Annotated in this window: 49 protein-coding genes (1 of these 49 running past the window's edge); 28 read left to right on the forward strand and 21 right to left on the reverse strand. The window is 68.7% G+C overall.

What is annotated here, in order from left to right:
* Positions 1-538: 538 nt before the first annotated feature.
* Complete coding sequence (locus QZV81_RS09375; RefSeq protein WP_292836234.1) at positions 539-2,515, forward strand: AarF/UbiB family protein; 1,977 nt, start codon at positions 539-541, stop codon at positions 2,513-2,515.
* Between the two features lie 52 nt (positions 2,516-2,567).
* The gene (locus tag QZV81_RS09380; RefSeq protein ID WP_292836238.1) at positions 2,568-3,596 is read left to right on the forward strand and encodes an aldo/keto reductase family protein; all 1,029 of its coding nucleotides are present in this window, start codon (positions 2,568-2,570) and stop codon (positions 3,594-3,596) included.
* A gap of 50 nt (positions 3,597-3,646) precedes the next feature.
* On the opposite strand, the gene QZV81_RS09385 is transcribed toward QZV81_RS09380, so the two are convergent.
* Positions 3,647-5,068, reverse strand: coding sequence for an NAD(P)/FAD-dependent oxidoreductase (locus QZV81_RS09385; RefSeq protein WP_292836241.1), 1,422 nt, complete (start codon positions 5,066-5,068; stop codon positions 3,647-3,649).
* A 142-nt stretch (positions 5,069-5,210) separates the two neighbouring features.
* Here QZV81_RS09385 and QZV81_RS09390 point away from each other — a divergent pair, with 142 nt between their 5' ends.
* Together QZV81_RS09390 and QZV81_RS09395 are read left to right on the forward strand one after the other, a co-directional pair.
* Positions 5,211-5,648 carry a MarR family transcriptional regulator gene (locus QZV81_RS09390; protein WP_292836244.1) on the forward strand — a complete coding sequence of 146 codons (438 nt, stop codon included), beginning with the start codon at positions 5,211-5,213 and terminating at the stop codon, positions 5,646-5,648.
* Between the two features lie 76 nt (positions 5,649-5,724).
* On the forward strand, positions 5,725-6,984 hold the full coding sequence (locus QZV81_RS09395; protein ID WP_292836251.1) for an MFS transporter: 1,260 nt from the start codon (positions 5,725-5,727) through the stop codon (positions 6,982-6,984).
* A gap of 3 nt (positions 6,985-6,987) precedes the next feature.
* Here the strand turns inward: QZV81_RS09395 and pdxH are convergent, their stop codons facing one another.
* Together pdxH and QZV81_RS09405 are read right to left on the reverse strand one after the other, a co-directional pair.
* Positions 6,988-7,641: a pyridoxamine 5'-phosphate oxidase gene (gene pdxH, locus QZV81_RS09400; RefSeq protein WP_292836253.1), complete on the reverse strand. Its 654-nt coding sequence runs from the start codon at positions 7,639-7,641 to the stop codon at positions 6,988-6,990.
* A gap of 71 nt (positions 7,642-7,712) precedes the next feature.
* On the reverse strand, positions 7,713-8,645 hold the full coding sequence (locus tag QZV81_RS09405; RefSeq protein ID WP_292836256.1) for a lytic transglycosylase domain-containing protein: 933 nt from the start codon (positions 8,643-8,645) through the stop codon (positions 7,713-7,715).
* Positions 8,646-8,931: 286 nt separating this feature from the next.
* Between QZV81_RS09405 and QZV81_RS09410 the strand changes: the two genes are divergently transcribed.
* Entirely contained in the window at positions 8,932-11,022 is a 2,091-nt protein-coding gene (locus QZV81_RS09410; RefSeq protein ID WP_292836258.1) for a glucose PTS transporter subunit IIA, read from the forward strand.
* A gap of 7 nt (positions 11,023-11,029) precedes the next feature.
* On the opposite strand, the gene QZV81_RS09415 is transcribed toward QZV81_RS09410, so the two are convergent.
* Both QZV81_RS09415 and pgi read right to left on the reverse strand, forming a co-directional pair.
* The gene (locus tag QZV81_RS09415) at positions 11,030-11,698 is read right to left on the reverse strand and encodes a class I SAM-dependent methyltransferase (RefSeq protein ID WP_292836261.1); all 669 of its coding nucleotides are present in this window, start codon (positions 11,696-11,698) and stop codon (positions 11,030-11,032) included.
* Positions 11,699-11,700: 2 nt separating this feature from the next.
* A complete protein-coding gene (gene pgi / locus QZV81_RS09420; protein WP_292836264.1) occupies positions 11,701-13,380 on the reverse strand; it encodes a glucose-6-phosphate isomerase in 1,680 nt (559 codons plus the stop codon).
* A gap of 128 nt (positions 13,381-13,508) precedes the next feature.
* Between pgi and QZV81_RS09425 the strand changes: the two genes are divergently transcribed.
* Positions 13,509-14,339 (forward strand): aldo/keto reductase, encoded by an 831-nt coding sequence (locus tag QZV81_RS09425; protein WP_292836266.1) that lies wholly within the window; start codon positions 13,509-13,511, stop codon positions 14,337-14,339.
* 55 nt (positions 14,340-14,394) lie between these two features.
* On the opposite strand, the gene QZV81_RS09430 is transcribed toward QZV81_RS09425, so the two are convergent.
* A complete protein-coding gene (locus QZV81_RS09430; RefSeq protein ID WP_292836269.1) occupies positions 14,395-15,369 on the reverse strand; it encodes a DNA-3-methyladenine glycosylase 2 family protein in 975 nt (324 codons plus the stop codon).
* 46 nt (positions 15,370-15,415) lie between these two features.
* Entirely contained in the window at positions 15,416-16,123 is a 708-nt protein-coding gene (locus QZV81_RS09435) for a winged helix-turn-helix domain-containing protein (RefSeq protein WP_292836271.1), read from the reverse strand.
* Between the two features lie 509 nt (positions 16,124-16,632).
* Between QZV81_RS09435 and QZV81_RS09440 the strand changes: the two genes are divergently transcribed.
* The 3 genes from QZV81_RS09440 to QZV81_RS09450 all read left to right on the forward strand — a co-directional run bounded on the left by QZV81_RS09440 (position 16,633) and on the right by QZV81_RS09450 (position 22,351).
* On the forward strand, positions 16,633-18,138 hold the full coding sequence (locus QZV81_RS09440; RefSeq protein WP_292836273.1) for an MFS transporter: 1,506 nt from the start codon (positions 16,633-16,635) through the stop codon (positions 18,136-18,138).
* Positions 18,139-18,219: 81 nt separating this feature from the next.
* A complete protein-coding gene (locus QZV81_RS09445; RefSeq protein ID WP_292836275.1) occupies positions 18,220-19,368 on the forward strand; it encodes an exonuclease SbcCD subunit D in 1,149 nt (382 codons plus the stop codon).
* 13 nt (positions 19,369-19,381) lie between these two features.
* Positions 19,382-22,351, forward strand: coding sequence for an SMC family ATPase (locus QZV81_RS09450; RefSeq protein WP_292836277.1), 2,970 nt, complete (start codon positions 19,382-19,384; stop codon positions 22,349-22,351).
* A gap of 7 nt (positions 22,352-22,358) precedes the next feature.
* On the opposite strand, the gene QZV81_RS09455 is transcribed toward QZV81_RS09450, so the two are convergent.
* Entirely contained in the window at positions 22,359-23,366 is a 1,008-nt protein-coding gene (locus QZV81_RS09455; protein WP_292836280.1) for a hypothetical protein, read from the reverse strand.
* 245 nt (positions 23,367-23,611) lie between these two features.
* Between QZV81_RS09455 and QZV81_RS09460 the strand changes: the two genes are divergently transcribed.
* A complete protein-coding gene (locus QZV81_RS09460; RefSeq protein ID WP_292836283.1) occupies positions 23,612-24,199 on the forward strand; it encodes a hypothetical protein in 588 nt (195 codons plus the stop codon).
* A gap of 18 nt (positions 24,200-24,217) precedes the next feature.
* Here QZV81_RS09460 and QZV81_RS09465 read toward each other — a convergent pair whose 3' ends face one another.
* Positions 24,218-26,311: an NAD(+) synthase gene (locus QZV81_RS09465; protein WP_292836286.1), complete on the reverse strand. Its 2,094-nt coding sequence runs from the start codon at positions 26,309-26,311 to the stop codon at positions 24,218-24,220.
* An 80-nt stretch (positions 26,312-26,391) separates the two neighbouring features.
* On the opposite strand from QZV81_RS09465, the gene QZV81_RS09470 reads away from it, so the two are divergent.
* Together QZV81_RS09470 and QZV81_RS09475 are read left to right on the forward strand one after the other, a co-directional pair.
* Positions 26,392-29,925 (forward strand): bifunctional RecB family nuclease/DEAD/DEAH box helicase, encoded by a 3,534-nt coding sequence (locus tag QZV81_RS09470; protein WP_292836289.1) that lies wholly within the window; start codon positions 26,392-26,394, stop codon positions 29,923-29,925.
* Between the two features lie 29 nt (positions 29,926-29,954).
* Complete coding sequence (locus QZV81_RS09475; RefSeq protein WP_292836292.1) at positions 29,955-30,269, forward strand: DUF3467 domain-containing protein; 315 nt, start codon at positions 29,955-29,957, stop codon at positions 30,267-30,269.
* 26 nt (positions 30,270-30,295) lie between these two features.
* On the opposite strand, the gene upp is transcribed toward QZV81_RS09475, so the two are convergent.
* Positions 30,296-30,931 carry a uracil phosphoribosyltransferase gene (gene upp, locus QZV81_RS09480; protein WP_292836294.1) on the reverse strand — a complete coding sequence of 212 codons (636 nt, stop codon included), beginning with the start codon at positions 30,929-30,931 and terminating at the stop codon, positions 30,296-30,298.
* 133 nt (positions 30,932-31,064) lie between these two features.
* Between upp and QZV81_RS09485 the strand changes: the two genes are divergently transcribed.
* Together QZV81_RS09485 and QZV81_RS09490 are read left to right on the forward strand one after the other, a co-directional pair.
* The gene (locus QZV81_RS09485; protein ID WP_292836479.1) at positions 31,065-31,496 is read left to right on the forward strand and encodes a nucleoside deaminase; all 432 of its coding nucleotides are present in this window, start codon (positions 31,065-31,067) and stop codon (positions 31,494-31,496) included.
* Between the two features lie 43 nt (positions 31,497-31,539).
* Positions 31,540-32,451, forward strand: coding sequence for a DUF808 domain-containing protein (locus QZV81_RS09490; RefSeq protein ID WP_292836296.1), 912 nt, complete (start codon positions 31,540-31,542; stop codon positions 32,449-32,451).
* A gap of 18 nt (positions 32,452-32,469) precedes the next feature.
* Here QZV81_RS09490 and QZV81_RS09495 read toward each other — a convergent pair whose 3' ends face one another.
* On the reverse strand, positions 32,470-33,582 hold the full coding sequence (locus tag QZV81_RS09495; protein ID WP_292836299.1) for an alpha/beta hydrolase: 1,113 nt from the start codon (positions 33,580-33,582) through the stop codon (positions 32,470-32,472).
* Between the two features lie 93 nt (positions 33,583-33,675).
* On the opposite strand from QZV81_RS09495, the gene proC reads away from it, so the two are divergent.
* Entirely contained in the window at positions 33,676-34,512 is an 837-nt protein-coding gene (gene proC, locus QZV81_RS09500) for a pyrroline-5-carboxylate reductase (protein WP_292836303.1), read from the forward strand.
* Positions 34,513-34,521: 9 nt separating this feature from the next.
* Here proC and QZV81_RS09505 read toward each other — a convergent pair whose 3' ends face one another.
* Together QZV81_RS09505 and QZV81_RS09510 are read right to left on the reverse strand one after the other, a co-directional pair.
* On the reverse strand, positions 34,522-35,193 hold the full coding sequence (locus tag QZV81_RS09505) for a TrkA family potassium uptake protein (protein ID WP_292836306.1): 672 nt from the start codon (positions 35,191-35,193) through the stop codon (positions 34,522-34,524).
* The gene (locus QZV81_RS09510; RefSeq protein WP_292836309.1) at positions 35,186-36,628 is read right to left on the reverse strand and encodes a potassium transporter TrkG; all 1,443 of its coding nucleotides are present in this window, start codon (positions 36,626-36,628) and stop codon (positions 35,186-35,188) included. Before QZV81_RS09510 ends, QZV81_RS09505 begins: the two co-directional genes overlap by 8 nt.
* Before the next feature lie 67 nt (positions 36,629-36,695).
* Here QZV81_RS09510 and QZV81_RS09515 point away from each other — a divergent pair, with 67 nt between their 5' ends.
* From QZV81_RS09515 to QZV81_RS09535, 5 genes are all read left to right on the forward strand, one after another.
* Positions 36,696-37,103: a metalloregulator ArsR/SmtB family transcription factor gene (locus QZV81_RS09515; protein ID WP_292836312.1), complete on the forward strand. Its 408-nt coding sequence runs from the start codon at positions 36,696-36,698 to the stop codon at positions 37,101-37,103.
* A 93-nt stretch (positions 37,104-37,196) separates the two neighbouring features.
* On the forward strand, positions 37,197-37,388 hold the full coding sequence (locus QZV81_RS09520; protein ID WP_203189579.1) for a helix-turn-helix domain-containing protein: 192 nt from the start codon (positions 37,197-37,199) through the stop codon (positions 37,386-37,388).
* An 83-nt stretch (positions 37,389-37,471) separates the two neighbouring features.
* Positions 37,472-37,570 (forward strand): AURKAIP1/COX24 domain-containing protein, encoded by a 99-nt coding sequence (locus QZV81_RS09525; RefSeq protein WP_003792170.1) that lies wholly within the window; start codon positions 37,472-37,474, stop codon positions 37,568-37,570.
* 122 nt (positions 37,571-37,692) lie between these two features.
* The gene (locus tag QZV81_RS09530) at positions 37,693-37,959 is read left to right on the forward strand and encodes a glutaredoxin family protein (protein WP_292836315.1); all 267 of its coding nucleotides are present in this window, start codon (positions 37,693-37,695) and stop codon (positions 37,957-37,959) included.
* Positions 37,956-38,258, forward strand: a complete 303-nt coding sequence (locus tag QZV81_RS09535; RefSeq protein ID WP_292836318.1) for a Dabb family protein — start codon at positions 37,956-37,958, stop codon at positions 38,256-38,258. Before QZV81_RS09530 ends, QZV81_RS09535 begins: the two co-directional genes overlap by 4 nt.
* 2 nt (positions 38,259-38,260) lie before the next feature.
* On the opposite strand, the gene QZV81_RS09540 is transcribed toward QZV81_RS09535, so the two are convergent.
* The 5 genes from QZV81_RS09540 to aspS form a co-directional block, all read right to left on the reverse strand.
* Positions 38,261-39,364 (reverse strand): ABC transporter ATP-binding protein, encoded by a 1,104-nt coding sequence (locus QZV81_RS09540; protein ID WP_292836321.1) that lies wholly within the window; start codon positions 39,362-39,364, stop codon positions 38,261-38,263.
* The gene (locus QZV81_RS09545; protein WP_292836324.1) at positions 39,361-40,167 is read right to left on the reverse strand and encodes an ABC transporter permease subunit; all 807 of its coding nucleotides are present in this window, start codon (positions 40,165-40,167) and stop codon (positions 39,361-39,363) included. The genes QZV81_RS09540 and QZV81_RS09545 overlap by 4 nt, the downstream gene beginning before the upstream one ends.
* A complete protein-coding gene (locus tag QZV81_RS09550) occupies positions 40,164-41,003 on the reverse strand; it encodes an ABC transporter permease (RefSeq protein WP_292836484.1) in 840 nt (279 codons plus the stop codon). The genes QZV81_RS09545 and QZV81_RS09550 overlap by 4 nt, the downstream gene beginning before the upstream one ends.
* A gap of 65 nt (positions 41,004-41,068) precedes the next feature.
* Positions 41,069-42,202: an extracellular solute-binding protein gene (locus QZV81_RS09555; protein ID WP_292836327.1), complete on the reverse strand. Its 1,134-nt coding sequence runs from the start codon at positions 42,200-42,202 to the stop codon at positions 41,069-41,071.
* A gap of 125 nt (positions 42,203-42,327) precedes the next feature.
* On the reverse strand, positions 42,328-43,683 hold the full coding sequence (gene aspS / locus QZV81_RS09560) for an aspartate--tRNA(Asn) ligase (protein ID WP_292836332.1): 1,356 nt from the start codon (positions 43,681-43,683) through the stop codon (positions 42,328-42,330).
* A gap of 71 nt (positions 43,684-43,754) precedes the next feature.
* On the opposite strand from aspS, the gene QZV81_RS09565 reads away from it, so the two are divergent.
* Genes QZV81_RS09565 through ccsB form a run of 6 tightly spaced genes read left to right on the forward strand, consistent with a single transcriptional unit; the run spans position 43,755 to position 49,263 of the window.
* Complete coding sequence (locus QZV81_RS09565) at positions 43,755-44,408, forward strand: DedA family protein (RefSeq protein WP_292836335.1); 654 nt, start codon at positions 43,755-43,757, stop codon at positions 44,406-44,408.
* Between the two features lie 49 nt (positions 44,409-44,457).
* Positions 44,458-45,087 (forward strand): histidine phosphatase family protein, encoded by a 630-nt coding sequence (locus QZV81_RS09570; protein ID WP_292836338.1) that lies wholly within the window; start codon positions 44,458-44,460, stop codon positions 45,085-45,087.
* On the forward strand, positions 45,084-45,710 hold the full coding sequence (locus QZV81_RS09575) for a TlpA disulfide reductase family protein (protein ID WP_292836341.1): 627 nt from the start codon (positions 45,084-45,086) through the stop codon (positions 45,708-45,710). Before QZV81_RS09570 ends, QZV81_RS09575 begins: the two co-directional genes overlap by 4 nt.
* Positions 45,707-46,507 (forward strand): cytochrome c biogenesis protein CcdA, encoded by an 801-nt coding sequence (locus tag QZV81_RS09580; protein ID WP_292836343.1) that lies wholly within the window; start codon positions 45,707-45,709, stop codon positions 46,505-46,507. Before QZV81_RS09575 ends, QZV81_RS09580 begins: the two co-directional genes overlap by 4 nt.
* Complete coding sequence (locus QZV81_RS09585; RefSeq protein ID WP_292836346.1) at positions 46,488-48,206, forward strand: cytochrome c biogenesis protein ResB; 1,719 nt, start codon at positions 46,488-46,490, stop codon at positions 48,204-48,206. The genes QZV81_RS09580 and QZV81_RS09585 overlap by 20 nt, the downstream gene beginning before the upstream one ends.
* A 10-nt stretch (positions 48,207-48,216) precedes the next feature.
* Positions 48,217-49,263, forward strand: a complete 1,047-nt coding sequence (gene ccsB, locus QZV81_RS09590) for a c-type cytochrome biogenesis protein CcsB (RefSeq protein WP_292836349.1) — start codon at positions 48,217-48,219, stop codon at positions 49,261-49,263.
* Positions 49,264-49,398: 135 nt separating this feature from the next.
* On the opposite strand, the gene QZV81_RS09595 is transcribed toward ccsB, so the two are convergent.
* Together QZV81_RS09595 and QZV81_RS09600 are read right to left on the reverse strand one after the other, a co-directional pair.
* Positions 49,399-51,375 carry a YhgE/Pip family protein gene (locus tag QZV81_RS09595; protein WP_292836352.1) on the reverse strand — a complete coding sequence of 659 codons (1,977 nt, stop codon included), beginning with the start codon at positions 51,373-51,375 and terminating at the stop codon, positions 49,399-49,401.
* Positions 51,372-54,284 (reverse strand): MMPL family transporter, encoded by a 2,913-nt coding sequence (locus tag QZV81_RS09600; protein ID WP_292836355.1) that lies wholly within the window; start codon positions 54,282-54,284, stop codon positions 51,372-51,374. The genes QZV81_RS09595 and QZV81_RS09600 overlap by 4 nt, the downstream gene beginning before the upstream one ends.
* A 137-nt stretch (positions 54,285-54,421) precedes the next feature.
* On the opposite strand from QZV81_RS09600, the gene QZV81_RS09605 reads away from it, so the two are divergent.
* The gene (locus QZV81_RS09605; protein ID WP_292836358.1) at positions 54,422-55,048 is read left to right on the forward strand and encodes a TetR/AcrR family transcriptional regulator; all 627 of its coding nucleotides are present in this window, start codon (positions 54,422-54,424) and stop codon (positions 55,046-55,048) included.
* A 9-nt stretch (positions 55,049-55,057) separates the two neighbouring features.
* Here QZV81_RS09605 and QZV81_RS09610 read toward each other — a convergent pair whose 3' ends face one another.
* Entirely contained in the window at positions 55,058-56,035 is a 978-nt protein-coding gene (locus QZV81_RS09610) for an o-succinylbenzoate synthase (RefSeq protein ID WP_292836361.1), read from the reverse strand.
* A 112-nt stretch (positions 56,036-56,147) separates the two neighbouring features.
* Between QZV81_RS09610 and metH the strand changes: the two genes are divergently transcribed.
* Positions 56,148-57,671: the start of a methionine synthase gene (gene metH / locus QZV81_RS09615; protein ID WP_292836364.1), read on the forward strand. It continues 2,148 nt past the right edge of the window; the window shows 1,524 of its 3,672 coding nt (coding positions 1-1,524); the start codon lies at positions 56,148-56,150; its stop codon lies beyond the right edge, outside the window.

Genomic DNA, 57,671 nt, shown 5'->3' on the forward strand with positions numbered 1-57,671 from the left:
CGACTTCTTCGTCCGCTTCCGCAACGGATCGGCCGCGGTGGTCGATGTGAAGCCCCTGCCGCGCACTGAGCCGGATGACGTCGATCGTCGTCCTCTCGTCAACGCTGACGCGCGGAGTTCTTCTCCGGGATCACCCGTTCGTCGGTGGTGACAGCTACTGGCGGCGGGTGCTATGGGGGACATCGCGTGGCTCAGAAATCTTGGCAACCGAAGCCGAATCGTCCGCCTCCGCGCCCGTGCGCATCGCCGCAAACGAACGTCCCATGGCGCGTTTGCTGAGTGGCGGATTTTCACCGACCTGTCGAGTCGTCCCATTCCGGTTGTCGCATTCTGACTCCGGTTGTCAGAAGCGCCGCGTGCAGCCTGACGGTGGCCTCGAGCCGCGAGTAGCTTGCCGGGCAAGCCGGAAGGTTCCTCCGGAACCCTCTGATCGGGTGCGGAATCTCGCGGGGGTGGGGCTGACCGTGACCTTGACCGCTCACGCAAACTCACCAACGCGCCGCCCGCGCCGGCCGGCAGGGACTGACAGAATCGGCTTATGGCGAGTTGGCTTGATTTGGGGATTGTCGCCCTCGTGTTCTCGGTCGCCGCCACCTGGGTCGTGCGCCGACTGCTGGATGTCGAGGTGGGGTGGCTGCGCGCGTGGCTCACCGCGATCGTCGTGTTCGCCCTCGCGGTTCCTGTAGCGGTATGCTCGCTGAGCAATGCGGGCGTCTACCAGGACGGCCGCTTCGTGACCAGCGCGCCCATTGTGGTCGCGTTCGTCGCGCTGACGGCGGGGTGGATGCTCGCGGCGGTCGTCATCGTGGTCCTGTCGCTCGAATTCTTGTGGCCCTCGCGCCGATGGCGCAAGCCGATCGTGGTCGTGCGTGACGCGCTCCGTCGTCGTGATCGCGCGCGCCGATACGCGCAGATCCTCGCCATCGGGGCTCGTCACGGACTCACCCTCTACGAGAGCAGGCGTCACGGCGAAGGCGAAGAGGATGAGCTGCCGACGGCGCTGGTGGCGGCGATGAACGAAGCCGGGGTGACCTTCGTCAAGCTCGGGCAGGTGCTTTCTTCGAGAGAGGACGTCCTGCCTCCCGCGTTCATCGCAGCCTTCTCGACGATGCAGATGGATTCGTCTCCGATCGCCTGGTCAGCGGCTGAGGCGGCCATCGCGGCGCAGCTGAGCCGGCCCATCGCCGACGTCTTCGCCGAGATCGATCAGACTCCGCTTGCCGCGGCATCCGTGGCCCAAGTGCACGCCGCGCGCCTCGTGACCGGCGAACAGGTGGTGGTGAAGATCCAGCGGCCGCAGGCGCGCGCGCAGGTCACGACCGATCTCGACATCCTGGAGCGCCTCGCGAACGAGGCCGAGAAGCGCACCGAGTGGGCGAAGGCATACGGTGCGCGCGCCCTGGTCGCGGAGTTCTCGCGCGTGCTGCGCGATGAGCTCGACTACCGCGTCGAGGTGGCGAACACCGAGATGCTTCGCGGGGCGATCGCCGCGTCGGGTGCGGCGACGTGGCTGCACGTGCCCACGGGGTACAAGGAGTACTCGACGACCCAGATGATCGTGCAGGAGCGTGTCCACGGAACGCCGTTCGGAAAGCTGGACCCGGGAGCGATGCCCCCTGAACAGGCCAAGCGCATCGCCGACGCACTGCTGCAAGCCGTCTTCGACCAGATCGGGGTCCGCGGCATCTTCCACGCCGACCTGCACGCCGGCAACGTCGTCCTGGGCGAGGATCGCACCGTCACTCTGCTCGATTTCGGCTCGGTGGGTGTGATCGAGCGCAGTCTGCGTCGCCTGCTGGTGCCGCTGCTGATCGGCGTCGCCAACGAGGACGACGTCGCGGTCACCGATGCCGTGCTGCTGATCTGCGGGGCCCCGGCACGCGACTCCGGCTCAACGCCCTTCAGCGCCGTGACTCTGCAGCGCGATATCGGCATGATCCTCACCCGCGTGCACAACTCCCGGGTCGACGAGAACATCTTCCGGCTCCTGGTCGACGTGCTGCGCCGCAACCGGATGGCGATGCCGCCCTCGCTGCTGCTCGTCTTCCGCACCCTCATCTCGCTCGAAGGCACGCTGCGCAGACTCGTGCCCGACTACGACATGGTGGCGCGCGCGCTCGAGATCGCCCCCCGCATGGCGCTCTCCCTCGTCACTCCACGGGGCGCGATGCTCACAGCCCAGACCTGGTCGGCGCTGCTCAGCGAGCGGGCGCGCCGGCTGCCGCGACGCCTCGGAAGCCTGAGCCGCTCGCTCGACGAGGGAACGCTCGAGCTCAGGTTGCGCGCCTTCGAGAGCACGGGCGAGCGCGCATGGGTCGACGGCATCATGGGTCGCGTAACGACGACCGTGGTCGGCATCACGCTCGTCATAGCCGGCGTCATGCTCGGCGTCTCGGACGGCGGCCCGATGGTGACCGGTGAGGTCACGGCGTTCTCCTTCGTGGGCGCCGTCGTCGGCCTCGGCGGGCTGCTGCTGTTGATGCGGAGCCTGCGCACCGCGCTCCGCAGACGGTGAGGATCCCCGTCCGACACCGCCTCGTCTCGTCTCGCGCGGGTAGCGTGGAAGCATGGTCAACCATCGATATCTCGGCAACAGCGGACTCAAGGTTTCGGAGATCACCTACGGCAATTGGGTGACGCACGGCCTGCAGGTGGATGACGCGAAGGCGATCGCGACGGTTCACCGTGCCCTCGATCTGGGCATCACCACTTTCGACACGGCCGACGTGTACGCCAATACCGTCGCCGAAACCGTCCTCGGCAAGGCGCTCGCCGGGCAGCGGCGCGAGTCACTCGAGATCTTCACGAAGGTCTACTTGCCGACCGGACCCAAGGGTCCCAACGACAGCGGCCTGAGCCGCAAGCACATCCTCGAGGCGATCAACGGATCGCTGAAGCGCCTCGGCACCGACCACGTCGACCTCTACCAGGCGCACCGCTACGACTACGAGACCCCGCTCGAAGAGACGATGCAGGCTTTCGCCGACCTCGTGCGTCAGGGCAAGGCGCTGTACATCGGCGTCTCGGAATGGACGGCCGAGCAGCTGCGCGAGGGTCACGCGCTCGCGAAGGACCTCGGCTTCCAGCTCATCTCCAACCAGCCGCAGTATTCCATGCTGTGGCGCGTCATCGAGGGCAAGGTCGTGCCCGCATCCGTGGATCTGGGCATTTCGCAGGTCGTCTGGTCGCCGATGGCGCAGGGAGTCCTCAGCGGTAAGTACCTGCCCGGACAGCCCGCTCCGGCGGGATCACGGGCGACGGACGAGAAGTTCGGCGCGAGTGTCATCAAGCGACTGCTGTCCGATGACGTGCTCACGGCGGTGCAGAGACTCAAGCCCGTCGCCGATGATGCGGGGCTCACGATGCCTCAGCTCGCGATCGCATGGGTGCTGCAGAACCCGAACGTCGCCGCCGCGCTCGTCGGAGCATCTCGCCCCGAACAGCTCGACGACACAGTCAAGGCGTCGGGGGTGACGCTCGAGCCGGCCATCATGGCAGCGATCGACGACGCCGTGGGCGCGGTCGCGGTGACCGACCCCGAAGAGACGTACTCGGTCTCGCCGAAGTCGCGCCCCGTGCTGGGGCTACGGCCCTGAGGCGAACCGCACGCGGAGCGCGACGGACCCGGTCGCCTCGAGCGCCTGGTTCATCCGCGACGGGCCAGCACCGTCCGCGCCGCGTTCCACCCGCCCATGCCGTGCACTCCGCCGCCGGGGAGCGTCGACGATGAGCAGAGGAACAGTCCCGGAACCGGCGTCGCCCATGGGCTCGGCGACGGAGCGGGGCGAGCGATCAGTTGACGCCAGTCGGTGACGCCACCCGCGATGTCACCGCCGACCAGGTTCTCATTCCAGCTCTCCAGCGCCGCCGGTGACATCACGTGGCGACCGAGCACACGGTCGCGGAAGCCGGGAGCGAACCGCTCGATCCTCGATTCGATCGCTTCGGTCGCATCCACTCTGCTGCTGTGCGGCACGTGGCAGTAGGCCCACACCGTGTGCTTCCCGGCCGGCGCTCGAGTGGGGTCGGCCACTGTGGCCTGCACCAGCAGGATGAACGGCTCGCCGGTCACGGTGCCGTGGCTGACGGCGCGCTCTGAGGCGATGACCGTCGCGGCGGTGCCTCCGATGTGCACGGTTCCTGCTCCGGCGAGTGCCGGGTCGGCCCACGGCACCGGGCCGTCGATCGCCCAGTCGATCTTGAAGACCGCCGGACCGTAGCGCCAGCGCGCCAGGCGCGCGGCATAGCGATCCGGGAGTCGATCCCCGGCGACGGCGAGCACTTGATACGGCGTGAGATCGAGCAGCACGGCGCGGGCCGAGGGGAGCTCCGACAGAGAGCTGACCCGGTAGCCGGTGCGCACCTCGCCACCCAGAGATTCCACCCGCGCGATCAGGGCGTCCGCTATCGATTGCGATCCCCCGACGGCGACCGGCCAGCCCACGCCGTGCCCCAGACCGCCGAGGAAGAGGGCGATGCCGGATGTCAGCGGCTCGCGCAGGTCGAGAGCGGAGTGGGCGGCGAGACCGGCGAACAACGCTCGCGCCGGTTCCTCCCTGAACCCGGTGCGGATGCTGGCCGTCGCCGGCCAGAGCCCGTGCATCCCGAACTCGAGCAGCTCCCGAGGCGCCTTCGGCGGGAAGGCCGTCGGATTGAGCACCGACGAGACCAGGCCCTCCCAGCGGCGTCCGAATCCGCCCACCACCCTCTGCCAGCGTGCTCCGTCGCGCCCCAGCCCGGCCGAGGTCTGCTCCACCGAACGGTGCAGGAGCACCGAGGTTCCGGGGGTGATCGCGTGGCCCAGCGGCGTCGGCGGGTGAGCGAACTCGAGTCCCTCGCGAGACAGATCGAGGGACCGGAAGGCCTCTGACCCAAGACCCAGTGCGTGAACGGTGGACCCGAGATCGTGCTTGAATCCGGGCAGCGTGAGCTCTTCGGTGCGAAGCCCGCCGCCCGGTCTCTCCGCCGCCTCGAGCACGAGCACCTTCCACCCGGCTTCGGCAAGGACGACGGCGGCCACGAGGCCGTTGGGCCCGGAACCGACCACGACCGCGTCGACGTCGGTCACCTGCTGGTCCAGTGCTTCATCACGGGTGCAATCGTCTCATCCGGGGTTCCCGCCGTGCGCGGTGGACCCAGCGCGCTGCGCCGTCGTGGTGGCGAAGCGGCGTGGGTTCAGCGTGACGATAGAGATGGTATATATTGTTGCTATGCAATTGACTGCGATCGACCAGCTGTCGATCAGTCTCATGATTCATTCCAGTCGCTACGCGCGCGGGCTCTCGCGCCGAGTGGGGTCTGGGCGCTCGCTGGTCGCGATGCGCGTGCTCTCGAACCTCGAGCAGGCGGGAGATCTGCGCGTCGGGGAACTGGCCGAGCGGGAGTTCATCGCCCAGCCGTCGATGACGGCCACCGTCAATCGGCTCGAAGCCGACGGATTGGTCGAGCGCCTTCGTGACGACGAGGATGCTCGGGCATCGGTCGTGCACCTCACGCACGCGGGCGCCGACCTGATCGCCGCCTTCCGGCTGCGTGCGGCCGACGTCGCACGTCCCGCGATGGAGGAGCTTTCGCCGGAGGAGATCCGGACTCTGGATTCAGCGGCTCCACTGCTCGCACGACTCGTCGCCGCGCTCGAGTCCGCGTGAGCCGCGCGACGCTCGCGGGCGCCGCCCGTTCTCCCCGCCGTTCCCCGCAAACCCGTTCCATCGATTGAGGAGTGCAATGTCAGTGTCCGTTGAGCAGAAGCCATCCATCCTGCACCAGCCGCCCGCTGTGTGGGCGATCGCGTTCGCGTGCATGGTGTCGTTCATGGGGATCGGCCTCGTCGACCCGATTCTTCCGGCGATCAGCGAAGACTTGAACGCCACCCCGACCGAGGCGATGCTGCTGTTCACGAGCTATCTGCTCATCACCGCGATCGCCATGTTCTTCACGGGTTTCATCTCGAGCAGGATCGGCGTGAAGCGGACCCTGCTGATCGGGCTGGCGCTCATCGTGGTGTTCGCCGCTCTCGCAGGCCTCTCGGGCAGCGTGGGCCAGATCATCGGCTTCCGCGCCGGCTGGGGCCTCGGAAACGCTCTGTTCATCTCGACGGCGCTCGCCGCGATCGTCGGCGCGGCGAGCGGCGGCAGCCGGCAGGCGGTGGTCCTCTACGAGGCCGCCCTCGGTCTCGGAATGGCCGTCGGCCCTCTCGTGGGCGGCCTGCTCGGAGACATCTCCTGGCGCGGGCCCTTCTTCGGCACTGCGGCCCTGATGGCCATCGCCTTCATCGCGCTGGTGGCGATGCTGCGCACGGACCCGCAGCCGCAGGAGCGGATATCGCTCACGGCCGGTTTCGCGGCGCTGCGGAACCCCGCATTGCGCACGCTCGCGATCACGGCGCTCTTCTACAACTACGCCTTCTTCACGCTCCTCGCGTACTCGCCGTTCCCGATCGCTGCTGCGGCCAGTGCCGCGGGGTTCGAGTTCGGAGCACAGGAGTTGGGGTTCGTCTTCTTCGGCTGGGGTGTGGCCCTGGCGATCACGTCGGTTCTCGTGGCCCCCCTCCTCACCCGACGCTTCGGCCTGCGACCCGTTCTGTTCGCGATGTTCGGCCTGCTGGCAGTGGCACTCGGCGTCATGGCGCTGTTCGCGACCTCGGCGGTCGTGCTGATCACGACCGTGATCGTCGCGGGGCTTTTCCTCGGTGTGCTCAACACAGCGCTCACCGAGACGGTCATGGAAGCCACGGATCTGCCGCGCAGCGTGGCTTCGTCGACGTACTCCGGGGTCCGTTTCCTCGGTGGCGCCGTCGCTCCCGCGGTCTCGGGTGGGATCGCCGTGGCGTTCGGTGTCGGCGGTCCGTACTGGTTCGCCGTGGGCTCACTCGTGGTCGCGATCGTCGTTCTCGCCGCTGCCGGGCACCGCATCACCCGTCACTCGACCCCTCACGAGAGCGCCGAGGGCGAGGCCGAGGTCATCACCCTCGGCGACCAGGTCTGACGGCTACGGCTGAAGACGCTGCAGGTTCCACCCTCCGGCATCCACGCGACTGAAGACCAGCCGGTCGTGGAGGCGCGAGGTGCGTCCCTGCCAGAACTCTATTCGGGTCGGTGCCAGGCGGTAGCCGCCCCACCGCGCCGGTCGCGGCACATCGACTCCGTCGGGGTAGTGCTCCTCCAGCTCACGCACCCGCGCCTCCAGCTCGGCTCGCGACGCGATCGGCCGTGACTGCCTGCTCGCAGTGCCCGCGATGCGGGATCCGTGCGGGCGGCTCCGCCAGTACGCGTCCGAGTCCTCGTCGCTGACGCGTGCGACGGTCCCCGTCACGATCACCTGACGGTGGAGCGGATACCAGGGAAAGAGCAGCGTCGCGCCCGAATTCGCGCTGAGTGCCTCGCCCTTGCGCGACTGCCGATCGGTGTAGAACGCGAACCCGCGCTCATCGATCGCTCGAAGCAGTACCGTGCGGCTCTGCAGTATGCCGGCGGAATCGAGCGTCCCGAGCACCATCGCGTTCGGCTCGTAGACACCTCGCCCTGCGGCGTCGGCGAGCCACGTCTCGAATTGCGCGAGCGGGTCGTCGCTGAGGTCGCCCTCGTCCATCCGCTCAGCGCCGTAATCGGTGTGCCGTGCGAGAGCGTCGTCCGGATCTGTCACGAGTGAAGGCTAACGCTCTGAGCGGTCGGGCATCCGCGCACACGGATCGGATCAAGCCGCGAAGCCGGCGCTCAGTACCAGCCGGCCGATTGCGAGTGTCCCCACGCGCCACAGGGGGTGCCATAGCGGCCCGAGATGTAGCCGAGCCCCCAAGCGATCTGCGTCGCCGGGTTCGTCTGCCAATCGGCGCCGGCACTGGCCATCTTGCTCCCCGGCAACGCCTGCGGAATGCCGTATGCGCCACTGCTGGCGTTGTACGCGGTGACGCTCCAGCCGGACTCCCTGTTCCAGAGCGACACGAGGCAGGCGAACTGGTCGTCACCCCAGCCGTACTGGGCAGCGGCCATCGAGCGACCGATGCCCTGAGCAGACGCGGGGTCGACGTTCACGTCGACGGTCGCCACCGACGATGACGACGACGCTGCCGCGGCCTGCTCGGCGGCTTCGGCCGCCGCCTGGGCTTCTTCGGCGGCCTTGACCTGCGCCGCACGGTCGGCGGCGGCCTGCGCGGCTGCTGCATCCGCGGCAGACTTGACGGCCCTCGCCTTCTCGAGTCGGCCGGAGAGCTCGCCCGCCGCCCCGTTCACCGCATCCGTCGCGCGCAGCGCTTCGGTCACCTGTTTCGGCAGCAGCATGAGCGGAGTCACCTCGTAGCCGGAGAGCTTCTCGACGTGGGCGGCGAGGCTCGACGTATCGATGGCGGTGGTGCCTTCGACCTCGAGCCCTGAATCGGCAACGGCTTTCTCGGTGTCGCCGGCGAACGCGATCGCGGAGCGAGCACCTGCGAGGGCCGCTTCCGCGTCGGCCTCGATGTGTGCAAGGGGGTCAGCGACGGACGCTCCGCGCGAATCGGACCCTGCCGCGTCGACCGAGTGTGTCGAGGTGGTGCGGTCGCGGTCGCCGTCGGCGGCGAAAGCGGCCGAGGCCCCTCCTCCGCTCAGGAGTGCGATGGCGACAGCTGCGGCGGTGAACGGAGAGCGAGCGGGATGGAGCGAAAAGCGCATGAAGAGGGGAGTCTTTCGGTGTGCGGAACCGGCGAGCAGCGCCGGGGAATGCCCTCGGGACGGGCACAAGTCCCCGAGTCTGCTGACGGTTTCTGAACGAATCCCCGGGTGCACCTGGACGAATCATGTGAAGGTAACGGAAAGATAACGTCCCGCACCACGGTGGAGGGCGCGCGGAACGCGTGGCATCCCGCGGATTCGCGCGGTTAATCACGGTGATGCCCTACCCAGCCCCGGAGGGGCCGGTATAGAGTCGCGAATACAGGTGACTCCCAGGGAGAAGACCATGGCATCCAGCTCCGCAGCCGACATCGTCGAGGCGATCGGCGGCCCCGCCAACATTGCGAACCTCACCCACTGCGCGACACGCCTGAGGTTTCAACTCAACGACAATTCGATCGTCGACAAGGACAGAGTCGAGGCGATCCCGGGCGTGTTGGGCGCCGTTTCGCAAGCGGGCGACCGTTATCAGGTGGTCATCGGCGGCGGTGTGCAGACCCTCTACAACGACATCATGGCGCTGCCGGTGATGGCCGGTGGCGGGGCGCCCGAGTCGGCCGAGGAGATCAAGGCGCGGGAGCGGGCGAAGGGGCCGCGCGGAAGGTCGGCATGGCTCGACACCCTCTTCGAGTACTTGTCGGACTCGTTCCGTCCGATTCTGGGTGCGCTGCTGGGCGCTTCGCTCTTCATCACCTTCATGGCGCTGATGGCCACGCTCGGAGTGATTCCGGCGTGGAACGCACCGGGAGTGACACTGGATCCGTCATGGCAGTTCGTCAACCTGATGTGGCAGTGCGTCTTCGTCTTCCTGCCGCTGATGGTCGCCTACAACGCATCGCAGAAGGTCGGCGCCGACCCGTGGGTGGGCTTCGCGATCATGGCGGTTCTCATGCTTCCCGGCTTCACCGCACTCGGGACCAACGACGCCGCGAGCCAGGGCACCTTCCTCGGATCGAACATCACGACGATCCCGATCTTCGGCGTCCCGTTGACGCTCTTCGACTACAGCTCGCAGGTCTTTCCCCCATTGCTGATGGCGGCCGTCCTCGGCCTCGTCTACAAGGGACTGAGGAAGATCATCCCCGAGAACGTGCAGCTGATCTTCGTCCCGTTCCTCGCGATGCTCATCATGATCCCGCTCACTGCGTTCCTCATCGGACCCATCGGCGTCTACGTCGGAGCGGCCCTCGCGGGAGCGTTGAGCGCGATCAACACGTTCTCGCCGTTCATCTTCGCCATCGTGATTCCGCTCGCGTACCCGTTCATGGTGCCGCTGGGCCTGCACTGGCCGATCAACGCCATCATGCTCCTGAACATCCAGACCCTCGGCTACGACTTCATCCAGGGCCCCATGGGTGCATGGAACTTCGCGTGCTTCGGTGCGACGGCCGGTGTCCTCCTGCTGGCGTGGCGTGAGAAGGACAAGGACATGCGGCAGACCGCGACCGGCGCACTGGCAGCCGGCCTGCTGGGCGGCATTTCGGAGCCGTCGCTCTACGGCATCCATCTGCGGTTCAAGCGCATCTATCCGCGAATGCTCGTCGGCTGCCTCACGGGCGGTCTCATCATCGGCATCGGCAGCCTCATCCTCGGCCTTCCGCACGGCATCACGACGCAGGCGTTCGTCTTCACATCGTTGCTGACGATGCCGGCCTTCGATCCGATCGGGCTGTACGCGATCGCGGTGCTCGCAGCGTTCTTCGTCGCGATGTTCCTCGTCGTGGTCTCAGGGTACAAGAACCCCGCGGATGCCGCCGGTGTCGCTGCCGTCGGTGTCACCGCCGAAGCGGTCGACAGCCGACCAGCCCACGAGTCGGCCCGTGTCCTGCCTGGCGTCGGCGGAGCAGCCGCGACCGCATCAGGCGCCGGGACGGCCGCCACGACAGCGGTCGCCCTGGCCGAAGCCGGCGTCGGCGAACTGGTGCAGGTGGCTTCGCCGTTGGATGGCACCGCGGTGGCCCTGTCCGAGGTGGCCGACCCCGTCTTCGGGGGCGGGATCATGGGCCCCGGCGTCGCGATCGAGCCCACCGGAGACACGGTCTATTCGCCCGGCGCAGGAGTGGTCGTCGCCGCGCAGCCGACCGGACATGCGTTCGGTCTGCAACTGGACAACGGTGCCGAGGTGCTGATCCACGTCGGAATCGACACGGTGAATCTCAAGGGCGAAGGCTTCGACGTGAAGGTCGGCAACGGCGACCGCGTCGAGGTCGGCACGCCGCTGGTGACTTTCGATCGTGGCGTCATCGAGCAGGCCGGCTACGCGCTCATCACCCCGGTGATCGTGCTCAACGCCGACCAGTTCGACACCGTCGACCCGGTAGCTCTCGGCCCGACGTCGCACGGTGCGCCGCTGCTGGACATCCAGAAGAAGGCCTGACCCCGGCTCACTTCCGTCGGAGGAGCAGGATCCCATCGTCGAGCACGGCGGGGGTGCCGTCGGGGCCGACGACATCGCGGGCCACGACCTCGACCCGCTCCGCGTGCCACTGGTGGGGATCCAGTGCGAGCAGCGCGAGTTCCTCCGCGGGCGAGCGCATGTCGTGCGCGTGCCCGGACAGTTCCCTCGCCCACGGGGGTGGCGCCGCGTGGGAGATCACCAGCATCCGCCCGCCCCGCGCAACCCGTTCGCTCGCCGCGCGGAGGATCGTGATGCGCGGGAAGTCCTCGTCCGGAGAGTGCAGAAAGCTCGAAGTGACGAGGTCGAAGGTCTGCTCCGGCAGGGTCTCGTCGGCGTCGCCCGCCACGAACCGCACGCGGGTCTCATCGAGCCCCCGGTCGCGTGCGGCGGAGGCGGCACGCGCGACGGCCGAGGGGGACACATCGATCCCGGTCGTGCGCCACCCCTGCTCGGCGAGCCAGACCGCATCGGCGCCCTCGCCGCAGCCGACATCGAGCGCCGTTCCGGGCGTCAGCGTCTGCACGACCGAAGCGAGCGTTGCGTTGACCTTGCCCGACCAGAAGCGGTCGTTGTCCGCGTAGCGTTCCTCCCAGCGCGCGTTGCGCTCGGCGCGACGGGCCGAGAGAGTCGCGTCCCGCTCGTCTGATCCCGCCACGGTCACGCCCGGTGCTCGCGGTAGTAGGCCAGCAGAGCGCGGGTCGAGGCATCCTGCGCAGCGGTCGCGACCTCGTCGCCTTCGACCGCGGGAGCGATCTGCAGGGCGAGCTGCTTGCCGAGCTCCACGCCCCACTGGTCGAAGGAGTTGATGCCCCAGACGACGCCCTGCGTGAACGTGATCTGCTCGTAGAGCGCGATGAGCTCGCCGAGCACCTTCGGCGTCAGCGCCGGCGCGAAGATCGACGTCGTCGGCCGGTTGCCGGGAAACGTGCGCGCGGCCACGAGCGCGCCGGTGGTGCCCTCCGCCTCGACCTCGCCCGCGGTCTTGCCGAACGCGAGCGCCTTGGTCTGCGCAAGGAAGTTCGCGAGAAAGAGCCCGTGCACGTCGCGGCCATCGTCCTCGAGGGCGTAAGCCGGGTTCGCGAAGGCGATGAAGTCCGCGGGGATGAGCCGGGTGCCCTGGTGGATCAGCTGATAGAACGCGTGCTGACCGTTGGTCCCCGGCTCTCCCCAGAAGATCTCCCCCGTATCGCTCGTGACCGCCGAGCCGTCCCAGCGGACGCTTTTGCCGTTGGACTCCATCGTCAGCTGCTGCAGGTACGCGGCGAAGCGGCTGAGCTGCTGCGCGTAGGGGAGCACCGCATGGGACTGTGCGCCGAGGAAGTTCGTGTACCAGACGTTGAGCAGACCCATGAGCGCCGGCACGTTGCGCTCGAGCGGCTCGCGTGCGAAGTGCTCGTCGACGGCGTGGAAGCCGGCGAGCAGCTCGCGGAACGCGTCGGGGCCGAGCTCGATCATGAGCGACAGCCCGATCGCCGAGTCGACGGAGTAGCGGCCACCGACCCAGTCCCAGAAACCGAACGCGTTCGCCGGGTCGATGCCGAACGCCGCGACCTTGTCGATCGCGGTCGACACCGCGACGAAGTGACGGGAGACGGCATCCGTCTTCGCCGCGCTGGAGCCGTCTATCGCACCGGATGCCGTCAGGCCCGACCACAGCCAGTCTCGCGCGAGCCGGGCATTGGTGAGGGTCTCGAGCGTCGTGAAGGTCTTGGATGCGACGACGAACAGCGTCCTCTCGGGGTCGAGGTCCCTCGTCTTGTGTGCGATGTCGAACGGATCGATGTTCGAGACGAATCGCGCCTGGATTCCGGCGGCCGCGTACGGCTCGAGCGCGGACGATATCATCGCGGGCCCCAGGTCGGAGCCACCGATGCCGATGTTCACGACGTGCGTGACCCTCTTGCCCGTGATCCCGAGCCAGTCCCCGTCGCGTACCCGATTCGCGAACGCCGACATGGCGTCCAGGACGCCCTGGACATCGCCGTCGATGTCCTGCCCGTCCACGACCAGTGCCGGCCGGATCCCGGCCGGGCGGCGGAGCGCCGTGTGCAGCACCGCGCGGTCTTCCGACGTGTTGATGTGGTCGCCGCGGAACATCGCGTCGCGGTGTGCGGCGAGTCCGACCTGCTCGGCGAGTTCGACGAGAGCGTCGAGGATCCCGGCATCCACCAGATTCTTCGACAGATCCACCCGCAGGTCGACGAGGTCGAACGTGAGCCGCTCCGCGCGGCCAGGGTCGTCTGCGAACCACGCGCGGAGGTTCGGGGCGAAGCCGTCGGCGCGGGTGGAGAGCGCGGCCCAGGCAGTGGTGGCGGTGGCATCGATGGGGGCGGTCACGAGGTCCACGCTAGCGCTGATGGGGCGAGCGCTGGATTTGAATCGCAGACGCCGATGCCGACTTCGTCGGCTCAGCGGAGAGTCCCGTTGTGGTGGCCGATGCGCATCCGGGGACGTAGCGTGGAGGAATGGTCACGATTCCCACGGTCATGCTCAACGACGGATGGCGTTTCCCGGAGCTCGGTCTCGGCACGTACAAGCTGCGCGGCGAGGGCGGCACCGCGGCGATCGTCGCCGCGGTGGAGAACGGCTATCGGCTCCTCGATACGGCCGTCAACTACGAGAACGAAGCCGAGGTGGGTGCAGCTGCGCGTCTCAGCGGCATGCGCGATGAGCTGATCATCGCGACGAAGGTGCCGGGGCGGGATCACGGATACGAAGAGACGATCCGCAGCGCACACGGGTCGCTGGAGCGTCTCGGGCTCGAGCGGATCGATCTGTACCTCATCCACTGGCCGAATCCGAGTGTGAATCGTTACGTCGAGACCTTCCGCGCCATGATCGCGCTGCGCGAGGAGGGTGTCGTGGGGTCGGTGGGTGTGTCGAACTTCACCGTCGCGATGCTCACGCGACTCATCGACGCGACGGGGGTCACCCCCGCCGTCAATCAGGTCGAGATGCACCCCTACTTCCCTCAGGCGGAGCTCCGAGCGTTCCATCAGAAGCACGGGATTCGGACGGAGAGCTGGAGCCCGCTCGCCCGGCGCAGCCAGCTTCTCACCGAGAGGGTCGTGACCGAGATCGCCGGCACGCACGGAGTGACCCCGACGCAGGCCGTGCTGCGCTGGCACGTCCAGCTCGGTTCGACGCCCATTCCGAAGTCGGCCGATCCGGCGCGTCAGATCGAAAACGCCGACGTGTTCGCCTTCGCGCTGACGAATGCCGAGATCGCGGCGCTGTCCGGCCTCGAACGCGGGCGGCTGTGGGGCGGCGACCCGGACACGCACGAAGAGATGTGAGCGACGACGTCCACGCCGAGGTGGGACCACGGGTCACCCCGCGATCCGCTCAGGATCAGCGTCCGCGGTGATCCTCCGGGCTCAGCCGCGCTCCGCGACGCGGCTCGCGTGGGCACGCCAGCCCGATCAGGCGGATCACGCGCTGGCGGTGGCCGGGCCACGGTGCCAGCAGGTCCAGCATGGCGTCGTCGTCGACGCGCCGGCCCGTGAGGGCATAGCCCACCTGGTGGGCGAGGTGGTAGTCGCCGACGCTCACCGCATCCGGATCGCCGAACGCGCGGACGCGGGTCTCGGCACTTGTCCACGCTCCGACACCGCGCAGACTCGTGAGGATCTCATCGAGCGCCCGCCCGCCGGACGCTGCCCCGAGCGCTCGCTCGATCGGACCGCGCCGAGCGGACGCCGCGGCGATCGTGCGAGACTGCGGCGGCTCGAGCCCCGCCCGGTGCCACGTCCAGCTCGGGATCGTGTGCCAGTCTGCGGGCGGGGCGAACATGGGCCGTGGTGTCGGCCCGGGTGCCTTCTCGCCGCACCAGGTCAGGATGGCGCGCCAGGCGCCGAAGGCCTGCACACCGGTGACCTTCTGCTCGAAGATCGCGCTCACGAGGGCATCGAAGGCGAGGTCGGTGCGCCCGATCCGCAGTCCCGGATGGCGGTGATGCGCGTCGGCGACGAGCGGATGGCGGTGCCCCTCGAATCCCGTCGGGTCATCGAGGTCGCCGCAGAGCGCGGGAAGCTGGTCGAGCGCCCACGCCGCGCCGGGCCCCCAGGCAGCGCCACGGACGCGGCCCGGATCGACGCGGATCGCGAGCGTCGCGATCCCCTCCGGCGTGCGTGTTGCACGCCAGATGACGCCGGCGGACTCCATCTGGGCGGGATCGCCCGCACCGCGCTGCTGCTGGCGGATTGCCCCGGTCGCATCGATCGGCTTCCGTGGTCGGTACTCCGTCTCCTGTGCACGCTCGGGCTCTCGCCGCGGCTTGTGCGCGGGTGGGGCCCGGCGAACCGGCATCTTCTCGCGCGTGGTCATGCGGTCACCCTACGCCCGGGCGTCCGACACCCGAGCCGGGGCCGCTTCAGACGCGGTCGGGCGACGGCGCGCCGTGGCCGTAGCGGATGACGACATCGGCGTGCCGATCGAACCGGTAGCCGATGCCGCGAACCGTGCGCACGATGTCCTCGTAGCGACCGAGCTTCGAGCGCAGGCGGCGCACGTGCACGTCGATCGTCCGCTCGCCCGGCGCTTCGTCGCTGTCGGCGCGGCTCCACAGCGATGACACGAGTTCGGTGCGATCGATCGTTCGCCCCTCGCGCAGCACGAGGTACCGCAGCAGCTCGAACTCCTTGAACGTCAGTGCGGCGCCCTCGCCGTCGATGTGCACGCGGCGACGGGAGAAGTCGATCGTGACCCCTCCGGGCACATGATCGTCATCGGGTGCGTCGACTTTCGTGCGGGCGACTGCGCCCGGCTCGTGCAGAGCGAGGCGGACGACGTCGACATCGCGGCCACCCGCAGCCGACGGAGCCAGTGCAACGGTCGCGTAGGTCTCAGCGTGTGGTGCAAGCTCGGCGACGGTTCGCCGCAGCGCGGCGACGAGCGTCGAGAGCGAGACGCCGTCTGCTGCGGCCTTGCCCTCGTCGATACCGACGTAGAGCGCGAACCCGCGCGGCGCGTTCCCGGTCGGAGCGGGCTGGACCGTCGGGCGGACGGCCGAGGGGATGTCCTCGACGGCTCGCAGGTGGCGAGTGGGGGCTGACGGTGAGAGAACGGCAGTGTTCGACATGGGAGATCCTTCGGGGCGGAACCCGGGGGCGAGGTGCCTGACTCGGGTTCGGATGCGTTGCGGGGGTCGGCCTCGGGGGCGACCGATGTGCGAGGCGACCGGCATCCGCGGGGTGGGCGGAGGGCTTCGGCGACTCGGGGATCGACGCGCTCCGCTACTCAGAAGGCGGAGGACGATCCGACGGGGATTACCGTGTCATCGACACATTCGGCAACACATGACAGCGCCCGGCATCATGATGCCGGTGGGTCCGTTCGCCTCCCGGGCGGACAGAGTGCGTGCGATGTCAGTCATACGGTCATTATGACCAACGGCGACGGAATGTGTCAAACCGCACGAATGCGGCGGCCTGGTCGTGACGTCATGTGACAATCTGCGCGGTCGGGGCGCCACTGCCCGGCATCGGCGAACGCGCCTGCGACGTCGTGAGCGTTATACGGTGATCCCATGTGCGTCGGCCTCATTGCTTTCCATAAGACGTCCGGCCGCGCCTCTCTGCGGATCACCTCGTGACCGTGCCCGCGTCTGCGCCCGCGACGGTGAGCATCGCGCTGAGCGATGGTCAGCGCTGGCGGGCCTTCTGGGTGTGCGTATCGGTCGCGGCGCTCACGATCCTCGACCTGACCAAGGTGAACGTCGCATTGCCGTCGATCGAACAGGCGTTCGGCGCCGAGTCCACGGAGCTGCAACTCGTCGTCTCGGGATACGTGCTGAGCTTCGGGCTCGCCCTCGTCCCATTCGGTCGCTTGGGCGACCAGCGTTCCCGCAAGGCCCTGTTCGTCATCGGGCTCAGCCTGTTCACACTGACGAGCGTCGTGTGCGCACTCGCACCGACCGTCGAGGTGCTCCTCATCGGGCGCCTCGTCCAGGGTCTGGCAGCCGGCATCCAGATGCCCCAGGTCATCGGCACGATTCAGCAGCTGTTCACCGGCAAGGAGCGGGGTCGCGCCTTCGGTCTCTTCGGTGCGACGATCGGGGTCTCGACCGCGTTCGGCCCGACCCTCGGTGGGCTGATGATCGCGATCGGCGGTCCCACCGACGGCTGGCGGTACATCTTCTGGATGAACGTGCCCCTTACCCTGCTGGTGCTCGCGGGCGTCCTCACCCTGCTGCCGCGCACGCGGCACCGCACGCCGGGCAGGGTCCAGCTCGACCCGGTCGGCGTCGCCCTGTTCGGGTTCACGGTGATCGCCCTGATGTGGCCGTTCCTGTTCACGACCGGATCGCCCGACGACGATCCGCGGCGATGGTGGATGCTGACCGCTTTCGCCGTGTTCGCCGCGCTGTTCGTCTGGTGGGAGCGCCGATACTCGGATGCCGGCAAGAGCCCTCTCATCCCGTTCTCGCTGTTCGGGATCTCGTCGTACCGCAACGGCACCCTGATCGTCACGGCATACTTCACCGCGCTTCCTGCGCTGTTCCTGCTGACGACGCTCTTCCTGCAACTGGGCGTCGGCCTGGAGCCCGTGTACGCCGGCATGGTTTCGATCGGATTCGCTGTCGTGAGCGCTGGTTCGGCGTGGGTCGGCGGAAATCTGGTCGGCCGCCTCGGTCGACCGCTCGTCGTGTGGGGATTGGGCATCGTCCTGCTCGGCACGGCGGCGCTCACGTGGATCGCCTCCGCGCTGCCCGTCGCGATCGTCGCCCTTGCGATGGCGGGGGTCATGGCCGTTGCCGGGCTGGGTGCCGGCTTGGTCGTCGCACCCAACCAGACCCTGACGCTCGCCGAGATCCCGACGCACGAAGGAGGCCTCGCCGGGTCCGTCGGTCAGCTGAGCCAGCGCATCGGCACGGCCGTCGGCACGGCCGTCTCGCTGTCGATCTTCTACGCCGCGATCCACAGTGACGCCGCCCAGACGCACTCGATCGAGGTCTACCGCAATGCCTATGCCTACGGGATGACGGCGGTCGGGGTGTTCCTGGGCCTGGCCTTTCTGCTCGCGGTCATCGACCTCGGTGCCCGTCGGCGCGCTCGCTCTGCGGGCGCTGAGGCCGCTCTCACGCCCGAGATCTGACCCGTCCGGCCCGCGGCGGATGCCTGCCACCCGCCGCGGGCCTGCGACCCGATGTCGGCGGCTGCTCGTAGCGTGGAGGGCATGCGCATCCTGCACACCTCCGACTGGCACATCGGGCGGACCTTCCACGGTAACTCCACTCTCGACGCGCTGAGAGGTGTGCTCGACACGCTCACCGCACAGGTGCGCGAGCGGGGCGTGGACGTCGTGATCGTCGCCGGTGATGTGTTCGATTCGGCCACCCCTGCGGCCGCGTGCTATCTGCTCCTCTCCGAGACGCTGCGGGGCCTGGCCGACGCGGGCGCGCAGGTCATCGTCACGAGCGGCAACCACGATTCGGCCGCTCGCCTCGGCTTCCAGGCCGGTGTGCTGCGCAGCGGCATCCGCGTGCTCACCGACCCCGCGACGCTCGCCGCACCCGTGACCGTCGACGACGAGCACGGACCCGTGCACTTCTACGGCATCCCGTTCCTCGAGCCGGCGCTGCTGCGTCATCTCTGGCCGGGCGTGCGCACGCAGCGAGATGTCCTCGCCCACGCGATGGGCCTCGTGCGCGATGACCTCGCCGCACGCGGAGGGCGGTCGGTCGCGATCGCGCACTGTTTCGCTGCGGGAGTGGAAGCGACACCACAGCTCGAACGCGACATTCAGCAGGGCGGTCTCGATGTCGTGCCGATCAGCGCCTTCACCGGCGTCGACTACGCGGCGCTCGGCCACATCCACGGGCGCCAGACGCTCGCCGAGAACGTTCGCTACGCCGGCGCCCCGCTGCACTATTCCTTCGGCGAGGGGAGCAAGCCCCGCGGGTCGTGGCTCGTCGAGCTGGGCGCCGACGGGCTCACCGCCGTCGAGTGGCTCGCGCTTCCCGTACCGAGACAGCTCGTCACTCTGCGGGGTCCGCTCGACGAGCTGCTCACCGACCCGTCCTATGCCGCCGTGCAGGATGCGTGGGTCTGCGCCGTGTACACCGACGCTCTGCCGGAGCGAGATCCGCTGCGCCGGCTGCAGGAACGCTACCCGCACTGCGCGATGGTCTCGCACGCCCCGGCGGGCGTGCGCGTCGACGAGCGCCGCAGCTACCTTCAGCGGGTGCGCGCGGCGCGAACCGACGCCGAGCTGGTCGACACGTTCCTCCAGCACGTCCGTCAGGGCGAGGGCGCGAGTGAGCGTGAGAGCGACATTCTCCGCGACGTCCTCGATGAGCGGATCCGCGTCGAGGCGCTGACGTGACCCGAGGGGTGTCATGAAGCTCCATCGCCTCGAGCTCACAGGATTCGGACCGTTCCGTGACACGCAGACCGTTGATTTCGACGCGTTCGATGACGACGGCGTGTTCCTCATCGCAGGACGCACCGGCGCCGGAAAGTCCAGCATCCTCGACGGCGTCAGTTTCGCGCTGTACGGCGTGGTGCCCCGCTATGAGAGCGGCGAGCGACGGCTGCGCAGCGATCATTGCTTCCTCGGCGATCCCACCCGTGTGCGACTCGAGTTCACGGTCGGTGATCGGCGTTGGCGTGTGACTCGCGCACCCGAGTACGACCGACCCGCGAAGCGCGGCGGTGGGCTCACGATCGAGCCGACGCGTGCGGAGCTCGAAGAGCGCGTAGACGGAGCCTGGGTCGGCCGGGCCGCGAAGCCGCGCGAGGTCGGCATCCTGCTCGACGAGGAGATCGGGCTGAACGCCCAGCAGTTCCAGCAGGTGATCCTGCTCGCTCAGAACAAGTTCTCGCGCTTCCTGCTCGCGGGCAACGACGAACGGCAGGCTCTGCTGCGGACGCTCTTCGGCACACAGCGTTTCCAGAGGTACATGGACGAGCTGGAGCAGCGTCGCCGCGACGCGCAGAGGGCGCGGGAGGACAGTGAGGCGCATGTGCGCACTCTCCTCGAGATCGCCGAGCGGCTGGTCGCCGCGCACGACCTGGCCGACGCGGATGAACGACCCACCGATGTGCCCGGCCGCCGTGACGTCGTCGAGCGCGCCCTGCGGCGCGCCGAATACCGCCACGACGTCGCGAAGACCAGCCGGGTGACGGTTGAGGCGGCCGCTGAGGCAGCGGCGGTGACGCTTTCCGCAGCGATCGCCCATGCCGTCGCGCTCGGCGAGCTCGCCGACGGGCGTGCGCGCCTGACTCAGCTGGAGAGCGAGCTGCCACAGATCGAGGCGGATCGTTCTCGTCTTCGCCGCGCACAGCAGGCCGAGACGCTCCGCGCGACGATGGATGCCGCCGATCGCGCGGCAACCGCCCACGCGGCGGCCGTCGACGCAGCCGCGCGTGCGCTCGCCGCCTGGCGTGCGGACGGCGGCGAGGGCGACCTCGATGCGATGATCGATCGCTTGACCGGAGACGTCGCCCTCTGGTCGGCGGCGGCGCGACGCGAACGCGAGCTCGCCGAGCTCGATCGCACCCTGGCCGCGCAGGGCGACGAAATGCGACGACTGGCGGACGTCGTCTCCGCGCTCGATGCCGAGCTGGGTGCTCTTCCCTCCGCACGGGCGCGCCTCGATGCCGGCATCGCGGCACTTTCCGTCAGCGCGCAGCGACGTGCTGACCTCCGGGCGAGTCTGGCCGGGCTGGAGGCGATGATCGTCGCAACCGTCGAGGCGACAGACCTCGCGGAGCGCATGCGCGCGGCTGAGGCGGACTATGCGCGCGAGAGCGCGACTGCCGCCGACGCGGCCGACGCGGTCACCGTGCTCCTCCAGCGGCGAATGGCGGGGTATGCCAGTGAACTGGGATCGGCGCTCGTCGAGGGGGAGCCGTGCGCTGTGTGCGGCTCCCGCGAGCACCCCCGCCCCGCCCCGCCGAGCGAAGCGCCCGTCACGGCCCAGGACCTCACGGCAGCCGAAGCGCGGCGCGATCACACCGCTGATCGCGCCGCTCGTGCGGGTGCGCACGCCCGGTTGGCGCGTGACGCGTATGCGACGGCCGCGGTGCGCGCGGGTGAGCGCCCACTTGCAGAGCTGGAAGAGGACGCGCGTGCCTGTCGAGCCGAAGTGCACGACGCCGATGAGGCCGCGGTGCGCGTGGACGAGCTGATCGCCGAGCGCGACGACGCAGACCGCCGTGCGAGTGTGCTCCACAGCGATCGTGCAGAACGAGTGGCAGAGCGAGAGCGGTGTGCGATCGACCACGCGGGCATCGTCAGCACGGCCGCGGCGCTGCGCGCGGAGCTGGCGGCAGCGCGGGGCGAGTTTCCGAGCGTCGCCGACCGCGTGGCCGACGCGGTCGCGCGCCGCGACAACGCGCGGGCTGCGCGCTCGGCGCGCGATGCGCTGTCGGAGCGCGTGCGCGCGCTCACCGGGGCGCTCGCTGATCGCGACGAGCGCCTCGCAGCATCCGATTTCGCCGATGCGGCGGAGGCGGTGCGCGCGCTGCTCGATGCGGACGAGCAGGCCCACCTCGATCAGCGCATCGCCGCGCACACTGCGGAGCTCGTGGCGCTCCGATCGCGGCTGCTGAGCCTCGAGCTGGGCGTGCTCGACGCTCCGGCCGTCGATCTCGACGGGGCCCGGGCGGCGGCATCCCTCGCTGACACGGCACGCGCCGCTGCGATCGGTGCCGAGCGTGATGCGCACAACGCGGTGCTGCGCCTGCGGGAACTCCTCGCCGATGTCGATGCTGCCGCCGCCGGCGGCGCGACTCTCGCCGAAGACGCGGCCATCACGAGTCGCCTCGCCGACACGGTTGCCGGGCGAGCACCGAACACCATGAAGATGGATCTCGAGACATTCGTCCTGGCGGCCGAGCTCGAAGAGATCGTCGCGGCCGCTAATCTGCGGCTCACCGAGATGTCGGCGGGGCGATACACGCTTCACCACTCAGACGCGCGCGCTGCACGGGGTCGGGCGTCGGGGCTCGCCATCGAGGTGCTCGACGCCTATACGGGCCGACTACGCTCGCCCCAATCGCTATCTGGAGGCGAGACGTTCCTCGCGTCCCTCGCGCTCGCCCTGGGTCTCGCCGAAGTGGTGACAGCGCGCGCCGGGGGCATCCGGCTGGACACGCTCTTCATCGATGAGGGGTTCGGTTCGCTCGACCCCGAGACCCTCGAGCTGGCGATGCGGACGCTCGACGAGTTGCGCGCCGGCGGCCGCACCGTCGGGGTCATCAGTCACGTCGAGGCGATGAAGGAGCAGCTGCCTGCTCAGGTCACCGTTGAGGCCGTCGGCCAAGGGCCGAGCACAATCCGGCAGGGCGTTGCTGTCGCATGATCAGCTGTCATTGCAGATAGGTCTGTGCTGATGTCAGGACCGCCCGGTACAGCTCGCGCAGCGTCTCGGCCGAGATCGCATCGCCCGGCTTCGCCAGTTCGGCGTCGACGATCGCGTCGATCCCGCTGTCATCTGTGATCAGAAGTGTCTGGCCGATCATCAGCAGCTGGTCGTCCGGGAAGTAGGCGTCCACGATGTCGGGGGTGAGGAAAGGGTCGACGGACGCCATGATCTGGTGGATCTTCGGGCGCACGTCCGCGAGGAACGCTGCCTTGGCGGCGTCATCCGGTGGGGACACGGTCGGGTCGTCACTCGGCTGCGCGATCGCCCCGCCGTCACTCGGCGCGGCGCTGGGCACGGTGGGGGTCCAGGGAATCGGCGCGGGGCCGGACCCGAACAGGAACAGCGCAAAGATCAGCGAGAACAAGGCGATGACGCCGCCGAGGAGCGAGAAGATCAGCGCCGTGACGCTCAGCCCCTTGCCTGCGTTTTCCCTTCCGATGAGCCCGACCAGCGAGATGACGAAGGCGGCCAGGAGCAGAAGCCCTGCGACGAGCGCGAAACCGAGGCCGACCCACACGATCGGGATGAGCCCGGCGAGCGCGGCGACGACTCCCGAGATGGAGAGCGCCAGTGCGGTCCATGCGACGCGTCTGGTGCGCGTATCGGGGGCAATCGTTACCGCGGCGGGCGGCAGCGCAACGGCAGTCTGACCGCCGTCAGCGCCGTGCACCTCGGTGGGTGTTTCTGGTTCGGTGGGTGTTTCTGGTTCGGTGGGTGTTTCGGGTTCGGTGGGTTTGGTGGGTTCGTCGGGGTTGGTGGGTTGGGTGGGTTCGGCAGGCTCGGTGGGTGTTTCGGGTTCGGTGGGTTCGGTGGGTTCGGCAGGCTCGGTGGGTGTTTCGGGTTCGGTGGGTTCGGTGGGTTCGTCGGGTTCGTCGGGTTCGGTGGGCTCGGTGGGTTCGTCGGGCCCGGAGGACGCGTTCTCGGGCGGCACGTTCGGCGGAGTGGTCGACATCGGATCCTCGGTTCTGTGTGTGAGCGCGGTGCGGCGCGCGCCCGGTGATTGCGTGATCTTGAGAATACTCAGGTCGAGCGGGACGACCGATCACCGGCCCGAACGGAGACCGCGGTGTCGGCCGAGATCTCCGATGCGGGATCACGCAGCATCTTGGCCGCCGATCTGTTTCCTCTGGCCCGTGGGCTCACTTCGCGGACCGCAGTGGGCCAGGATGGGGGGAGCGACGCATCCGAAGGAGCGACATGGCACTGCAGACGATTCCGTTGGAAACTCCCCCGGGGGTTTCGGCCCGTCTCGGGTGGGACCCGGCAACCACAGTGCACGATCGGCGGCGCATGATCGCGAAGGAGCTGATCGCCGCTCAGCTCGGTTGCGAGCCCACGGATGTCGAGATCGAGCGCGAAGCGCCGCGCGGATTCGGCTACCACACCCGGCTGATCGCTTCCCGCGACGGCGAGGAACTGCCCATCGCAATCATCACGGCGAGCTATCGCGCCGCGACGGTCGTCGCCATCTGCGATCCCGGGCTCCCGCTCGGGATCGACATCCGTGACATGCACCCCGAGCCCGCGGACATCCGTCAGATGCAGAAGCACTCCCGGCTCTTCGACGAGCAGAACATCCCCGACCTGCTCCACCACTGGGTGTGTGTCCAGGCAGTCCTCGAGGCGGACGGTCGAGGTGTGCGGGTTGCTCCTGAGCACGTCCGACTCGACTCCGGTCGCCACACGGGCTGGCTCCTCGATCGAAAAATGAAGTACGCGCTCGTCGACGCATCGCGCGACGGCTGGGTCATCACCATCGCGTCGGGTGCCCAATCGGCAGAGTGAGGGTCGGGGCGGCCGGGTTCACTCCCCAGCGGCCGGCGCCTCGAGGGACGCATCGAGTTCCGCGAGCCACACGCGAGGGTTGCCGTCGCTCGGCGCGCGCCAGTCGCCGCGCGGCGAGAGCGACCCGGCCGGGAGCACCTTCGGGCCGTTCGGGATCGCGGTTCGCTTGAACTGCGCGAAGCCGAGGAAGCGCCGCAGGAACACACGCATCCAGCGAACGATCTCTTCGCGGTCGTACGCATAGCGATCGGCGGACGGGAAGCCGGGCGGCCAGGCGCCGGCATCCGGATCGGTCCACGCCCGTTCGGCGAGGAAGACGATCTTCGAGGGGCGCATGCCGTAGCGCAGCACGTGGAACAGCGTGAAATCGTGGAGCGCGTACGGGCCGATGGCGTCTTCGGTCGACTGGGTCTTGCCGTCCTGCCCGGCCGGAACGAGCTCGGGACTGATCTCGGTGTCGAGCACCGACTGCAGCACCGCCTTGGCCTCATCGGTGAGCACCATCGCCCCTCCGGTCCCCGCCGCGGCCGAAGTGGCGCTGTGCGAGATCACCCACCGGATGAGGTGCTGGATGAGCGTCTTCGGCACGCCCGCGTTCACGGCGTAATGGCTCATCTGATCGCCCACGCCGTACGTCGCCCAGCCGAGAGCGAGTTCGGACAGATCCGACGTGCCGACGACGAAGCCGCCGTTCTGGTTCGCGAGGCGGAAGAGGAAGTCGGTGCGTGCGCCGGCCTGCACGTTCTCGAAGGTGACGTCGTACACGGGCTCGCCATCCGCGTACGGGTGAGCGATGCCCGCCAGCAGCTCGTTCGCCATCGGCCGGATGTCGATCGTCTCTATTGACGCGCCGAGCGATTCTGCCAGCGCGATCGCGTTCGATCTGGTGTGGTCACTGGTCGCGAATCCGGGCATCGTGTACGCGAGGATGTCGCTGCGCGGGCGCCCCATCCGATCCATCGCGCGGGCGACGACCAGCAGGGCATGCGTCGAGTCCAGACCGCCGCTCACGCCGATGACCGGCTTCGGTGAACCGATCGCGCGCATCCGCTGTTCGAGCCCGGACACCTGGATGTTGAAGGCCTCATAGCAGTCTTGATCGAGCCGTGCGGCGTCATCCGGGACGAACGGGAAGCGGTCGAGGTGACGTCGAAGCCCCGTCGTGGATGCCGGCGGCTCGACCGCGAATGTGATACGCCGGTGGTGCTCCCACGGCTGCGCGCGGTTGTCGTCGAAAGTGCCCTGGCGCAGCCGATCCTGGCGCAGCCGATCCAGGTCGACGTCGGCGTACGCGGTCCGAGCGCCGTCCGGGAACCGTTCCGTCTCGGCGAGGAGCGTGCCGCCCTCGTAGATCATCGTCTGGCCATCCCACGAGACATCGTTCGTGGACTCGCCGTCGCCCGCGGCGGCGTAGGCATATGCCGCGAGGCACCGCAGCGATTGCGATTGCACGAGGATGCGGCGGTCTTCGGCGCGTGCGACCGTGATGGGGCTTCCCGACAGGTTGAGCAGGACCGTCGCCCCGGCCAGAGCCGCGGACGACGATGGCGGCACCGGCACCCAGAGGTCCTCGCAGACCTCTGCGTGGACGACGAGACCCGGAACATCGGTCGCTTCGAACAGCAAATCCGTGCCGACCGGAACCTCGGCCCCGGCGAGCATGACAGACGCGGGCGCGTCCGCGCCGGAGGCGTACCAGCGGCGTTCGTAGAACTCGCGATAGGTGGGCAGGTGGGTCTTCGGCGCGACACCGAGGACGGCGCCGCGGTGGATCACCACGGCGCAGTTGTACAGGCGCGATCCGATCTGCAGCGGCGCGCCGATCACGATCAGGGGGTGCAGATCCGCGGATGCAGCGGCGATCTCCGCGATGGCCGCCAGGACGGCATCGAGAACGACATCCTGCATGACGAGGTCATCGATCGCGTATCCGGTCAGACAGAGCTCCGGGAACACCGCGACCGCCGCTCCGGCGGCATCCGCATCACGAGCGGCCGTCAGCACGGCGGCCGCGTTGGCGACCGGATCGGCGATGGCGACCGGGATCGTGCACGCCGCGATGCGTCCGAAGCCGTGACGGTACGGATTCTCGAACGGCAGGCTCTCGCTCACGAGACCAGTCTGGCAGGTGTCGTCGATCCGCGGCGGCCGGTGTCGGGCCCCCCGGCTAGGGTCGATCGCGGAAGGGTGATATGCGATACATCGAAGACGAGGGCCGGATCGTCTGGAGCGCGAGCGATCTGAAAGCCGCGGCGGAGTGCGAGTTCGCCTGGCTCCGGGCGATCGACGCGAAGCTGGGGCGGGTACCCGCGGTCGACGAGACTCCGGACCTCACGCTCGAGCGGGCGGGCCGGCTGGGCACGCAGCACGAGCTGCGGGTGCTCGACCGGTATCGCGCCCGGTACCCGGGCCGGGTCGTCGAGATCCCTGCCGCACGGTCCTCCGAGGCGGTCGCACTGGCTTCGGTCGTCGCCGACACCGCGACTGCACTCGCCGATCCCGAGGTGGAGGTGATCTATCAGGCAGCCTTCTCCACCGGGGAGTTCGTCGGCTTCGCCGATTTCCTCGTGCGTGATGAGGGCGTCACAGGGCGCCCCTGGGTCGTGCAAGACACCAAACTCGCTCGACACGCCCGCGTGACGGCGCTCATGCAACTTGCGGCATATGTCGATCAGCTCGATGAGCTCGGGGTCGTGCGCGCGGAGCGCGTCGAGTTGCTGCTGGGTGATGGCAGCACATCCACGCACGCCGTCCGTGATCTTCTGCCCGTGTTCCGGCTGCGGCGTGGCCGGTTGCGTGCGCTCATCGCGGACCGCGACCTTGCCGCCGGTGCTGGGGGCGAACCGCTGGCATGGGGCGATGAGCGAGGCGCACTGCGTGTCATCGCTTGCGGCCGGTGCGCGACCTGCGACGTCGAGGTCGTGGCTCAGCGCGATCTGCTGCTGGTCGCGGGGATGCGGCCCGCGCAGCGCGAGCGGCTGCGGGCCGCGGGCATCCAGACGATCGACGAGCTCGCCGCGACCCGCGAGGCACCCGACCGCATCTCGAGGGACACCTTCGCGGGTCTGCGGACGCAGGCGGCGCTGCAGCTGACGAGCCCCGCCGGCGGGGTCGGCTCGGCGACGAGTCCGGAGAACGACAAGGCGCTGGGGGTCAGGCCCGTGCCCACGTACGAAGTCGTCTTTCCTCGGGCGATCGGCGCGCTCCCGCGACCCGACCGCGGTGACCTCTTCTTCGATTTCGAGGGCGATCCCCTCTACACCGAGACGCCCCCAGCGGGATCTGCTCCGCAGTGGGGCATCGACTATCTCTTCGGGTGGATCGACCTCGATGAGCAGTACACAGCCCTGTGGGCGCACTCCTTCGCGGAGGAGCGGCAGGCGCTCGAGGACTTCCTCGATGTCGTGGCGCTGCGGCGGCGCCAGCACCCCGGCATGCACATCTACCACTACGCCCCATACGAGCCGACCCACCTCCTGGCGATGGCGGCCCGCTACGGCGTGCGGGAGGGCGATGTCGATCGGCTCCTGCGCGAGGGTGTGTTCGTCGACCTCTACCCGGTCGTCCGCAGGGCGCTGCGGGTCGGATCGCGCTCGTACTCGATCAAGAGGCTCGAGCCGCTCTACATGGGCGCGGACGTGCGCACGAGCGACGTGCAGAAGGGCGACGATTCGATCGTCCGCTACGTCCTGTCCCGCGAAATGCTCGAGGCGGGGGATCCGGCCGGGTCGCAGCTGATCCTCGACGACCTCGCCGACTACAACCGCTATGACTGCGTATCCACTCGCCGGCTGCGCGACTGGCTGGTCGACCGCGCCCGCGAAGCGAACCTCGTCCCCGCGGCCGACACGGAGCCGTCCGAGCGCGCCTACGAACCTTCGCCCCGTGCCGAGGCGCTGGCGCGGTTGGCGGCCGCCGCCGCCGACGAGCACGAGTCCGCCGCGCTCCGCCTGGGATCCGCCGCGATCGATTACTACCCGCGAGAGGCCAAGACCTTCTGGGCCACCCACTTCCTTCGGCTGCGCGAGCCGGTGTCGGTCTGGGCGGACACCCGCGATGTCGTGGTCGTCGATCATGACCGGTGCCGGGTGCTCACCGATTGGCATCTGCCGGAGGGGGCGCGCGTGACGCGCCGGATCGTCGAGCTGCGGGGCGACCTCGCACCCGGCACGAAACTGACGGCGGGATCCGACGCGTTCGCGCTCTATGACCTCCCGGCGCCGTTCCCCGGCGAGACCAGCCCGCGGTGGGTTCACGCCGCCCGCACACTGAAGATCGTCGACGTGCTCGATGACGGCGTGATCGTCGAGGAGAACTCGATCCAGGGCTTCACATGGCGTGAACTGCCCATCGCGCTCACGCCGCCGTCGCCGCCGCAGGCGGGCAGTCAGCAGGCGGCGATCGACCGGTGGGCGGATGCCGTGATCGCCGCTTCGCCGTCATTCCCCGCCGACGCGGCCACCGACCTGCTTCTGCGGCGCGTGCCGCGCACGGGCGCCAGAGCCCTGCACCGCGGAGGCGATGACGACATCGATGACATCGCGCGCACTGTGGCAGACCTCGACCGCAGCTATCTGGCGGTGCAGGGCCCGCCGGGGACGGGAAAGACCTACGTCGGATCGCACGTCGTGGCGCGCCTCGTGCGCGAACGCGGATTCAAGATCGGGATCGTCGCCCAGTCGCACGCCGTCGTCGAGAATATGCTCGAGCGGATCGTCGCCGCCGGTGTTCCCCGCGACCGGGTGGCCAAGGCGCCCAAGGCGCCCAAGGGGACGGCGTCCGACGCGGAACCGTTCACGCCGATCGCCAAGAGCGGCTACGCGGCGTTCGCCGAGGCGCATCCTGAGGGCTTCGTGATCGGTGGGACGGCGTGGGATCTCAGCCACTCCGGCCGTGTGCCGCCCGGCAGCCTCGACCTGCTCGTGATCGATGAAGCTGGGCAGTTCTCCCTCGCGTCCACGATCGCGGTGTCGGTCGCGGCGCAGCGCCTGCTGCTGCTCGGCGACCCGCAGCAGCTCCCGCAGGTGAGCCAGGGCACGCATCCCGAGCCCGTGGACACGTCCGCGCTCGGCTGGATCATGGACGGCGCCGCCGTCATTGCGGAGGACCGCGGCTACTTCCTCGCCCAGACTCGGCGGATGCGCCCAGAGATCGCTGAGCCGGTGTCGCAGCTGAGCTACGACGGTAAGCTGGCCGCGCACGAATCGACGTCGCATCGCGCTCTGGCCGGCATCGTGCCCGGTGTCGTGCCGGTGCCCCTCACCCACACCGGGAACTCGACGCAGTCGCCCGAAGAAGCCGAGGCGGTCGTCAGGATCGTCCGGGATCTCGTCGGACGACAGTGGATCGCGGCAGCGGGAGAGACTCCGCGGGCACTGACCGTGAGCGACCTGATCGTCGTGACCCCGTACAACGCCCAGCAGGTGCTGGTCGAAGAAGCGCTCACGGCAGCGGGCTTCGGCGGGGTGCCGGTGGGGACTGTGGACAAATTCCAGGGCCAGGAGGCCGCAGTGGCGATCGTGTCCCTGGCCGCGTCCTCGGGGCGCGATGCGCCGCGAGGTCTTGACTTCCTGCTTCTGCAGAATCGACTCAATGTCGCTGTCTCACGTGCCCAGCACACTGCCTTCGTCATCTACGGCACCGGCCTGCTCGATGACCTTCCGCGAACTCCGGACGGCGTCGCCCGGCTGAGCGCATTCGCCCGTCTCGTCGGCGGGGCGCCCTAGACTCGCCTGCACGACGAGCGGGGGACATCATGGCCGAAGGGGCACCGCGGCAGTTCGACATCGATCTGCCGCCTGAAGCGATTCCCGGCAGCTACGCCGACTTCGCGAATGTATGGCACACACCGGATGTGTTCGTGATGGACTTCGTCTCGCTGGCCCAGCCTCCGAGGGAGGACGTGGATGCCGAGGGCAGCGCCGTGACTGTCGTCTCCGGGCGAGTGGTCCAACGCATCCGGATCCCTCCGCCGCAGGTGTTCGAGCTCGCGAAGGCGCTGACTCAGCAGCTGGAGTTCTGGGAGCAGGAGACGGGGCGGCGGACGCCCTCGCCCCTCGACGGTCCCTGAGGAGTCCGGAGGCTACACCCACGTTCCTAGTCGGCTGTTCCGTAGAGCCGATCACCGGCGTCGCCGAGCCCAGGCACGATGTACCCCTTCTCGTTCAGGCCCTCGTCCAGCGAACCCAGCACGAGGGTGACATCTCGATCACCCACGAGGTCCTTGATCTTGGCGACGCCTTCCGGCGCCCCGAGGATGCAGATCGCGGTGACGTCCTGGGCGCCGCGGGCGAACAGGAAATCGATCGCGGCTCCGAGCGATCCTCCGGTGGCCAGCATCGGGTCGAGGATGAAGCACTGGCGGTCGCTGAGGTCGGCAGGCAGGCGCTCCGCATACGTGTACGGCTGGAGGGTCTGTTCGTCGCGGGCCATGCCGAGGAACCCGACTTCGGCCGTCGGCAGGAGCTTCACCATGCCGTCGAGCATGCCGAGTCCGGCGCGGAGGATCGGGACGACGAGCGGGCGCGGTTCGCCGATGCGCACGCCGGTGGTCGCGGTGACCGGCGTCCGGATCTCGATGCTCTCCACGCGGACGTTTCGAGTCGCCTCATAGGCGAGCAGCGTCACGAGTTCCTCGGTCAGCTGGCGGAAGACCGACGACGGTGTGCGCTCGTCACGCAGCACCGTGAGCTTGTGGGTGATGAGGGGGTGGTCGGCCACGTGCACGCGCATGCGGTCAGCCTACGCGGTCGATGGGTCGCTCCGACGGTCCGCGAGAGCGGCACTGTCGACCCGTCGCACGCGGATCGCCGTCGCGTACGCTGGGCGCGTGACACTGCCCATCGGCCCGGACCTCGTCTCCGCGATGGACCGTGCGCTGGTGCTGGCGGCGCTCGCAGCGAGCTCCGGCGAGGTCCCGGTCGGCGCGGTCGTGATGGCCGCCGACGGGAACCTGATCGGCGAGGGACGCAATCTCCGTGAGGCCACCGGGGACCCGACGGCGCACGCCGAAGTGGTGGCGCTGCGCGCGGCGGCCGCGGCATCCGGTACCTGGAATCTGTCGGGATGCACGCTGGTGGTCACCCTCGAGCCGTGCCTCATGTGCTCGGGGGCCATCCTGCAGTCGCACGTGGCCCGGGTGGTCTTCGCCGCGTGGGACGAGAAGGCCGGTGCGGCGGGTTCGCTCTACGATGTGCTTCGAGATCGGCGCCTTCCGGTGCGGACCGAGGTCGTCGCCGGCGTCCGGGCGGAGGAGGCATCCGCCTTGCTGCGCACGTTCTTCGACGCGCGCCGGTAACCTGGCACGTCGGAGCTTGTCCGCATCACAGCCAGGGGGTCCCATGTCGGTCGGTCTGCTCGCGGTCGTCGACGATGTGCTCAGCGCTGCGATGAAGGCGTCGGCCAAGACGGCCGGGGTCGTCATCGATGACGCCGCCGTCACACCGCAGTATGTCCAGGGGATCACGCCCGCCCGCGAACTGCCCGTCGTGGGCAAGATCGCGCTCGGCTCCCTCGGCAACAAGTTCCTCATCATCATCCCGGTCGCGCTGCTGCTGACCGCGTTCGCGCCGTGGGTGCTCCCGTTCCTGCTCATCATCGGCGGCACCTATCTCTGTTTCGAGGGCGCCGAGAAGGTGCTCGAATGGTTCGGGCTCGCGCACGGGGACGTCGAGGAGGGCGCCCGCGATGAGCGGCAGCTCGTCCTCGGGGCGGTGCGCACGGACCTGATCCTCTCCACCGAGATCATGCTGATCGCGCTTGCGAGCCTCGACGGTGACATGGGGATCTGGACGACACTGGCCGTGCTCGCGGTGATCGCGCTCATGATGACGGGTGTCGTCTACGGCGCCGTCGCGCTGCTGGTCAAGATCGACGACATCGGCCTCAAGATGGCGGGCGGTTCCGAGCCGCGCGTCCGGCACACGGGTGCGCGCATCGTGCGATCGATGCCGGCCGTCTTCCGAGTCATCAGTGTGGTCGGGACGGTCGCGATGCTGTGGGTCGGGGGCCACCTGCTGCTCGTCAACCTCGATGAGGTCGGGGTGCGCGTCACCGGCGATCTGCTGCACGGTATCGAGCATCTGCTCTCGCCGTTCGGCGGGGTCATCGCGTGGACCGGTGAGACGCTCGTCGCGGCAATCGTCGGGCTCACCGTCGGACTCGTGATCGTCGGCGGCATACTGCTGATCGGGCGGATCGCGGGCAAGAACCCGACCTTCAGCGAGGGCGGCGAGTCGCCCGCGGCGCAGTGACGCGGGCGGTGGATCGTCTCAGTCGGACGAGCTCAGAATGATCGCCTCGGTGGGTGGCGCGGGCATCGCCGGATGCCCGATGTAGCCGATGACTTCGAGCAGAGCTCTTCTCACCTCGGCGGGGCGCTCGAGGTGCGGGGTATGGCCGACATTCTCCAGGCTGACCTCGGTGACCGAGCCCCCAGCCGAGCGGTAGGCGTCGAGCACATCGCGGGTCTGGGTGACCATTTCCTGTGCGGGGGCGATCTCAGCGCCCGGCCATCCGGGAATGACGCCCGCGGCTCCCAGGTGGTTCAGATCGGAGACGGATGCATCCGACACGATCGAATCGGCGGTGCCGTGCACCCACAGGACCGGGGGCTTCTCGGCGAGGCCGACCACCCCCGACGTGTTGAAGTAACGTGGCGCCATGGCATTGAGCACGCCGATCGTGCCCGCCGCGAAGCCCGGCCAGTTCTCGCTCTCGACGCTGTCGCCGGGATAGTTGCCGGTTGCCGTGGAGGTCGTGTTCATCGACTCGACCCAGAGGTCCTCCTGTGCGCTCGCGTAGCCGGGCGCGACATACCCCGAGCGGAACACGCTGCGTGGCGAGGTCGGCGATTCATCCGTCGCGTCGCGGTCGGTGAGCCGACGGACGAAGTCGGAATTGGCGGCGCCGGCCCCACATCCGGCGTCGTCGTCGGTCAGTCGTGTGCCGTCACGCCGTGTGCCGCCGAATCCGTACGGCGAGACGGGCGACTGCAGCGTGAGCGAGAGGGCGGGGTGATCGAGCGCATACTGCATCACGACCCCGCCGCCCATCGCCCAGCCGACGAAGTGCGCGGTCGGAACGCCCAGTGCCGTCAACGTCGCGTGGATGTCGTCACTGAAGTCTCGGACCCCGCGGGTCGCGTCGACGGGCAGACTCTCGGTACCACCGAAGCCGCGCAGGTCGATCGCGATGATCCGCAGGTCACTCGGCAGATCGTGCATGAGCTCTTGCCAGAACAGGCTCGACGACACGCTGCCGTGGATCATCACGACCGTACTCTCCGCGGAGGCTGCGGGGTCGTCGCCCGCGCGCTCCAGGATGTTGACGTTCAGCCGGTCCGTGGCGATGAGGCGGGAACGTATGCCGTCGATGAGGGTCATGAGCCGACTATATCTCGCCCGTTTTGGCCGGAACAGGATGTCACATCGACGGTGACGACGCCGATATCGGCAGGCCGATGACAGACTGGAACGATGGCGGCTGACACTCTTCCCCCGATCGCGATCCTCGGCGCAGGTTCGATGGGCGGCGCGATCCTGCACGGGCTCGTGCGCTCCGGTCAGGCGTCGCAGCTGACCGCGACGAACCGCACGTCTGCGAAGGCGGCGGGCCTGGACGGCCTGCCGGGCGTCACAAGTTCGTCGCTCGAGGCCGACCCCGCGGCGAATGCCGCGGCCGCCGCATCGGCCGATATCGTCCTCGTCGGCGTGAAGCCCCTGATGGTGCCTGACCTGCTGCGCGAGATCGCGCCCGCGCTCCGGCCGGGTACCGTGATCGTGAGTCTCGCTGCGGGCGTGACGACCCAGCAGTTCGAAGAGATCGTGGGGGACGGCATCCCGGTGCTCCGTTCGATGCCCAACACGCCCGCCGTCGTGGGCAAGGCGGTCACGGGCGTGTCGGCCGGATCCAGTGCATCGGCGGAGGATGCCGCGCTCGTCCGCCGGCTCTTCGAGACCTGCGGCGTCGTGATCGAGCTGCCCGAGGATCAGATCGACGCGTTGTCGACGATCTCGGGCTCGGGCCCGGCGTACGTGTTCCTGCTGATCGAGGACCTCACCGAAGCCGCGCGCGGCAAGGGGTTCTCGGATGCCGACGCGCGCCTGATGGCCGAGCAGACCTTCATCGGTGCTGCCGCGCTGCTGGCTGCGACCGGCGCGGATCCCGCTGAGCTCCGCCGACAGGTCACGAGCCCGAAGGGAACGACGGAGCGCGCTATCGCGGTGCTGCAGAGCGCTCGTCTCGACGGTGTTTTCGCTGAGGCGACGGATGCCGCCCTCGCTCGCGCCCGCGAGATCGCAGCCGACGCCTGACTCTCCGCTCTAGCGGTCGAGGCCGGCGAAGCGCTCGATGTCGTTGTTGGTGCCCGAGACGATGATCAGGTCGTGGTTGGTCACGACGGTGCCCGCTTCCGCATAGCGGAATGGGTTGCCCGGGCTCTTGACCCCCACGACCGTCACGCGGTACTTGGAGCGCACTCCGGACTCGTTGAGTTCGACGCCGCGGATGAACTTCGGCGGGTACATCTTCGCCAGCACGAAGTCGTCATCGAAGCGGATGAAATCCAGCATCCGACCGCTCACAAGGTGCGCGACGCGCTCACCGGCCTCACGCTCGGGGTAGATGACGTGGTTTGCGCCGACCCGAGCGAGGATCTTGCCGTGCGACTGCGAGACCGCCTTCGCCCAGATCTGGGGCACTTTGAGATCGACGAGGTTCGCGGTGATCAGGACAGATGCCTCGATCGACGATCCGACGGCCACGACCGCGACCTGAAAATCCTGTGCGCCGACCTGTTTGAGCGCGTCGATGTTCTTCGCGTCAGCCTGCACGGTGTGGGTCACTCGTTCGGACCACTTCTGGACGAGGTCGAGACTCTCGTCGATCGCGAGAACCTCGCGGTCGAGCCGATCCAGCTCGCCCGCGCAGGCGGCGCCGAACCGGCCGAGGCCGATCACGAGGACAGGTGCATCGCTGCGAAGCTGCTCAACCAACGATCGGCCTTTCCACGGGCAGCGAATAGTGCTGCGAACGGAACGTCGCAGCCACGGCCGCGGCGAGAGTCACTGTACCAACCCGACCCATGAAGATGGTTGCAGCGAGGACATAGACGGCGGCATCGGGGAGCTCGGCGGTGAGTCCCGTCGACAGCCCGACCGTGCCGAAGCCGGAGATGACGTCGAACAGCACCTGGGCGATGTCGGCCTGCGTGATCTGAGCGATCGTGATCGTGGAGACGGCCACGATGGTCGACCCCCATGCGACGACAGACAGTGCCACCCGCTGGACGTCGCTCGGGATCCGTCGGCCCAAAACCTCGACGCTCTGGCGGCCTCTCGCCTCCGAGAGCACGGAGAGTGCGAGCACCGCGAGCGTCGTCACCTTGATTCCGCCCGCGGTGGATGCCGACCCGCCGCCGACGAACATGAGCATGGAGCCGAGGACGAGCGATGATCCGTTCAGCTCACCGATGTCGACGACGGCGAACCCGCCCGAACGCGTCATCGCGGACAGGAAGAACGACTGGAACGTGGTGTCCCACGCATCCATCGAACCGAACGTCTTCGGATTGTTGAACTCGAGCAGGAGGAACACCGCTGCGCCGCCGACGAACAGTGCCATCGTCGTGATCAGGGTCAGCTTGGCGTGCAGGGGCCAGCGACGCACGCGGAGCTGATGCTTCCACAGGGTGTAGATGACCGGAAAGCCGATCGACCCGAGAAAGACCCCCGCCATCAACACGGTGAGGAAGAAGTAGTTGTCCGCGAACACCGCGACCCCGCCGACGTTCGGGGTGAAGCCGGTGTTGGTGAACGACATCGCGGAGTAGTACAGCGACTCCCAGACGGCGGTCAGCGGATGAACGCCGCTCGCCAGCATCGCGGGGTACAGGAGCACGGCGAGGACGGCCTCGATGACCAAGGTCGACAGTGCAACGGTCGCAAGGAGCTGGCCGACCTCGCCGAGGCGGACGGTCTGGCCCTCGTTGACCGGGCCGCCGTGGGCCCGCATCGGGTTGCTGTCGCCCGCCGCGATGAGCTTGGCGCGCAGGCCCAGTCGCTTGGAGATCACGAGGCCGAGGATCGAAGCGAGTGTCAGCACGCCCATGGCACCGACGTTGACCCCGAGATAGATGACCGCATTGCCGAACGGCGACCAGCTGGTGGCCATGTCGACGGTGGCGAGCCCCGTGACGCAGATCGTCGAGACCGCGGTGAAGAGCGCGTCGGCGAAGGGGAGTGGCGTGCCATCGGCAGCCGCGATCGGCAACGAGAGCAGAGCGGTGAAGATCAGGATGAGCCCGGCGAAGACCAGGATCGCAAAGCGCGAGGGCGACGCTGTCGCGAGCTCGCGCGCACCGCGGCCGAAGCGACCCAGAGTGATCCCCAGGGCCTGGCGGGCACGCGCACCGACGGTGTCGCCCGTCATGTCACGCCCCTTTCGATCGCGATCGTTGTCATGGTACTCCGGGCGTCGGGCAGACTAACCTAATGTCATGGCGGACATCTTCGACGTGATCGCCGACGGTACCCGTCGGGACATTCTCCAGCTCTTGCGTGAACGCGGGAGCAACGGCGCCGGCGGCACGAGCGTCTCGCACATCGTCGCCGAGCTCGGTGTCAGCCAGCCCACCGTCTCGAAGCACCTCAAGGTCCTGCGCGAAGCCGAGCTGGTTTCCGTGCGCGAAGAGGGCCAGCATCGCTTCTACAGCCTGTCCGCGGCGCCGCTGGATGAAGTCGACGACTGGCTCGTTCCTTTCTTGGAGGACGGCTCCCCTCTGGCGGACGACGGCGCATCGTCCCTGCCCGATTCGGCTGCACACGCGGCGGAGCTTGTGGGCCGTGCCGCGGCCTCGGCCAAGCACGCGTGGGAGAGCGCGCTGAAGAAGCTGCCCGGTCGGTGAGCTCGCAGATCCCATGCGTCCCACAGGTTTACACGCGTCTCATGGGCGCTCTAGGCTATGACCAGCATCACGGATGGAACCTGGGGGTCGTCGATGTCGGAGCTCTCTGACGTGCGTTTCTTGACGGTCGCCGAGGTTGCTGACCTCATGCGGGTGTCGAAGATGACCGTTTACCGTCTGGTGCACGCCGGGGAGCTCCCTGCCGTGCGCTTCGGTCGCAGCTATCGGGTGCCCGAAACGGCGGTCACGGCGGCTCTGCAGCGGCCCATCGCCGACGTCGGCTAGACTGTCCCGAGGGCATTTCTCGAAACGCCCGATCCCGGACGCGAACGATCCGCGTCCAGACCCCTGACATAGTGAGGTTTTCCTTGGGTTCTGTCATCAAGAAGCGCCGCAAGCGCATGGCGAAGAAGAAGCACCGCAAGCTGCTTCGCAAGACTCGCCACCAGCGCCGCAACAAGAAGTAAATCGCGGCACGCACACCGAACGCCCCCAGACCAGGCTGAGTGCCTGTCGAAGGGCGTTTCGTGTTCGTGGCCGGCTTGTGGCCAGTCGCCCGGCAGGTCCGGGGGCTGGCAGGATGGATGCCGTGACCACACTCACGATCATCTCCAGGCCCGGTTGCCATCTCTGCGCCGTCGCGCATGAGATCGTCGAGCAGGTCGTCGCGGAACTCCCGGAGGATGACGTCGACGTCGAGGAGTTCTCCATCCTCGATGATCCGGGCCTCTACGACCTCTGGTGGGACAAGATTCCCGTCGTGCTGGTCGATGGGCACCTCCACGCGCAGTGGCGGCTGTCGCCGGATCGGCTCCGTGCCGCGTTGATCGCTGCGCCCGGGGAGGGACGCTCGTGAGCATTCGGCATGTCGTCACCTGGACGATGGCCGGCCCCGACCTCCGCACCCGCACAGCGCATGCTGCCGAGGTTGCCGAGCGTCTACGGGCTCTTGACGGCGTGGTCGAGTCGATTCGATCACTGTCGGTGGGCGTCAACGCGCTCGAGATCGACGGCAATGCCGATGTCGCCCTCGTCGCTGATTTCGATGATGCGGCCGGTCTCGCGGCCTATCAGACCCACCCTGCCCATCAGGCGGTCGCGGGTTTCGTCCGCAGTGTCACCGCTTCTCGCTCCGCCGTCGACCTCGAGATCTGACCTCACGGCGCGGGCCGCACCGTTGCGGCGATCGGGGCGAGGGCGAGGTGGACGACATCGTCGTATTCGACGCGCTCGTGCGGACCGTGCTGCACCCGGACCAGGCTTCCGTCTTCGGTGCGCACGAGAGTGCGTCGGAAGCTGCCGAGGAAGGTGCTCTCCTGCACGACGGCGGGCATGCCCCCGTCGGTCTCGCCGACGAGCCGCACATTCTCCGGTCTGAGCAGAACCTGGACCGGCCCGTGCGCGGGGTCGCCGAGGATCGGAATCCGGTCATCCCACACCCGGACAGTCGTTCCTTCCGCGACCCCGGAGACGACACTGGACAGTCCGATGAACGCTGCGACCGTCGAACTGGCCGGGCGGAGGTAGAGCTCCTCCGGGGCGCCGATCTGCTCGATGCGACCGGAATCCATCACCGCGATGCGGTCCGAGACCGCAAGCGCCTCTTCCTGGTCGTGGGTGACGAAGATCGTCGTGATGCCCAATCGCAGCTGGATGCGGCGGATCTCGTCGCGCAGTTGGACGCGCACCTTGGCGTCCAGGGCCGACAGCGGCTCATCCAGCAGCAGGACGCGCGGCTCGGTGACGAGGGCTCGCGCAAGGGCTACTCGCTGCTGCTGGCCGCCGGAGAGCTGATGAGGGTATCGATCCTCCATGTCCCCGAGGCCCACGAGGTCGAGCGCGTCGGCGGCGCGTGTCGCCGCAGCCTTCGGAGCTACCCGGCGCCGGCGGAGGCCGAAGGCGACATTGTCGATCACACGCAGGTGGGGGAACAGCGAGTAGGACTGGAACACCATGCCGATGTCGCGGCGGTTGGTCGGTATGCGGGAGACGTCGGCTCCGCCGAAGAAGACGGCGCCGACGGAGGCGGATTCGAGCCCCGCGATGATCCGCAGCAGCGTCGTCTTGCCGCAGCCCGATGGGCCCAGCAGCGAGACGAACTCTCCAGGCTTGACGTCGAGATCGACGCCGTGGAGCACCCGCGTCGTGCCGAAGTCCTTCGCGATTCCTGTGAGGCGCACGCTCGTGCCCTCGCCGGGAGTGTGGAGCAGGATGTTGTCGGATGTTCGCGGCAGCGGCCGCGGCACGGTCTCGGCGGTCATGACGGGTTCCTTCCGGTGCGCGGGCGCCCCGCGACGGCGATCGTGATGAGGAGGAGGAAGACGAGGCCGAGCGCCAGCAGAGTGAAGATGGCGGGCGCATAGGCGTCGCTCTTGCCGACGACGACCATGGCAGTCTGGAACACCTGGCGATTGAGGAGGGAAGCGATCGTGAACTCGCCCAGCACCACGGCGACCGAGATCAGCGATGCCGCCAGAAGGCCCGGGCGCAGATTCGGCGCGAGTACCCGCAAGACGACCGTGATCCAGCTCGCGCCGAGAGACCGCGCCGCCTCGGCGAGCGTGCGCATGTCGACTGCGTCGATCGACGCCTGGATCGCACGATAGGCGAACGGCAGCACGGTGATGCCGTACGCGAACGCGAGCGTCCAGGCCCCCGTGCCGAGGGTGCGCCCGATCTGGAGATAGATCGGCGAAAGCCCGACCACCAGGACGATCGCCGGGATTGTGATCGGGAGCAGCACCACGAACTCGAACGCGGGCAGGAGCCGCGCGAACCGCAGATTGACCAGGATCATCGTGGGCGCCAAGAGCAGCAGCACGATCCCGACCGTCACGACGGCGAGGGTCAGGGAATTGCCGAGTCCCACCCAGATCGGGCCGTAGAGTCGCGCCCCCGCGGGGGAGAGGACGGCAGCCCACCGGTCGAGCGTGACTCCCCCGTCATCCGCGCGCAGCGTGTAGAGCAGTGTCGAGACCAACGGGACGGCGAACAGGACGCCGATGACGATTCCGATCGCCAGGCGAGTCACGCGGGAGGGCTCGATGCCGCGAGTCGCGCTCATGCGCGCCACCGCGCGGCGCGGCGCTGCACCACGGAGTAGGCCCACATCACGACGGCGACCACCACGATCATGCCGGCAGCCAGGGCACCGGCCAGGTTCTCACGGCCGAGCACGGTCTCGCTCGTCAGCGCGGTCCGAATCTGCAACGGCACGATCTGGGAGCCCTGACTGGCCAGAGCGGCGGCGGTCGCGTATGAGGAGAAGGCGTTCGCGAACAGCAGCAGTGTGCTGGCCAGAAACGCCGGTGCGAGCACGGGGAACCCGATGTGCAGCCAGAAGCTCGCGCGTGTCCCCCCGAGGGTGAGGTTCGCCTCGGCCCACTGCGTCTTGAGCGATGCGAGAGCCGGCATGAAGGTGATGATCATCAAGGGAACCTGGAAGTAGATGTACGGCAGGATCAGCCCGGTGATCTCGTAGATCCACGGGCCGTCGGCGAAGATGTCGATCCCGAACGTGTCCTTCAGCAGCAGTGTCACGACACCGCGCAGACCGATCGTGGCGACGAACGCGAAAGCCAGCATGACCCCGCCGAACTGGGCGAGCACTCCCGAAGCGGCATCGACGGCGGTGCGCACGGGCCCTCCCTCGGCGAGGCCGAGCATCGCGTAGCAGACCAGGGCGCCCAGGACAGCGCCGACCAGCGAGGTCAGCAGCGAGAGCCCGATGGAGTTCAGGAACGTCTGAGCGACCACGGGCTCGGTCAGCGCGGTGAAGTTGTCCCACGTGAATGCGCCCTCGCCGTCGAAGAGTCCCGAACCGATCGCCAGGACCGTGGGCAGCGCGAGGAAGATCACGACGTACGCGGCGAAGGGCGCCAATCCGACAGCGGGAAGGATGCCGGCCCAGCCGACACGCCGGGCCCGAGCATGGAGCTCGGGCCCGGCGTGAGCGGAGGATGAGGTCACTGGACCGCCGCGGCCCACTTCTCGCCGAGAAGCGTGCCGGCCGCCGTGCTCTGCTCCTCTGACGGGACGACCGTGGTCTCGGGCACGGCGGGGAGGGCGTCGGCGAGAGCCTGGTCGATCGTGCCGGCATCCGTCATCGCCTGCATCCGGACCGGACGCGCACCGCCCTTGAGCCAGAGGTTCTGCACCTCGTCGCTGTAGAGGAACTCCTGCCACAGGCGGGCGGCCGCCGGGTGCGGGGCGTCCTTGTTGATCGCCTGGTTGTAGTAGCCGGCATAGCCGGTGCCCGGCAGCACGACGACCTTCCAGTCGGCGTTGGCGTCCGTGTGCGCCGCGTTCAGGTAGTCCCAGTCGAAGACGACGGGGGTCTCGCCGCTCGAGACAGTGGCGCTGGTCACGTCGACCTTGAGCATGTTGCCCGCAGCGTTCAGCTGAGAGAAGAAGTCGATGCCGGGTGTGTAGTCATCCAGGGTTCCGCCCGACTGGACGGTCGCGAGTCCGACGGCGGCGAAAGCCGCTCCCGCCTGCGTGGGGTCGCCGTTGATCGCGACGGCAGCCGTGTAGTCGGATCCGAGGAGGTCCTCGAGGCTCGCGGGAGCGGGGTACTTCGCCGAGTCGTAGCCGATCGACATGTATCCGCCGTAGTCGCCGACGAACAGCCCGGTCGGCTCCTTGAGCGCGTCGGGAATCTCGCTCCAGGTCTGAACCTTGTAGGGCGCGAATCCGTCGGTGTTCTGCAGAGCGACCGTCAGGCCGAGGTCGAAGACATCCGGTGCGGTATCGAGCCCGGCATTGGCCTCGGCGGCCTGGATTTCTTCGGCCGAGGAGATGTCGGGAGACTGCTCCTCGACGGTGATCTCGGGGTAGGTCTCAGCGAACAGATCGATGATCTCGCCGTAGTTGGCCCAGTCCCGTGGCAGCGCGATCACGTTGAGCTTGCCCTCGGCCTTCGCCGCCGCCTCCAAGTCGGCGAAGGTGCCGAAGTCGGCCAGGCTGGTGGCCGTGGCGGCATCGGCTCCGCCCGACCCCGACGGGGCGGACACGTCGGATGCACCGCTGCACGCGGCCAGAGAAAGAGCGGTGACGGCGGCCAGCGTGAAGACGCCGGCGCGGCGAAGAGTGCGGGACATGAATTCCTCTCGAGGTGCGAAGGCCGGCGCGGTTCGGGTGCGCGGGCCCAGTTGAGAGGAACGTACGGGGGTGAATCATCCGGCGGGGTCACCTTGGGTGAACGGAAGGCATACTCCCGGTGACGCTACGGTGCCAGCCGGGTCGGGCCGCGGAAGAGGTATGTCACCTCGCGGATGGAGTCCTGCCCGAGCAGCAGCATCAGGACCCGGGCCAGGCCCATGCCGAAGCCGCCGTGCGGCGGTGCGCCGTAGCGGAAGAAGTCGAAGTAGAAATCGAGATGCGCGGGGTCGAGGCCCTTCTCGCGCGCCTGGACCTCGAGCAGGTCGACACGGTGCTCGCGCTGTGCGCCGGTCGTGATCTCGACGCCGTTGTAGAGGAGGTCGTAGCTTTTCGTCAGCCCGGTCTCGGGGTCGCGCATGTGATAAAACGCGCGGATCTCGGGGTGGTAGTCGGTGATGAAGACGAACTCGTGACCATAGGTCTCCTGCACGTGTGCGCAGATCTGACGTTCGCCCTCCGGGTCGAGATCACCGTCGGTCCGGGGGATCTCGTAGCCGCGGGCCGCGACGATCTCGCGCGCCTCGGCCAGCGGGATCCGCGGAAACGGGATCTGCGGCACGACGACGTCGAGGCCGAACAGCTCGCGGATCTCGGAGCCGTGCTTGTCGGCGACGGCCTTGATCGCGGTGTGCAAGAGTTCCTCCTGCATCGCCGCGACGTCTTCGTGCGAGTCGATCCAGCTGATCTCAGCATCCACCGATGTGAACTCGGTCGCATGCCGCGATGTGAACGACGGGTCGGCGCGATACACGTCGCCGATCTCGAAGATCTTGCCGAAGCCGGCCGATTGCGCCATCTGCTTGAAGAACTGCGGACTCTGCGCGAGATAGGCGGTCTTGTCCTCGAAGTAGGGAACCTCGAACAGCTCGGCATTGGATTCGGAGGCGGAAGCCATCAGCTTCGGCGAGTGGATCTCGATGTAGTCGCGCTCGATCCAGTACGAGCGCATCGCGTGCTCGAGCGTCGTCTGCACGCGGAAGATGAGGTTGTTGCGCCGCTGGCGGAGGTCGAGGAACCGCCAGTCCATGCGCTTGTCCAGACCGCTGTCGGGCGCGATCGGCGTCTCGGCGAGAGCGGCTGCCGCGATCTCGAGTCCCACGATCTTGATCTCCACGCCGCCGAGCTTGACGCGCTCATCGTGCTTGAGCTCGCCGGTGACGGTGAGGAAGGTGCCGGTGGACAGCTCAGAGATGAGAGAGGTGAGCTCGAGCGCAGCGGCCCTCTCGGCAGACTCATCGACCGCAGACGCCTCCGGGTCGGGGCGCGTCGCGGGGTTCACCAGCTGCACGTCGCCGGTCTCATCGCGCAGGATGACGAACTGCACCTTCTTCTGGTCGCGGACGGTCTCCACCCATCCGGACACCGAGACGGGTCCGTCCGCACGGGTCTGCAGCTGGTTCACCAGAACGCGTTCACTCACGAGAGACGAGTCTACGTGGGCGGCGCAGCGCGCTCAGCTTCCCGATAGCTGCGCCGCCTAGAGTGGCGCTCATGACGGTATCGGATGGCTCGTGGCTGACGACGATCGTGGATGCCGTCGTCTCGCTCATGCAGGTGATCGGTGCTCCCGGAGCGGGCGTGGCGATCGCGCTCGAGAACCTGTTCCCGCCGTTGCCGAGCGAAGTCATCCTCCCGATGGCGGGCCTGGCCGCCAGTCGCGGGAGCTTCACGCTCGTCGAAGCGCTCGTGTGGACGACCGCCGGATCCATCGCGGGCGCGCTTCTCCTTTACGGCGTCGGGGCGTGGTTCGGCCTGGACCGGCTGCGCAGGATCGCGGCGAAGGTCCCGTTGGTGCAGGTCGAAGACATCGACCGCACCGTCGCGTGGTTTCACCGCCACGGTGGCAAGGCCGTGTTCTTCGGTCGGATGATCCCGATATTCCGGAGCCTCATCTCGATCCCGGCGGGTGTCACGCGCATGCCGTTGTGGCGATTCGGACTGCTGTCGCTCGCCGGCAGCCTGCTCTGGAACACGCTGTTCGTGATGGCCGGATTCCTCCTGGGCGAGTCGTGGCACATTGTGGAGACGTACGCCGGGTTCTTCCAGTACGTCGTCATCGCGGTCAGCGCGGTCGCCGTCGTCTGGTTCATCGTGGCTCGCGTGCGTCAGCTGCGTTCACGGCGACCGGACGCCGATCCGGCGTGAGACCCGGTTCTCAGCCTGGGCATAGAGGGCGTCCACGTAGACTGGCCGGGTGCCCGCCGACCGTCTCCATCTCGTGCGCCACGGGGAGGTCTTCAACCCCGACCGCGTGCTGTACGGGCGTCTTCCGGAATACCGGCTGAGCGCCGAAGGTCGGAAGATGGCCCGCGCCGCGGCCGAGCACGTGCGCGGGCTCGGCCGCCCTGTTGCATCGTTGGTCGCCTCCCCGCTGCAACGCACGCGGGAATCGGGCGAACCATTTCAAGAGATCTTCGGGCTCATGCCGGTCATCGACGATCGCGTCATCGAGCCGACGAACGTCTTCGAGGGCAAGCGCATGAAGCGCGCCGTGCTGAACCCGCTGAACTGGCGCCACCTCGCGCGCCCGTCGATCCCCAGCTGGGGCGAACCGTACCTCGAGATCGTCGACCGGATGGATGCCGCGATGCGCGAGGCGTGGGGGACCACGGCATCCGGCGACCTGGTCATCGTCTCGCACCAGTTGCCGATCTGGATCACGCACCTCGCCGTCGCGGGGGAGCCGCTGAGCCACGACCCGCGCAAGCGCCGCTGCGCGCTGTCGTCCGTGACGAGCTTCGAGCTCGAAGGCGACCGCTGGCGCGAGGTGGCGTACGCCGAGCCGGCCGCAACCGCCGGCGCGATCGATGTGGGGGCGGTATGACCCTTCGACCCAGCTATGCGCCCCGGCACCGGGCGAGACCCAGGATCGCGGCATCCGCTCTCGTCGTCGTGCTGGGCCTCGGACTGGCCGCGTGCACGAGTGCGAACGACGGCCTGATCGATTCGTATCAACAGGGGGGCGACACCGGATTCATCTCCGGTGACGGCAGCGTGCAGGAGATCGCTCCCGACCAGCGCGGCGACGCCGTCGACTTCACGGGCACCGCCGTCGACGGCTCCACCGTCACGAGCTCGGACTTTGCCGGAGACGTCCTCGTCCTCAACTTCTGGTACGCCGGGTGCGGGCCGTGCCGTGCCGAAGCGCCGACGCTGGAGGCGGTCGCCCAGAAGACCGGCGCGAACTTCCTCGGGGTGAACATCTACGACGGACCCGAGCAGGCCACCGCGTTCGAGCAGACGTACGGCATCTCGTATCCATCGGTGCTGGCGAAGGACGATGCCGCGCTCAAGCTCGCGTTCGCGTCGTGGACGCCGCTGCAGGCCGTGCCCATCACGCTCGTCCTCGATGCCCAGGGCCGGGTCGCCGCGCGCTTGATCGGCCAGGTCGAGAGTGAGTCGATCCTCACGACGATCGTGGACGACGTGCGGTCGGAACAGTCATGAACCAGGTCGTCGTGGACGGCGCCCTCTGGCTCGCGCTTCCGATCGCCATGCTCGCGGGTCTCATCTCGTTCGCCTCGCCGTGCGTGCTCCCTCTGGTGCCGGGGTACCTGGGCTTCCTCGGTGGCTCCGTCGATTCCGACACCCGCAGAATCTCAGCCACTCCGCACGATTCCGGCGAGATCCTGCGGAGTTCGCGCCAAGCTGCGCGCGTGCGCACCGGACGCGGGCGCCTCGTCGGCGGGGTCGTGCTCTTCATCTCCGGGTTCACCGTCGTCTTCGTCGCGATGGGCGTGCTGGCCGGGACGGCCGGGCGGGTCTTCCTGCAGTATGGCGACGTCATCACCCGGGTGCTGGGCGTCGTCGTGATCGTCATGGGGTTCGTCTTCCTCGGCGTCTTCGGGTTCGCCCAGCGGGCGTTCAAGCCGCAGGTACGACAAGGCCTCGGCCTTGTCGGTGCACCGCTCCTCGGCGTCGCGATGGGCATCGGCTGGGCCCCGTGCATCGGCCCCACGTACACCGCGATCCTTTCCGTGTCCTTCGCGCAGGGTGATCCCTGGCGAGCTGTCGCGCTCGCGGTCGCGTACTCGCTGGGGCTCGGCATCCCGTTCGTCCTTCTCGCGATCGGCTTCGGCTGGGCGACCCGCTCAGTGACATTCCTGCGTCGGCATATTCGCGCAGTGAACATCATCGGCGGCATCCTGCTGATCGTGCTGGGTGTCCTCATGGTGACCGGCCTGTGGGCATCGGTCATGTCGCAGCTCACGGGGGTGATCGGCAGTGTCGAACTCCCCCTCTGACGGCGAAACGGTCGACTCCGGCGACGGCTCGGAACCGCTCCGCCCGGCCGATCACGTCGACGCGCAACCGGCATCCGCCAACGGCTTGGCTCAGCCGAAGCTCGGAGTCGTCGGCTGGATGCGCTGGGGCTGGCGGCAGCTGACGAGCATGCGCACGGCGCTCGTGCTCCTGCTGCTCCTCGCGATCGCCGCGATCCCCGGCTCGATCGTGCCCCAGCGCACCGCCGATCCGAACGGCGTCGCCCAGTACAAGACGAACAACCCGGACCTGTATCCGATCCTCGATCAGCTGCAACTGTTCGACGTGTACTCATCGGCGTGGTTCTCGGCGATCTACATTCTGCTGTTCATCTCGCTCATCGGCTGTGTCATTCCGCGCACGAAACACCACTGGAAGGCGCTGCGGGCCCGTCCGCCCCGTACTCCGGCGCGGCTGTCGCGGCTGGATGACCACGTCGAGATCCTGCGAGAGCTTCCGGCGGGGGCGGATGCCGCGGCATCCGCCGTCTCGGCGATCGACCTCGCGCAGGCGCAGCTGAGAGCGGCGGGCTATCGCGTCGAGCGCTACGACGGCCGCGGCGTCGCGTCGGTCTCGGCGGAACGCGGCTATGCCCGTGAAACCGGCAACCTCGTCTTCCACAGCGCGCTGGTCGGAGTGCTGCTGGCCGTCGGGATCGGCGGAGGACTCACCTACACAGGGCAGACCGTCGTCGTGGAGGGTGACAGCTTCGTCAACTCCCTCGGCCTCGGGTACACCTCGTTCAACCCGGGGCGCTTCGTCGATACGAATGCGCTCTCGCCGTATGCGATCACTCTTGACTCCTTCGAGGTCAGCTACGTCCCGGTCGGCGAGCCCGGGCAGGGACAGGCCGGTAGTTTCGCCGCGAACGTGACGGTCGCCGAGCCGGGCCAGAGCCCCCGAGACGGCGTCGTCCGCGTCAATCACCCGCTGGCGGTGACCGGTGACAGCATCTATCTGATGGGCAACGGCTACGCGCCGACCATCACCGTGCGCAACGCCGACGGCGACGTCGTCTTCCGCGAGGACGTCGAGTTTCTGCCGAAGGACGCCAACATGACCTCGCAGGGAGTCATCAAGATCCCTGACGGACTGTCGGAGCAGCTGGGGCTCATCGGCTTCCTCTACCCGACGGCCGCCACGCTGCACTCCGGAGCGTTCACCTCCGCGTATCCCTCGCTGGCAAATCCTCTGCTGACCCTCTGGGTCTACGCGGGCGATCTCGGCATCGACGACGGGACGGCGCGCAACGTCTACGCGCTCGACCCGAGCGGCATGACGCAGCTCGCCGGCAAGGACAGCGGCACCGAGGCTTTGGAGCTCGAACCGGGCGAGACAGTCGACCTGCCGCGGGGAATGGGCTCGATCACATTCGAGGACGCGACCGCGAACGGCGCCGCCGAACAGGTCAAGCGCTATGTGTCGCTCTCGGTGCATCGTGATGTGGGCGCGCCGTTCGTCCTCGCTTTCGCGGTGGTGGCCCTGCTCGGACTGCTCGCGGCGCTGTTCATCCCCCGGCGTCGGATGTGGGTCAAGGCCACTCCCGGAAACGGCACCCTGACGCTCGAATACGCCGGACTCGCGCGCGGCGAAGACCCCGTGATCGCTGCCGCGGTCGCCGATCTCGCGCGCACCCACGGCGCTTCGCTCCCTGCCGAGACACCAGAGCCCCACGCGTAGACTGGACCACATGCCTCAGACCGGACTGCAGCTCGACGACGTCTCCGTGCTCCTGCTCTGGACGGCCGTCGCCATCTACACGCTGGCCTTCATCGCGTACGCGATCGATCTCGCGCGTCGCTCCGACCTCGCACTGCGGGCGAAGGATGCCGCGCCCGCTCGCGTTCTGGTCGCGGCCGGTGCTGCGGAGAGCCGTGACGATCTGCGCGCACGGCAGGCGCAGGCGCAGTCCGACCTCGAGGCGCCGCTCGGCGAGCGGCGGCGCGACGTCTGGGCGCGGATCGGCACCTCGCTGACCGTCCTCGGCTTCGCGTTCCACGTCGCGGCAGACGTCACCCGCGGATTCGCGGCCGGGCGGGTGCCGTGGTCGAACATGTACGAGTTCGCCCTCACCGGCACGATGCTCATCGTGGCGGTGTATCTGGTCGTGCTCCTTCGCTACGACCTGCGTTTTCTCGGCACATTCATCACGATCCTGGTCGTGATGCTGCTCGGGGCCACCGCGATCTGGTTCTACACCGACGTGGTTCCGCTGGCAGATCCGCTGAAGAGCCCGTGGCTCGTGATCCACGTCTTCGTCGCGTCACTGGCGACCGCGCTGTTCGCTCTCGCGTTCGCGCTGTCGGTGCTGCAGCTGATGCAAGCCCGGCGAACGAAAGCGGTCGCCACGGCGGATGCCGTCGCCGATGCCCCGGTATCCGCCCCCACCCGCAGCGGTCCCCGGTTCCTTCGTACCCTGCCCTCTGCGGACGTCCTGGAATCGCTGGCATATCGCTTCGCGATCATCGGCTTCATCTTCTGGACTTTCACGCTCATCGCCGGTTCGATCTGGGCCAACGGCGCGTGGGGCCGCTATTGGGGATTCGACACGAAAGAGGTCTGGACCTTCGTGATCTGGGTGCTCTACGCGGGCTACATCCACGCGCGCGCGACGCGCGGCTGGCGCGGCACGCGCTCCGCGTGGCTGTCGATCGTCGGGTTCGCCGCCGTCATGTTCAACTTCACGATCGTGAACATGTTCTTCAAGGGTCTGCACGTCTACAGCGGCCTGAGCTGACCAGCGGCATCCACCAGCAGGTCACGCGATCGGTCCGGCGGCCGGCACGCCAGAGGCAGGTCGAGTCGCCCGCTTCACGGCTGCGGCGCGCGCGTTCGGCGTCGCACGGCGCCGGCCCGGTGCCGGCGTCCGGCGTCAGGCCAGCGAGGCGGATGTCGCCAGGAGGGCTTCTGCGCTGACCGTACGCCGACGGGCGACCGCCAGCACGGTGGCCCCGAAGGCCAGCACCGCCCAGAGGATCATTCCAGCCACGCCCGCGCCGATTCCGCCGGCGTCGGTGAGTGCGCCGAGCATCGCCTGGTAGGCCGGGGTCGTAGGCATGAGGCCGGCGACGGAGGTCAGTACGCCCGGCACAGTCGAGACGACCCCGGTCGCGACCGCGAGGACTCCGATGAGCGCCGAGATCCATCGACCCGCGCCGCCGAACACCCCGATGAGCGCTTGGTTGACCGCGGCGAATGCGACGCCGGCGAGCACCGAGAGAGCCGCGAAGCCCACCCAGGTCGACCACTCGTACGATGCCGCCAGCTGCACGACGACGGCGAGGAGGAAGCCCTGCCCTGCCCCGATCGCGGCGGCCGGGAGCAGGCTTCGCAGTGCCAGCAGCACGGAGGGGCGACGTGAGCTCAGCGCGTGCCGTGGCACCGCCTGCAGAGCGACGAATGATCCCAGACCACCGAACCACAGTGCCAGCATGCCCAGCAGCGGGATCGCCGAAGCGCCGAAGATGTTCGATCCGACGCCCTCGGTCGTCACCGGATCGGCGACGACCGCCGCAAGGTCGGTGGCCTGCTGATCGGTGTAGGAGGGGAGTGCGCCGGATGCCTCGGTCAGGCCGTCGGCGAGGCTCGAAGTGCCGGTCGCGACCTCGCTGACCCCGTCGGCGAGCTGCGATGCGCCGGCTGCCAGCTCGTCTGCGCCGTCGGCGAGCTGGTTCACGCCGGTGCTGAGGGCGGACGCGCCCGACGCCGACTGGTCGATGCCGCCCGCGACCGTGCCGAGACCCGACCGGAGATCGGTCGCGCCGGAGGCGAGCCGATCGATGCCGATCGCCGTCTGACCGAGGCCCCGCTGGATGCCACCGGCGTATCCGGCGGCGTAGCCCGCGCTCGTGGCCGCGCGCTGCACATCCACCGCGAGCTGATCGAGCGCAGCGCAGACGGCGACCTGATCGGGTGTCCTCGGCGCCGTGCATTCGTTCTGCGTCCGCAGGGTCTCATACGAGGTCGCCAGCGACCCGGTCGCCGCGGCAGCGTCGTTCGCGCTGCGGACGTTCGCGGCAGCGGTGCCCCCGAGAGTCCCGTCGGCGGTGGCGGTGAGCTGCGCCGAGATCTGCGTCAGCCCGTCTGCGAGCGCCCCGGCGCCGCTCGCCGACTGGCGGGTGCCGCCGGCGAGCTGCGACAGCCCGTTCGAGAGTTCACCGACGCCCCCACCCAGCTGCATCGCTCCGCTGGAGAGCGCGGACGCCCCGGCGGGAAGCGCGGCGGCGCCGGTCGCCGCTTGTGCCGCGCCCTCGGCGAGCTGGTGCGCGCCGGTCGCGGCCTGCCCGAGCTCATCGCCGAGGGTGGTGAAGCCGAGAAACACGTTCTCGAGGAAGACGGTCGACAGCTGTTGCCCCGTCGCGGATGCTGCCGCCTCAGCGACCTGAGCAGTGATGGCGTCGTCGACGATCAGACTGTCGGGCGCGGTGGCGATCGAAATGGTCGCCTTCTCCGGTGTACCGCCCGAGCCGTCCGAGGCGCCCGCCGTCGACGTCGCGGCGGCGGAGAAGTTCGCCGGAATCGTGATGACCGCCTCGTATGTGCCGTCGGCCAGTCCGGACCGGGCGTCATCCGTGTTGGATATCGTCCAGTCGAGGTTGCTGGGCAGGTCATCGGAGCCCTCGACCAGCCCTGCCGTGAGCTGGCGGCCGAGGGGCACGAGCTGGTCGTCGATCGTGACGGGCTCGTCGTTGTTCACGATCGCGGCGCGCATCTCTCCGAGACGCTCCGTCGGATTGTAGAGCGCCACCACGAGCAGGCCGCCGATCACGACCGGCAGCAGGAGCACCCCGGTCAGCGTCATCCAGGTTACGGGCTTGCGGGAACGCGCGCGTTCGAAGGGGAGCGTCATGAGGAGGTCACCGGGGTCGAAGTGAAGCGGGAAACGAGGGTCAGAGTCGTGATGGACGGCCGGTGAGCGTCGGCGAGCAGATCGAGAGCCGGCCCGTCGCGTCGTGCGGACGCGACGATCGTGAGCGGTGCGCCGCGCCGACGCGGCGCGGCGGCGGCATCCCGCAGGAGTGCCGCGACCTGGTCGCGGTTCGCACCGGTGAGCGTGTCGATGCCGTCGATCGCCACGAGCGATGTTCCGCCCGAGAGCGCGCGCCGCAGTTCTCGAGGCGGATCGGCCGCGCCGTCGAGCAGCGCGACGCTGACGTGCGCCCGGACCCAGGCGGCGCGGCCAGGCAGGAGATGCCCGGCGACGCGGAGCCGCCCGCCGGTCGGATCGACCCGCCCCGCGCACAGGAGGATGAACGCACGCCCGGCGCGGGGGTCCGGCGCCGTGGCGAGGAGCGTGTCACCGGGCGCCAGGCGGAACGTGGCATCTGAGAACAGCTCGACCTCGCCCACGCCGCGACCGCCGTCGACGCGCACGCCGACGCCCTCGCCCACGAGCGGGGAGCCGGTGCCGGGCTCAGGCCAATCCGCGAGGGCGATCTCGCGTTCGACGGCCTCACCCTCGATGTCGAAATGGGGGAGGATGCGGTCGAGCCGGGCCGGCATCCACCACGCCCTGTCTCCCAGCAGGGCCATGACCGCGGGGACCAGCGTCATGCGCACGAGGAACGCGTCGATCGCGATGCCCGCGGCCAGACCCAGCGCAATCGGCTTGATCGACGTGTCGCCCTCGGGGACGAACGCCGCGAAGACGGCGAACATGATCACAGCGGCTGCCGTGACGACTCGCGCGGACGCCGTGAAGCCACTGCGAACGGCGCCGAGGGCGATCGCGCGCGCGTCGACGGCTCCGCCGGACGCCTTCGCCGCCCGGCGGGCATGGACGAAGTCCTCTCGCATGCGCGAGACGAGGAAGACCTCGTAGTCCATTGCGAGCCCGAAGAGCACGCCCATCAGGATGATCGGCATGAAGCTGATGACCGGCCCGGTCCGCGTCACCTGCAGCGCATCGGCGAGCCAGCCCCACTCGAACACGGCAGCGACCACGCCGAATGCGGCGAAGATCGACAACAGGTATCCGACGGTCGCCTTGAGGGGCACCCAGACCGAGCGGAACACGATCATCAGCAGGATGAACGACAGGCCGACGACGAACAGGCCGAAGGGCAGGAGCGCTGCGCCCAGCCGGTCGGAGATGTCGATCGCGATCGCAGTGAAGCCGGTGACCTTCAGATCGACCCCGTATTCCTCGAGCCATTCGTCGTGGTGCGCGCGCAGCTCCCGCACGAGGTCGGCGGTCGCCGGGTCGTCGGGCGCCGTCTCGGGCACGACCTGAATGAGACCCGTATCGGCCGTCTCGTTCGGGGTGGAGAGAGCCACTTCCTTGACGCCGGGGATCTTCTCGACCTCCGCCTTGAGGTCTGCCATCAGGCCCAGGGGGTCGGTCGAGGTGACGATCGATCCGGTGAGGATCAGCGGCCCGTTCGACCCTGGTCCGAAGTACTCGGCCGTGAGGTCGTAGGCCTGCCTCGCTTCGCTGGAGGGCGGCTGCATGCCGGCGTTGGGGAGCGCGAGCTGCAGGCTCGCCGCCGGAATCGCCACGACGCCGAGCGTCGCGATGACGGCGATCGTCGTCACGACCGGATGCCGTGTCACGAGCATGACCCAGCGGTTCATCTTCGGAGTCGGCGTTCCGGGGGCCGCGGCGGCGGCATCCTTCTCGGTGCGATCGGTGCGATCGGTGCGATCGGTGCGATCGGTGGGTTCGATCTTGGTCGTGCCGCGGCGACGGCGGATGGTGACGCCGCGCCCGAGGCCATGGCCCCACCCGACCACGCGCTCCTTCACGAACCCGAGAAGGGCCGGCGTCAGGGTGATCGCGACCAGGACCGCGATGGCGACGGCAGCAGCGGCGGCGATGCCCATCGTGGTCAGGAACGGGATGCCGGCGAAGCCCAGACCGATCAGCGCGATCAGCACCGTCACGCCCGCGAAGACGACCGCCGACCCGGCCGTGCCGGTCGCGCGTGCCGCAGACTCTTCGGGGTCCATGCCCGCGCGCACCTGATCCTGATGTCGCGCGACGATGAAGAGGGCATAGTCGATGCCGACCGCGAGGCCCAGCATGATCGCGAGCAGGGGCGTGGTCGATGACACGGTCGCGAACGCGGTCGCCGCGTAGATCAGGGCGATCGCCAGCGCGACGCCGATGAGGGCGCTCGCGAGGGGGAAGAAGGCGACGGCGAGTGAGCGGAAAGTGATGATCAGCACGAAGAGCGCGATGAGCACGCCGACGGCCTCACTGATCGACAGCCCGGGCAGCGAGGTCGAGAAGAGGTCGCCGCCGACCACGACCTGCGATCCCGGGGGCAGTGCTGCGCCGAGCCTCGCGGACTCATCCTCGAGAGCCGTCTTCGTCGCATCGGAGACATCGGTGACCGTCCCCTCGAACTGCAGCCGGATGAGCGCGGCGCGACCGTCACCGCTCACTGAGCCGGTGACCATCTCGTCGAACGGGTCGGTGACCGCCAGCACCCCGTCGAGCTTTCCGAGTTCGTCTATCGACGACGCGATCTCGTCGCGGTAGGTGGCTTCGTCGATGCGGTCGCCGTCGGCCGCGACGACGATGTACTGGGCGCTCGTGCCGCTCGCCTGCGGAAAAGTGCGGGTGAGCAGCGCGATCCCCTCCTGACTCTCCGTGCCTGGGATGGAGAACGCGTTGTCAAAGCCCTTGATGGCGCCGGTGCCGATGCCGAACCCCACGGAGCCTCCGACGACGCCGAGCAGCAGAAGCCATGACACCAGGACCCGCCACGGGTGGCGGTACGACCAGCGGCCGAGGGACGACAGAAGTGTGGACACGAGCGCTCCGGTTCGAGGGGGGAGTAGGTCAGCGGGTTTCGATACAACGCTGTATCCAGTGCACAGGCGTATCCTAGGCGTGTTCTCCCTGGCAAGTCTGGGGACAACGTGTGAAACTGGCCTCGAAAGGGAGCCGCATGACGGACGTCAGCCCCCGGGTCGGATCCCGGCGCCGCGAGCAGACGCGCGCGCGCCTCTTGGATGCCGCCCACGAGGTATTCGGAGAGGTCGGGCTCGACGCGGCATCCGTCGAGATGATCTGCGAACGGGCGGGATTCACGCGCGGCGCGTTCTACTCCAACTTCGAGTCCAAGGAACAGCTGCTGCTCGCACTGATCACGCAGCTGACCGAGGCGAAGCTCGACGAGGTGGCCGGTCGCGTGCGCGGCCTCGCGCCCGACGTGCGCTCGGACACCTCCGCGCTCGTGCGGCAGGTGATCGGCGCGTCGCTCGGAGAAACCATGGAGCCGCAGCTGATCAGCGAGATCCGCACCCAGGCGATGCGCGACTCGCGCCTGGCGGCGGCCTATCTGACCTGGCAGGACGTCATCCGTGACCGCGTCGAGGGGATCATCCAGCAGGTGGTCACCGCGTACGGCTTGCGGCTGCGGCTCCCGCTGGCCGAGTCGGCGCAGCTCCTGCTCGACGTCTCGGAGGACACGTGCGCGCGCGCCACGCTCGAGGGTCGCCCCGCAGCCGAGATCGCAACGCTCCTCAACGAACGGATCGAACGGATCGTCGTCGTCCTGGTCGAGAGCGCCTGACCGGTTCAATCAGAGCAGCGCGTGGCAGCGGTCCAGCCGCGCAAGCCACCAGTCGCGTCGCTCGGGCGCGGCCGCGTGCTGTTCCAGGAGATGGGGGTCGGGCGTGACGCGGCCGACGGGCAGCATCCCGGCCTCCGGCCGGAGCGGCCGCGCGGTCACGTCGGCGGCCAGGAGTGAGGCCGTGCCCAACCCGCAATCGAAGTCGAGCCGGGGGAGAGCAGCGGCGAGGGCGAGCCCCATCGACAGGCCGACGCTGGTCTCGAGCGCGCTGGAGACCACGACGGGGAGACCCGCGTCCGCGACGATCTGCACCGCCCGGCGCACGCCGCCCAGTGGCTGCGCCTTCACGACCAGGAGGTCCGCGGCGCCCGCACGCGCCACCGCGAGGGGATCCGCAGCCTTGCGGACACTCTCGTCTGCCGCGATGGGGATTCCCCAATCCGCCAGGCGCTCACGCAGCTCAACGAGTTCGCCGATGCTCGCGCACGGCTGCTCGAGGTATTCCAGATCGAACTCGGCGAGGGCGTGCACGGCGCGCTCGGCCTCGTCGACGTTCCACCCGCCGTTGGCGTCGAGGCGGATGCGGCCCTCGGAGCCGATCGCTTCGCGCACCGCGTGCACGCGGGCGATGTCGTCGGCCAGCGACTGCCCGGGGTCGGCGACCTTGACCTTCGCGGTGCGGCATCCGTCGAAGCGGGCAAGGACTTCCGCAACGGATGCCGCCCCCACCGCCGGGACGGTCGCGTTCACCGGGATGCGCGCACGGAGCGCCGCGGGTTGATCGTGCCAGCCGAAATCGATCGCCGCGGCCAGCCAGGTGGAGGCCTCGGCGTCGTCGTACTCGAGGAAGGGCGAGAACTCGCTCCAGCCCGCGGGGCCGTCCAGGAGAAGCACCTCACGGGTCTCGATCCCGCGAAAGCGCGTCACGAGCGGCAGGGCGACAACGCGCGCAGCCTCGCGCAGCTCGGACATCGACGGGATGCTCACGGCTCCATCCTGCCCTGCGTGCGCGCGGCTCGGGCACCCGGCAGCTGTGGGGGTGCTGCGACGGGCGACGGCACACGGTCTCCGATCCGCCGAACGCCGATAGAATCGCGCGGTGACCTCGACCGCCCCGCCCCGCTTCGCACTCGATATCGATGGGGTTCCGCGCCCGGAGCGATCGGAGGCTCTGCTCGAGGCGCTCGCCAGGCGCGTCGTCATCGCCGACGGGGCTATGGGAACCATGCTGCAGCGGTATGAGCCGACGCTCGAGGACTACCAGCAGCTCGAGGGATGCAACGAGATCCTCAACGTCTCGCGTCCCGACATGATCGCGGCCATCCACGACGATTACCTCGCGGTGGGCATCGACGCGATCGAGACGAACACGTTCGGGGCGAACTGGTCGAACCTGTCGGACTACGACATCGACGACCGCATCCACGAACTCGCTGCCGCAGGCGCCCGCATCGCTCGGGAGCGAGCCGAGGCGGCCGAGGCCGCCGACGGGCGGATGCGGTGGGTGCTCGGGTCGATGGGTCCGGGAACGAAGCTGCCCTCTCTCGGGCATACGACGTACGCACACCTGAAAGAGACCTTTGCGCTGCAGGCCGAAGGGCTGATCGACGGCGGCGCCGACGCGTTCCTCGTGGAGACCTCGCAGGACCTGCTGCAGACCAAGGCCGCCATCGCCGGGTGCAAGCAGGCGATCGTGAGCCGCGGCATCCGCCTGCCGATCTTCGTCGAGGTCACGGTGGAAACGACCGGAACGATGCTCATGGGCTCCGAGATCGGCGCGGCTCTCACGACCCTCGCGCCGCTCGGCGTCGACGCGATCGGCCTGAACTGCGCGACCGGTCCCGCCGAGATGAGTGAGCACCTGCGGCATCTGTCGAAGCACTCGCCGGTGGCGATCGCGTGCATGCCCAACGCGGGGCTGCCGGTTCTGACGGCCGATGGCGCGCACTATCCGCTGACACCGACCGAGCTCGCGACGGCACACGAGCAGTTCGTCCGCGAGTTCGGGGTGGGCCTCGTGGGCGGATGCTGCGGCACGACCCCCGAGCACCTCGCGGCGGTCGTCGAGCGGCTGCGCCCGACTGGTGAGAAACCACATGCGCCGTCAGAAACCGGTGCAGCGGTGGTTTCTCGCCCTGAGGGTGGTTTCTCGCGAGACGAGGCCGAGCCGGGTGTCGCCTCGCTCTATCAGCATGTGCCGTTTCGGCAGGATGCCGCGTACCTCGCGATCGGCGAACGGACCAACGCGAACGGGTCGAAGGCGTTCCGTGAGGCGATGCTCGAGGGGCGATGGGACGACTGCGTCGAGATCGCCAAGGGTCAGACGCGCGTCGGCGCGCACCTGCTCGACGTGTGCATCGACTACGTGGGACGCGACGGTGTCGCCGACATCCGCGAGGTCGTCTCGCGGTTCGCCTCGGCATCGACCCTGCCGCTCGTGATCGACTCGACCGAGCCAGCCGTCATCCAGGCGGGGCTCGAGCTCATCGGCGGCCGCCCCGTCGTCAACTCGGTCAATTATGAGGACGGCGACGGCCCCACGAGCCGCTTCGGTCGGATCATGCCGCTCGTCAAAGAGCACGGCACGGCCGTGATCGCCCTGACGATCGACGAGCAGGGTCAG

Origin of the sequence: Microbacterium sp. (assembly GCF_011620665.1) — a bacterium.
In the GTDB taxonomy this organism is placed as follows: domain Bacteria; phylum Actinomycetota; class Actinomycetes; order Actinomycetales; family Microbacteriaceae; genus Microbacterium.

Bases quoted from the DNA above. Each gene is read 5' to 3' on its own strand.
- QZV81_RS09490 (WP_292836296.1), top strand. From the start codon at position 31,540: ATGTCGGTCGGTCTGCTCGCGGTCGTCGACGATGTGCTCAGCGCTGCG.
- QZV81_RS09595 (WP_292836352.1), bottom strand. From the start codon at position 51,375: ATGACGCTCCCCTTCGAACGCGCGCGTTCCCGCAAGCCCGTAACCTGG.
- QZV81_RS09545 (WP_292836324.1), bottom strand. From the start codon at position 40,167: ATGAGCGCGACTCGCGGCATCGAGCCCTCCCGCGTGACTCGCCTGGCG.
- QZV81_RS09565 (WP_292836335.1), top strand. From the start codon at position 43,755: ATGACGGTATCGGATGGCTCGTGGCTGACGACGATCGTGGATGCCGTC.
- ccsB (WP_292836349.1), top strand. From the start codon at position 48,217: ATGCCTCAGACCGGACTGCAGCTCGACGACGTCTCCGTGCTCCTGCTC.
- QZV81_RS09450 (WP_292836277.1), top strand. From the start codon at position 19,382: ATGAAGCTCCATCGCCTCGAGCTCACAGGATTCGGACCGTTCCGTGAC.
- QZV81_RS09390 (WP_292836244.1), top strand. From the start codon at position 5,211: ATGCAATTGACTGCGATCGACCAGCTGTCGATCAGTCTCATGATTCAT.
- QZV81_RS09445 (WP_292836275.1), top strand. From the start codon at position 18,220: ATGCGCATCCTGCACACCTCCGACTGGCACATCGGGCGGACCTTCCAC.
- QZV81_RS09380 (WP_292836238.1), top strand. From the start codon at position 2,568: ATGGTCAACCATCGATATCTCGGCAACAGCGGACTCAAGGTTTCGGAG.
- QZV81_RS09425 (WP_292836266.1), top strand. From the start codon at position 13,509: ATGGTCACGATTCCCACGGTCATGCTCAACGACGGATGGCGTTTCCCG.
- QZV81_RS09455 (WP_292836280.1), bottom strand. From the start codon at position 23,366: ATGTCGACCACTCCGCCGAACGTGCCGCCCGAGAACGCGTCCTCCGGG.
- QZV81_RS09395 (WP_292836251.1), top strand. From the start codon at position 5,725: ATGTCAGTGTCCGTTGAGCAGAAGCCATCCATCCTGCACCAGCCGCCC.
- QZV81_RS09460 (WP_292836283.1), top strand. From the start codon at position 23,612: ATGGCACTGCAGACGATTCCGTTGGAAACTCCCCCGGGGGTTTCGGCC.
- QZV81_RS09575 (WP_292836341.1), top strand. From the start codon at position 45,084: ATGACCCTTCGACCCAGCTATGCGCCCCGGCACCGGGCGAGACCCAGG.
- QZV81_RS09475 (WP_292836292.1), top strand. From the start codon at position 29,955: ATGGCCGAAGGGGCACCGCGGCAGTTCGACATCGATCTGCCGCCTGAA.
- upp (WP_292836294.1), bottom strand. From the start codon at position 30,931: ATGCGCGTGCACGTGGCCGACCACCCCCTCATCACCCACAAGCTCACG.
- QZV81_RS09540 (WP_292836321.1), bottom strand. From the start codon at position 39,364: ATGACCGCCGAGACCGTGCCGCGGCCGCTGCCGCGAACATCCGACAAC.
- QZV81_RS09515 (WP_292836312.1), top strand. From the start codon at position 36,696: ATGGCGGACATCTTCGACGTGATCGCCGACGGTACCCGTCGGGACATT.
- QZV81_RS09555 (WP_292836327.1), bottom strand. From the start codon at position 42,202: ATGTCCCGCACTCTTCGCCGCGCCGGCGTCTTCACGCTGGCCGCCGTC.
- QZV81_RS09485 (WP_292836479.1), top strand. From the start codon at position 31,065: ATGGACCGTGCGCTGGTGCTGGCGGCGCTCGCAGCGAGCTCCGGCGAG.
- QZV81_RS09605 (WP_292836358.1), top strand. From the start codon at position 54,422: ATGACGGACGTCAGCCCCCGGGTCGGATCCCGGCGCCGCGAGCAGACG.
- QZV81_RS09435 (WP_292836271.1), bottom strand. From the start codon at position 16,123: ATGTCGAACACTGCCGTTCTCTCACCGTCAGCCCCCACTCGCCACCTG.
- QZV81_RS09410 (WP_292836258.1), top strand. From the start codon at position 8,932: ATGGCATCCAGCTCCGCAGCCGACATCGTCGAGGCGATCGGCGGCCCC.
- QZV81_RS09520 (WP_203189579.1), top strand. From the start codon at position 37,197: ATGTCGGAGCTCTCTGACGTGCGTTTCTTGACGGTCGCCGAGGTTGCT.
- QZV81_RS09495 (WP_292836299.1), bottom strand. From the start codon at position 33,582: ATGACCCTCATCGACGGCATACGTTCCCGCCTCATCGCCACGGACCGG.
- QZV81_RS09510 (WP_292836309.1), bottom strand. From the start codon at position 36,628: ATGACGGGCGACACCGTCGGTGCGCGTGCCCGCCAGGCCCTGGGGATC.
- QZV81_RS09375 (WP_292836234.1), top strand. From the start codon at position 539: ATGGCGAGTTGGCTTGATTTGGGGATTGTCGCCCTCGTGTTCTCGGTC.
- QZV81_RS09580 (WP_292836343.1), top strand. From the start codon at position 45,707: ATGAACCAGGTCGTCGTGGACGGCGCCCTCTGGCTCGCGCTTCCGATC.
- QZV81_RS09405 (WP_292836256.1), bottom strand. From the start codon at position 8,645: ATGCGCTTTTCGCTCCATCCCGCTCGCTCTCCGTTCACCGCCGCAGCT.
- QZV81_RS09470 (WP_292836289.1), top strand. From the start codon at position 26,392: ATGCGATACATCGAAGACGAGGGCCGGATCGTCTGGAGCGCGAGCGAT.
- proC (WP_292836303.1), top strand. From the start codon at position 33,676: ATGGCGGCTGACACTCTTCCCCCGATCGCGATCCTCGGCGCAGGTTCG.
- QZV81_RS09430 (WP_292836269.1), bottom strand. From the start codon at position 15,369: ATGACCACGCGCGAGAAGATGCCGGTTCGCCGGGCCCCACCCGCGCAC.